Raw genomic sequence first — 57,671 nt, 5'->3', positions numbered from 1 at the left:
CTTGTGCCCATCCTTGTTTAAGTGATGACGGAAAGTATTTATTCTTTGTTTCTGACATGCCGGGCGGATATGGTGAAACTGACATCTACTATTGTGAAGTATTTCCAGACGGCTCCATTAATACTCCTGTAAACGCAGGTCCTTACGTAAACACGGTAGGTAGAGAAATGTTCCCTTACTTCGAAAAGAACATCTTGTATTTTGCCTCTGACGGTCATTTCGGCTTAGGCGGTTTAGATATTTTTGAAGTAGAAATGAAAGGTAAGAACAATTTCTTACTGCCTAAGAACCTCGGAGCACCTATCAACAGTAACCGCGATGATTTTGCTTTTTCCATTTATTCAGACGATCACTATGGTTATTTTTCATCCAATCGCTCTTTAGGAAAAGGTGATGATGATATCTATTTCTTTACCAAAGAAGAAATAAAATCAGAACAATACTATTCCGGAACCGTATTAGACAAAACTACCGAACTTCCGTTGCCCGATGCTACGATAAGCGTTAAAGATGTTTTTGGTGATGAAGTTCAGTCCTTACAAAGTGATGCCGAAGGTAATTTTAATATTGCGTTGCCATGTGATTCTAACTTTACCGTTACATTCAGTAAACCGAATTACACAACTGAAACTGTAACTGTTACAACAACTTCAGAACCTATGAAAGAGATGAGCGATAATAAAATTTACCTGACCAGTTATGACAGTTTGGTAGAAAAAGACGGAGATGTTGAAAAGGTTAAAGTTAACCCAATCTATTTTGATTTAGACAAATACGCCATCACTCCTAAAGCCGAAATTGAACTGGATAAAGTAGTTTATACGATGGAAAAATTTCCGAATGTTAAGATCAAGATCGAATCACATACTGACTCCAGAGGTTCAGATGCTCATAACCTGATCTTATCTGATAACAGAGCCAAATCAACACAGGCCTATATTCTTTCCAAAGGAATCAGTCCGGAACGAATTGAAAGTGCTATTGGTTACGGAGAAACACGATTAAAAGTAAACTGTCCTAATGGCGTAAAATGTTCAGAAGAACAACACGCTATTAATCGCCGATCCGATTTTATCATCATCAGCAAATAATATTTACAGGCACCGGCTCTCTAAAGCGTTAGTTTAAATGAGTCGGTGTTCTTTAAAACTTATAACAAAATGAAAACAAAACTACTCAACAATCATGTACAAACTACTGCTAAGCTATTTTTATTAAGTTTTTTGTTCTTCTTTACAAAAAGCTGGTCACAAGTTGGTGTCAATACGATTACGCCTAATGCTACTTTAGATGTAAACGGAGATGTCATTATTCAGGATGTTCCTAAAGCCGATAAAAGTACTACGGATAAGGTTTTAGTTCTGAATAGTGCTGACAACCGGGTAGAAGCTATGAACTTTCCCAAATCTTTTGTAAAAGGTGTCGGCGGTTCCGGTTTTTCTATCTTGTCTCTTAGTCTGCTAAGCGGTTGGAACAAGGTTAGTTTCCCTGCTTTAGAATTTGATGAAAATTCCGATTTTGATACTGTAAATCAATACTTCACGGCTCCTATGGACGGTATTTACCATATTAGTGTGTATGTTAAAATGACATCTTTAATCAATATATCCAGCTTTGGCGTAGGAATATTCAGAGAAACGTCAGGTATGACTACACTTGTAGCTGATGAAACTTATGAGGCTTTATCGGTTTCTCTGTTAGGGATCGGCATAACTTCTCCGCCAACCAGAAGCGCACAAACTTTGGTAAAGCTAAATCAGGGAGATCGGATCTATTTTGGTATCCAAAGTAGTAACCTGACCATTTTTAATAATGCGGAAGCTCAGTTTTCGATCCATCAGGTTCATTGATCTATAATGATCTAATTGAATATCTTAACTAACATTTCTTTCATCAGATCATAATCTGTAACAGAATTAGCTCCCACACCCTTACTTTTCACATCAATTGACCGAAGTGTATTGACTATGGCACTGACTTTTTTCATAGGATAATTTCTGAAAGCTGTTTCATAGTCGCTTACAAAGTAAGGGTTAATCTTTAATACTTTGGCAACATTAGCTTTTGATTTATCTTTAAGACCATGATATTGCAGCAATTGTAAAAAGAAACTAAACACTAAACCATTGGTCACTACCAGAGGATTGTCTTTAGGATTTTTAGCAAAATAATCGATGATCTTATATGCCTTTAACTGATTGCGCTCGCCTATAGCTTTTCGTAGCTCAAAAACATTAAAATCTTTACTGATCCCGATATTTTCTTCAATATCTTTCGGTGTTATGGTATGACCTTTCGGCAATATGATCTTTAATTTGTCCAGTTCATTGCTGATCTTTGACAGATCAGTTCCTAAAAACTCGACCAACATAGCTGCTGCTTTAGTCTCAATGGCATAACCTTGTCCGTGCAAAACCCGTTTTAACCAATCGCCTACCTGGTTTTCGTATAATTTTTTACTTTCAAAAACAAGTCCGTTCTTCTCCAGAACTTTGGTTACTTTCTTTCTCTTATCTAAGGTTTTATATTTATAGGCAAACACTAAAACAGTGGAAGGTTGCGGATTTTCGGCATAGGCTTCTAATTTATCGATCGTTCTGGAAAGCTCTTGTGCCTCTTTTACTATCACCACCTGCCTGTCGGCCATCATCGGGAAACGCTTCGCATTAGAAACTATTTCTTCAATTGTTGTATCCCTTCCGTACAAAACCATCTGATTAAACCCTTTTTCATCTTCCGTCAATATAGAATTTTCAATAAACTCTGTTAATTTATCAACATAATACGGTTCTTCTCCCATAAAAAAATAAATGGGTTTAATTTTTCCGGCTTTAATATCATTGGTTATTTGAATAACTTGATCCATTTTTCAGTATTCAGATGTTAGTTGACTGTTGGCAGTTCTTTTTTATTACTTAATTTTGCTCTATGCAAAAATTAAATTTCCCGACATACTCCTTCCGGTTCAAAAATAGTGAAAATAAAACCTATATTTTTGACGTCATCCGAAAAAAGTTTTTGGTTTTCACTCCTGAAGAATGGGTTCGTCAGCATGTTTTACAGTTTTTTATCCATCAACATAAATATCCTGTTTCCTTTATTAATGTTGAAAAATCAGTAAAAGTGAACGGAACTTCAAAGCGTTATGATATCGTGGTCTATCGCAAGGATGGCAGTATCTTCCTTTTAGTGGAATGCAAAGCTCCGGAAGTTACTATTACACAACAGACATTTGACCAGATCGCCCGATACAACCTTACGCTAAATGCCTCATATTTAATGGTTACAAATGGAATAAATCATTATTTTTGTCAAATGGATTTTCAAAATGAAAAGTATCTTTTTTTAACAGATTTACCTAAATTTGAAGTTCCTAACCCATAAACTACAACTACTTTGAACAAAATCGCAATTGTAATTCTCAATTGGAACGGAGGTGAACTGTTACGTACTTTTCTGCCATCCATCATCCAATATTCACCCCAGGCAACTCTTTATGTTGCAGACAATGCTTCAACAGACAATTCCATAGCAATTGTTCAGCAAGAGTTCCCTACCGTAAAGATCATTCAAAACAAAGCCAATTATGGCTTTGCCAAGGGTTACAATGAAGCTCTTAAATTTGTAGAAGAACCTATCTGGGCATTGGTCAACAGCGATGTTGAGGTTACTGAGAACTGGCTCACTCCTATTGCAGAACTATTTGAAAGTGATGAGAACATTGCTATCGTCCAACCTAAAATACTGGATTTCAAAAATAAATCAGCCTTTGAATATGCCGGTGCAGCCGGCGGTTTTTTAGATAAATACGGATTTCCTTTTTGCAGAGGTCGGGTTTTTACCAGCGTTGAAAAAGACAACGGGCAGTTTGACGATATTTCAGATATTTTTTGGGCTTCCGGAGCTTGTTTTTTTATCCGTAAACAAGTATTTTGGGAAAAGAACGGATTTGATGAAGATTTCTTTGCTCATCAGGAAGAGATCGATCTGTGTTGGCGCGTAAACAGTAAAGGCTATAGTATTAAATATTGCGGTTATTCAAAAGTATACCATGTGGGCGGTGCAACATTACAAGTCGAGAACCCGAAAAAAACATTCCTTAACTTTCGGAACTCATTATGGATGCTGACGAAAAACCTTCCCAAAGAGAAATTATTCATTATTCTTTTTTCCCGTTTGGTTCTCGACGGCTTAGCCGGAGTCCGCTTTTTCTTTCAGGGACACTTTTCTCATGTGTGGGCAATCTTAAAAGCTCATTTTTATTTTTATAAAAATTTACGCAAAAACCTCCGAAAAAGAAAGAAAAGTAATTTAAAACACTATTATAAAATAAACTCGGTTATTTACAGTTATTTTATTAAAGGAAAGAAAACATTTGCTGAATTATTTTAACAATAGTTTAGCTTATAAAATTTTAATTTTCCGCCTATTTGTTTATAATTTTGTATTGAATTTAATCTCATTAACCAATTATGAAAAAAGCAATTGTTTCCATTTTAGTCTTATCACTTTCTTTGACTTCTTGTGTTTCAAAGAAAAAGTATGCAGATTTAGAAGCTAAACAAAAACAGACTCAGGATTTGTTAAACTCAGCGACCATGAAGTTAAACTCTTGCTTGACGGAAAGAGAGGCTTTAGCAAATCAGGTTGATTATTTAAAGAAAAATAATAGTGACTTGATCGACAGTTCTAAAGAATTGACCGTTTTAACTCAAAAAGGAGCTGAAAATCTTGAAAAATCATTAGAGAGTTTAAAAGAAAAAGATTTAAAAATATCAAGGTTACAAGACGCTTTAACGAAAAAAGACAGTGTAACACTTGCTTTGGTTACCAGTTTAAAAAGAGAAGTAGGTATTGACGATCCGGACATCAATATTAAAGTTGAAAAAGGAGTTGTAATGATCTCTATTGCTGATAACTTATTATTCAAATCAGGAAGTTATGAAGTAAGTGATAAAGCTAAAGGTGTTTTAGGAAAAGTCGCTAAAGTGATCAACAGTAAACCTGATTTTGAATGTATGATCGAAGGACATACGGATAATGTGCCTATTAAAAATGCTGTTTTATTAGACAACTGGGATCTTTCGGTAAAAAGAGCGACTTCGATCGTGAGAGTTTTACAAAACGATTTTAGCGTAGATCCTAAACAATTGATTCCTGCCGGTAGAAGTTTCTATATTCCGTTAGTCGATAATGATACTCCTGCAAACCGTGCTAAGAACAGAAGAACTCGTGTAATCATCATGCCGAAAATTGACCAATTCTATGACATGATCGAAAAAGAAATGAAAAACATGAGTGAAGGAAAATAAACAAATTTAATTTTAATATAATTTAAAATTGAAAAGGGCTGTGAGTAATCACGGCCTTTTTTCATTTCAAAAAAATAAGATCTTGCTCAAAGTAACTATACCTATCAACAAGACCAAGATCAATGAAACCGACTTAAACTTATCCTGAGGAATAAAATTAAGGAAATATTTCCCTATATAAGTTCCTACAAAGCCTATTACAACTAAAAAAGGCACATAAATCAAATCATGAGTATGTATGTATCCGTTACCGAAATACACAAAAGTCCGGGTAAAATCAATACTGAAATCAATTGCAGCCGAAGTGGCTATAAAAATCTCTTTTTCCAGATTAAAAGCAGCCATCGTTACTCCTCTGATAGCTCCTCCTGTTCCTAACAGACCGGCTGTAAAACCCGAAAGTGAACCTCCTAAAATAGTTTCTTTTCTATCTGTCCTGATTTCAAAATCCTTTTTCCACAATAAAAAACTACTAAAGATAATCAGGAAAATACCTAATATGATCTCTAATGCTTTAGCATTGATGAATTTGGTTAACATAGCTCCTACGATCACAAAGATCACGGACGGTAGCCCTAAACGCAATAATAATTTTTTATCTAAACCTTTCCGGAAGAGGGATATCTTACTGATGTTACTAGCTAAATGAAAAATTGCCGTCAAACCTAAAACCGATTGAAAATCAAAAAAGAATCCGGCCATCGGTACAAAAAAAACGGAAGAACCGAAACCTCCGACCGTTCCTACGATTTCAGCAAGAAGAGTTAACAGTAAAAAAAGATAACTGATTTTATCCAAAATTTATAATTTTTCAATTCTTATAAAAAGAAAAAAACTCCTGTAATGAGGAGTTCTTCTTTAAAAAATATTTTAATACACTACAGCTTATTCATATTTGCAGCCAGAGTTTCGATAAATTTCCCGATAGGTCCTTTTACCATCATAGCCATCATAGGATTAAAATCTCCTTCAAAATGCAATTGTACTTCACTGTTGTCTGCATCTACTTCCTTGATATCTCCCGTTAATGTAAACGGTAGTTTGCTCGAAGCCGCACCTAAAACCACTTTAGTATTAGGGGTTGCCTCTTTTTTAACCAATTTGATCTCAGGCATCCCTTTTAAACCGAATTCAAAACAATTTTCATCGATCACTTCAAATTTAGCAATATTTTCAGGCATTAACTTCTCGAAATTCTTAACGTCAGTCAGTGCATTAAATAAATATTCCGCAGATTTAGGTACATTTACTTTCGGACTTTCTAAATTCATTTTTCAGATATTTTTTTAATTATTGATTTCTATTTCCATTCAGACGGACTCACTTGCCATGCCTGTAGGGTTGACAATTCTACCTCATCTACATACTTCTTATCAATTGCTTTTTGCAACAAAGTTTCATAATTACTTAAGGTAAATACCTCAATATTTGCCTCAGCAATTTTCTGTTTAGAAACTTCAAAGCCATAAGTAAAGATAGCTGCCATTCCTTTAACTACAGCTCCTTCCTTTTTTAAAGCATCAACTGCCAGTAAACTACTTCCTCCGGTACTGATCAGATCTTCTACAACCACTACATTCTGCCCTTTTTGCAAAAAACCTTCTACCTGGTTTTGTCTTCCGTGTTTTTTAGGTTCCGGACGAACGTATACAAAAGGCAATCCCATATACTCGGCAACCAGTATTCCGATGCCTATGGCTCCGGTAGCTACCCCCGCAATCACATCGGGTTTACCGAATTTTTCTTCAATTCCTTTAGCAAATTCTTCACGAATATAATTTCGAACCGCTGGAAATGAAAGAATTAATCGGTTATCACAATAAATCGGAGACTTCCAGCCTGAAGCCCATGTAAAAGGATTTTTAGAATTTAATTTAATTGCGTTTATTTGTAAAAGCAATTCGGCTGTTTTTTCGGCGGTGTTTCTATTAAAAACCATATTGCAAATGTATAAAGTTTTTGTTAACGATAAACCACTTTTTTTAACTAACGAGGTACAAAAAGAAACGGATTTCCAGATTTTTCTTTTGGAAAGCATTGATATTAAAAAGCTTATCATAAAAATGTTTCAGAATAAAATTCAGAAAGCATTTTTATATCATCCGGATGAAAAACTGATCATGAAGACCTTAAAAGCTAAAATTCCGGTCGTAAAAGCCGGTGGCGGATTAGTTTTTAATGCCAAAGGCGAAGTTCTTTTTATCTTTAGGAACGGAAAATGGGATCTGCCTAAAGGCGGAACGGAGAAAAAAGAAACCATTGAAGAAACGGCAATCCGGGAAGTAGAAGAAGAAACAGGAGTAACCGGACTTAAAATCTCGCACAGGATCGCAAAGACATATCATGTCTTTAAACGCAACGGACGTTATAAACTGAAACAGACCTACTGGTTTGAGATGAAAACCAAATTTGACGGTATTCCAGAAGGGCAAATTGAAGAAGGCATAGAAAAAGTAGCATGGGTAAAACCAGAGGAGATCCCTACTCTATTGGAAAATTCCTATGAAAATATTAAATTGCTTTTTGAAAAAGAAAAGATGAACGTTTAACAGCTTGTAATCCCCTCTGCATGAAAAAGAACATAACTCTCGTACTTTCAGGTGGCGGTGCCAGAGGAATCGCTCATATAGGTGTTATTGAAGAATTACTGCAAGCCGGATACATAATCAACTCTATATCCGGAACCTCAATGGGAGCGTTAGTCGGAGGTATTTATGCCGTTAACAGGTTAAGCGAGTTCAAAGAATGGCTTTACAAGATCAACAAACAACGTATTTTTCAATTAATTGATTTTAGTTTTTCTTCACAGGGGTTGGTCAAAGGCGAACGCATCTTCAGAGAAATGAAAGCTTTTATTCCGGATGCTAATATTGAGGACCTGTCTGTCAATTATACGGCTACTGCTTTTGACATTGCGAATTACAGAGAGGTCGTTTTCAGACAAGGAAGCTTATTTAATGCTATCAGAGCATCGATCTCTATTCCAACCGTATTAACACCTGTTGTTATGGGAAACGCGGTTCTGGTCGACGGCGGAGTTGCTAATAACGTTCCGATAAACAATGCTATCAGAAGTGAAAACGATTTATTGGTAGCTGTCCATGTTAATGCAGATGTTCCCGACAGTAAAATTTCCTTAGCTCATGAAAAGGATTTAAAAGCTTTACACCTAGTAGCAGAACACGATTTACATCCTACAGGAAAAGAACGTACTAAAAAATTCAATTATTTCAATCTGGTTAACAATACGATCGTTACCATGACCAATCATATTTCAAGTATGATGATGGATCAGACCCCTCCGGATGTGCTAATTGAAATATCAAGAACCTCCTGTGGCGTTTTTGAATTTTACAGAGCAAAAGAACTGGTCGAGATCGGCAGACAAGCTTTTCACTCCCAAGCTGAAAAAATAGAAAAGCTGGCTACTACGAAATGACAAGCCTTTATTTCTCATTATTTTATCCTATAGACCGGATAGTGCCTATGGGCTTTTTCGTAATAATCAGAATGCGTGTAAACCCAGTCGAGTTGAGCCGAACTACTAGCTGCAAATTTTTCATCTGCTTTCTTTTTAGCTTCAAATTCTTCTTTTAGTTCCGGGTCAGAATCTAATAAATCTTTCGCTAAGTCTTCAAAAACGTAAGCAGAAAAATATTCTTTTTGCTGCAAAATAGGATCGAAAAAGTTCCAGTTAAAATAACTATCCACTGCTTCTGGTTCTAATGTTTCTAATAAGAATTTAACCCCTTTTTGCTGCGTGTCGATCATAAAATCTCCCTTTCGTAATTTTAATTTCTCTGTCTTTGATGTTACTGTTGTATTGTAATGCCCGTAATGTCCCTCATAAGGATATTTAGATGTTTCAAAAGAAGTTATGCTATAGCTTTCTACCTCAATTTCTGTATCTTCAGCTAAAGGCTGCATCTTAATTCCGTTTAGTTTCAACAATTCAACTACCGGCCATTGTGATTGCGGTACAATATAAAAACGAGGAATAATTATAGTTTTAGTTCCTTTATAATCAGCATAAAACGGAATCTCTTTGGTAAACGGTTGTTTTCTATCATAATACAAACGATCGTTACCCGAAACAGCACTTGGCTTATACCCGCCTTTATATCCTTTAAATTCTATAGATGAAACTTTTGTTGAATCCAATTGCCATTGCAAAGGATATTCTTTACCCGCTTTATAATTGGTCAAATTATCTTCTCTTAACTTTTTGATCTTTTGACGATTTTCATCTACATACTGAATGGTTTCCACCATATATTGATAGGTAACCGCTACCCTTTCTTTAAAAGGTTTTAGCATGTGTGTTTCCGGCACTGATCCCAAAGTATTGAACAACGTTGTATATCCCGTAGCATAACGTGGCGTATCCATAAATTGGGCAAATCCGTTATCAGGCATATCGCCATGAATATTTACATACGGAACACTTTCTATTTTTTTCTTTTTCAATTGTGCCATAATAGCCGGGTGCATTTCTTCTTTATAAAAAGTTCCTAATGCACCTCCCAACCGCTGATGTTGTGTCGCAATACAAGTAAAAGTATATTGGTAATCGGCACCGTTAGAGACATGATTATCAATAAACATATCCGGATTGACCTGATGAAAAATCTCCTGAAAACTTCTGGAGTTTCTGGAATCAGACTTTATAAAATCGCGATTCAAGTCATAATTGCGGGCATTCCCTCTGAAACCGTATTCTTCCGGCCCGTTCTGATTGGCTCTGGAGTGTGAGTTCCGATTTAACATTCCTCCGATATTATACACCGGAATAGCAACTACAATAGTATGCTCAGGCACTTTAATTTTGGCTGTAGCCAAATCGTGCATCAACATCATCGTAGCATCTATACCATCAGGTTCTCCGGGATGGATCCCGTTATTTATTAAGACAACCGCTTTCTCCGAATTAAAATCAAAGTTCTTATCCTTTGAAAAACAAACGATACGCAAAGATTCTCCACAATCTGTTAGACCCATTTCCCGTATTTGAATGGTTTCAAACTGATGCTCCAAATTCTGATAATAATTAATACACTCCTCGTAAGTAGTAGATTGATTCCCGTTGCCTTTTTCAAAAGGTGTTTGTAAATTGTTTTGAGCCAAACTGAATGTAAAATTCAACAAGGCTATATAGAAATATATACGCATAAAAAAAGCTTTACAATGCTGTAAAGCTAATTATTTTTCAGGAATTATAGATTCTTAATTATTTCCCGGCATAACATTATACGTCGGGTCTTCTAAAATATTAACGTCAATTACAGCTTCTGCATTTTTAAGCAGGTTTACGCAATCCTGGCTCAAATGGCGCAAATAAACTGTTTTTCCTTCTTTTGCATATTTACCTGTTAAAGAGTTTACGGCTTCAATAGCACTCATATCTGCAATTCTGCTTTCTGCAAAATCAATAATGACTTTTTCAGGATCATTCGCAATATCAAACTTTTCGGCAAAAGCGGTTGTTGAACCAAAGAATAAAGGTCCGTAGATCTCATAATGTTTCACTCCGTTATCGTCCACATACTTTCTGGCTCTGATGCGCTTAGCATTTTCCCATGCAAAAACCAAAGCAGAAATGATCACACCGATTAAAACGGCCAGCGCTAAATTATGTAAAAAGATGGTAATTGCTGTCACGACCAACATAACGATAATATCTGATTTCGGCATTTTATTCCAGACCTTGAAACTGGTCCATTCAAAAGTTCCTATAGCAACCATGATCATTACCCCTGTTAAAGCCGCCATCGGTAGTAATTCTATAACCGGAGCAGCAAATAAGATAACTGCTAAAATGGTTAAGGCTCCTACAATTCCTGCTAAACGAGCTCTGGAACCGGCTGATAAATTTACCAAAGTCTGAGCGATCATCGGACAGCCTCCCATTCCGAAAAAGAAACCGTTAGCAATATTAGCTGTTCCCTGTGCTAAACATTCCCGATTACTGCTTCCTTTTGTTCCGGTAATCTCATCTACTAAATTCAGTGTTAAAAGACCTTCTGTCAACCCTACTCCCGCCATAACTAATCCATACGGAAAGATTACTTTTAAAGCCTCCCAGGTTAAAGGAATCTGAGGAATATGAAACGGTGGTAAAGTTCCGCTTACGGAAGCGATATCTTTTACCTGACGAGTATCGATCTGAAAAATGAGAACAATCGCAAAAACGATCATAATAGCTACTAACGAAGCAGGGATAGCTTTCGTAATTTTAGGCAAAATATATACAATTGCAATAGTTAAGGCTACTAAGCCTAACATCGTCCATAAAGGTGTTCCCGAAAGCCAAACAGACTCCCCGTTCAGAGTTGTTTCAAACTGTTTTAACTGTGACATGAAGATAATAACCGCCAAACCGTTTACAAATCCGTACATTACAGGTTGCGGAACCAATCGAATAAACTTTCCTAATTTAAAGATTCCTACAACTATTTGAAGAATTCCGGCTACAATTAATGCTCCGAACACATAATCCAATCCGTGAGATTTCATCAAGGCAATCAAAACAATTACTGTTGCTCCTGCTCCTCCTGAGATCAATCCGGGTCTGCCGCCGAATATTGCAGTTATGATTCCCATTAAAAAGGCACCGTACAAACCTACTAGTGGCGGAAAATCAGCCAAAATAGCAAATGACAAAGATTCCGGTATCATGGTCATCGCAACGGTTAATCCGGCCAGGATCTCTGTTTTATAGTTTACTTTCTGAGAAAAATCGAATAGATTAAAAACTTTTTGCATAATGAAAACCTCTTTTTGGCTTAAAAAGCGGCAAAGATAGGGATTTCAAAGTTAACAGGAGGTTAAGCTACAGCAATCGTTCTAAAACTCCTTTTCGCTTAACGATATTTTTATAATCCCACTGAATCGTTTTTTGATTTGTTCAGCCATCGGGTCAGATCTTTTGTATCTACCTGAGAAATGTCTGTATAGCGTATTTCCGCAGCTTTAAATTTGCCTTCACTTTGCAATTGGTCTTCTTCAAAAGATTGACCACTCCAAAACAAAAGTCGGATACAACCTTTAAGTTTACTATATCCGGCTACAGGATTTCCATTGATAAACCAAACAGGATGCGCATGCCAAATCTTACTTTGTGCTTCCGGTAAAGCTTTATCTATTTCTTGTGCCAACAAAAAACAAATCTCTTTTTCCTGTTCTATTTGTTGTTCGTTATAGGCTTTTATTCCGGAATTCATTTAACTTCCGTACTTATTAATGATTGCCATTTGCCCGGCATGATATGCTGTATGAGAAACTATTCGTCCGAAAGCTTCCGCTTTAGTTTTGGTACCGAATTCAGCAGTAGTAATAACTGTTTCCCAATCTTCATCCGTTTGTTGTCGGACAATGTTTAACAAGGTCTTAAAAGAATGATCCACATATTCTTTCAATTCATTTAAGTTGGTCCATTGACCGGTATCTCTTTTATCAATAACTGTTTTGGCAATAACCTTTACACTACTATCGCCAAAGACATTTTTACTGAACAATAGCTCCACATCGCCAATGTGTCTGATGAGAAAACCGACAGAATTTTGCGATGGTAATAATCTCTTTGTCAGATCGCTTTCTGACAAATTCTGAAGTTGATTTGTAAACCGAGTTCTGGATTCTATCCAAAGCGCTATTAATAATTCTGTTTTAGTTTTCATATTTCAGGCTATTTATGTACTTGTACCGATTCCGGAACTAACTTAGAAATATCGCCGCCGTTTCGCAATACATCGCGAACAATACTGGATGAAATAAAGGAAGTTCGTGCTGCGGTTAATAAGAAAACGGTTTCTATCTTAGACATGACACGGTTGGTATGCGCGATAGCTTTTTCAAATTCAAAATCAGCAGGATTGCGCAAACCTCTTAAAATAAAATCAGCTTTTTCCTTTTTGCATAAATCTATGGTTAAACCATGATAGGTTATTACTTTTACTTTAGGTTCGTGTTTGAATGCTTCTTCAATAAATCGCTTACGGTCTTCCAATGAGAACATATACTTTTTTTCAGCATTCACTCCTATTGCTACAATTACTTCATCAAACAAAGAAGCTCCTCTTGTAATAATATCAAAGTGTCCGTTAGTTATGGGATCAAAAGATCCCGGGAAAATAGCGCGTCTGTTCATATCTTTTATTTAAGTCGTTGTATCATATTAGTAATGGTATACTGGTTGTACTCTCCTCCTTCTACCAGATATTCTCCTTTTTTATTGATAACCATAACCCCGTAACAAGTTCCTTTTCTGTTAAAGAAGTGTTTCAAAAAGTAATGTCCCACATCGTCATAATGGGTTTCAAAATCTAAAATAGGTTTGGCATATAATTTATCGGCATAGATGTATATATTACGGCAATTCGTGAGATCCACATTCGGATAGACTTCATTATCAAACCAATCCTGTGTAGCCTGTAAACCATCGTAAATACTAAAAGGACATTCGTCTTTAAGCCCTTTAAAATTGATAACTAAGATCTCTTCTTTGGTCCAGTTATAAGTTTCTTTGATACTTTTTAACTGATCTTTAGGCAAAGTTTGTACTTCCTGCTGAATCTTTACTTCTTTTTTTGCTGTTTTAATTTCCTTATTCTCGACAGAAGAGGTCTTTTTCAGCATTTGAATTTGAGACCATGATTGCTGTACGAACAAGCACATTACAATGAGGGTCAATTGGATTATTTTTTTCATCACAAACTAATTTTAAGAGCTAATTCTATTGCATTTTCAAAGAGTTGACCTAATGAAATTCCGGCTTTTCCGGCTTGTTGCGGCAAAATACTTTCATTAGTCAATCCCGGAATAGTATTCATCTCAAGCATGTAAGGTTCTCCGTTTACAATAATAAATTCGCTTCGTGAAAACCCTTTCATTTTCAGGATTTCATAAGCTTTTTTAGCTGTTTCCGCTACTTTTCGATGGACTTCCTCCGAAATTCTGGCTGGTGTTATTTCCTGAGATTTCCCTAAATACTTTGCTTCGTAATCAAAAAAATCATTTTCTGATACGATCTCCGTCATAGGTAAAACGGTAATTTCTCCTTTATAGTTTATCACACCCACAGAAACTTCTGTTCCGTCTAAAAAACTTTCTATAATGATTTCGTTGTCTTCCCGGTAAGCATTCTCAATGGCAGAAAGCAATTCACTTGATTCCTTTACTTTAGAAATCCCGAAACTAGAACCCGATTTATTAGGTTTTACAAAGCAAGGCAAACCTACTATTTCCATAATTTTTTCCTGATTAATTGCATCTCCCTGATTCAAATAAAAAGACTGAGCCGTTTTAATTCCGTAAGGTTTCAATACGGAAAGTAAGTCTCTTTTATTAAAGGTTAAGGCAGCCTGATAATAATCACAAGATGTTTGCGGAATTTGTAATAATTCTAAATATGCCTGCATCAAACCATCTTCACCCGGAGTTCCGTGAATGGCATTAAAAACTACATCAAAAGTTATTTTCCGCCCTTCTTTTTCTACAGAAAAGTCATGTTTGTTAATAGGAAATTCCTGTTCGTCTTCATCTACATACACCCATTTTTCTTTCAGAATATGAACCCGATACGGTTTGTATTTTGTTCGATCTAAATTTTGAAAGACCACATTTCCGCTCGTTAAGGAAATTTTGTATTCACTGGAATAACCGCCCATTATAATGGCAACATTTTTCATATAGAATCGTTATATAGTATAGCAAAATTACATTATTTATTCCTAACTATAAATGTTTTGTATTTTATATCTTTGCCAAAATAATATTTTTTATTTATGAGCTTACGTAAGTTTTTAACAAGTAAAGTTTTTTTGATCCAGATCGGCATTGCCTTGGGTATTTCCATTGTTCTTATCTTCCTGTTAATGAAGTTTCTGGACATCCAGACCAAACACGAAGAAGAAATCAAAGTACCTGATCTTTCTAAAATGCAATTAAAAATCGCTAAAGAAAAATTAGCTGAACTCAATCTTGAACTGATTTTATTAGATACCGTTGATTTTAAACCTGATATGCCGCCGTATTCAGTTGTGGAACAGGATCCGAAAGCGGGAAATAATGTAAAAAGCGGTAGAAAAATTTACATAAAGTTGAACTCCGGAGAATATGACGACGTAACTATTCCTGATTTTAAAGATAAAACATATCGTCAGATCAGTGCAAATCTAAAATCCTTAGGCCTGCACGAAGGCAAAAAAATATACCGTCCAAGTATTGCAAAAGACGTTGTTTTACAACTCATGCAAAACGGTAAAAAATTAAAGAAAGGCGATAAAGTAAAGAAAACATCTAAAATCGATTTCGTCTTAGGAGACGGTAAAGAACTCTTTAACGGTAGTAATATAAATACTGATAATGAGACGTCAACGACTAATGATAATGAAAACCAACCTTAATGAGTAATCAGATTAACGATAACGAACCGGAAGACGAATTATACGAACACCATAGATTTGAAGTTTCTAAAGGACAGCAACCGCTTCGGGTTGATAAATTTTTAATGAACTTAATTGAGAATGTTACCCGAAGTAAAATTCAAAAAGCAGCTGATGCAGGAAATATTCTGGTAAATGATGTTCCGGTCAAATCCAACCATAAAATAAAGCCGAATGATATCATTAAGGTCATGTTTGAACATCCTCCTTACGAACATTTGTTGAAAGGAGAGAATATTCCTTTAGATATCGTATATGAAGACGAACAGCTGATCGTTATTAACAAACCTGCCGGAATGGTGGTTCATCCGGGACATGGAAACTATTCCGGAACTCTGGTCAATGCTTTGGCTTATCATTTTGACAATTTACCCATGAACAGTTCCGAGCGTCCGGGCTTAGTACACCGAATTGACAAAGACACATCCGGATTATTAGTTGTTGCTAAAACGGAATTAGCAATGGATTACCTGACCAAACAGTTTGCCGAAAAAACATCGGAACGAGAATATGTTGCTTTAGTTTGGGGAAATATCGAAGAAGATGAAGGAACGATTGAAGGCAATATTGATCGCCATACGACCAACAGAATGCAAATGGCCGTTTTCCCGGACGGAGAAAGAGGAAAACCGGCTGTCACTCATTATAAAGTTCTAGAACGATTAGGTTATGTTACTTTGGTTTCCTGTCGATTAGAAACCGGAAGAACACACCAGATCAGAGTTCACATGAAACACATTGGTCACACTCTATTCAATGATGAACGTTATGGCGGTAATGCTATTTTAAAAGGAACAACTTTTACTAAATACAAACAGTTTGTCGATAATTGTTTTAAAGTATTACCCCGTCAGGCGCTTCATGCCAAAACGTTAGGTTTTGAACACCCAGTCACTAAAGAATTCATACGTTTTGATTCTGAAATCCCACAGGATATGGTAGACTGTATTGAAAAGTGGCGTGTATATTCCAAAGCTCAGCAATTTGAAGAAGAATAAAATAAATAAAAAAGCCGGAAATTCCGGCTTTTTTATTTATAGTACGATCTGAAAATCTTATTTTGACCATTCAGAGATACTGTCTTTATTCATTTTGATATAGTCATTATTCCCTGCCTTAGTAGCTCCGTCAAGAGAATACTTAGCTGTTTCTATTGCTCCTGTTTTATCTCCTGTTTTAGCCTGAATAAGAGCTTTTAATCTCAAATACCAAAACGGAACATCTTCTCCTGTCGGAGTCATAGAAATTGCATTATTGATCCACAATAATGCTTTTTTCATATCACCATTAGACTGATAGTAATATAGAGCTGCAGAATAATAATCATCCATTGAAGGTCCGGCAAGAACATTTTCTATACTTGACATGGCAATTTCATTCGTAGGAACTGAAAACGGAATTGAAATGGAAGTACGCTCCCAAGCCAGATCTAAAGTCCCGGAATCATTTGTTAAATTATTAATAGAAATTGTGAACGATTCTACAGGTTTTCCTATAGTAACCGGTTTTACACTGGTACGCAAAGCGACTTTTTTCTCGTCCCACTCTTGCGGTAAGCCCCAATTGCTTGTATCCGTATAAAAAATCACATCCCAACTATCAGCTCTGGGTGTTGTATAAAGGGCATATTTCCCTTTTTTTAATTCTTTTCCATTAATCACCACATTATCACTAAAACTTATTGTTGTATTTGCATTCGCTCCGGTTCTCCAATTTTTTCCATAAGGCACTAACTCTCCGTAAACAATTCTGCCTTTGGCACTCGGGCGACAATATTCTACTTCAATTTCTGTTAATCCTACAGTTTGATCAACTTTGGCAAACGGGCTTGCCTGTGGTGTTTTAACTTGTGCATTCGATAAAGCTGCTGTAAGCGTCAAAAAAGCAACAACAATAAATTTTCTCATCCTAATTATTTATTTTAATCATTTGCTACGAAATTACTAAAATTAAAATTTTCATTTGTTAACCATTTCCTAAAATTATTTTTTATTTTGTTTAATAAAATTATTAATTTTGTTAAACAATATTGTTATGCAAATTTACCGACTACATAGAACGCAAAAATTACCCATCGCTCTTAACGATGCATGGGACTTTTTTTCAGACCCTAAAAATCTAAAACGCATCACACCTGATTATATGGGTTTTGAGATCATAAGCGGTGCTGAAAAAAAGATTTACCCGGGACAGATCATTCAATATTTAGTTTCTCCTGTTTTAAAAATAAAAACAAAATGGGTCACTGAAATTACACATGTTGTTCCTCAGGAATTCTTTGTAGATGAACAACGCTTTGGCCCTTATGCTCTTTGGCATCACAAACACTTTTTTAAATCAATTAATGGGGGTGTCGAAATGGAAGATATTGTAGACTATAAATTACCTTACGGATTTATAGGACAATTAGTCCATCCTGTATTGGTTAAACCTAAACTGGAGGAAATTTTTAAATATCGCGAACGAAAATTAAACGATTTGTTCGGAACATATAACGACAAGCTATGAGAATATTTTGGTTTAGGAGAGATCTGCGCTTAGAAGATAATACCGGATTATATCATGCTTTGAATTCGGAGGAAGAGGTCTTGCCGATTTTTATTTTTGACCCGAATATTCTGTCTCAATTGCCTAAAAACGATGCCCGAGTCACTTTTATTTACCAACAATTAGAAAACCTCCGGAATCAACTCGAACATGCAGGAAGAAGATTAGCTGTCTTTTCAGACGATCCTTTACAGGTTTTTGAAAAACTGATTGAGGAAAATCCTATTACTACAGTTTATACCAATCACGATTACGAACCTTATGCCCGAAAACGGGACAAAGCCGTTTTTCAACTTTTACAGCAACATGCCGTTTCATTTAAAACGTGTAAAGATCAGGTTATTTTCGAAAAGGATGAAATTACAAAAAGTGACAGATCGCCTTATGTTGTATATACACCCTATTCTAAAAAATGGAAAAAAGAATGGCTTCATAAAACTATTGTCCATCACCCGTCAGAAAAATTATTACACAAGTTCGCAGTCCACTCCTACCCTTTTTTACAACTGAAAGATATCGGTTTTGAATACTCAACTATTACAGTTAGTCCTTATAACCTTTCTGAAAAGCTGATTGCAAATTATAAAGAGACCCGAAATTTTCCGGCGATCCACGGAACTTCTTTCCTTAGTACACATTTACGTTTCGGAACGGTTTCTATTCGTAAAATTGTTCAAAAAGCAGATACTTGTTCTGACAAAACATTTTTGAATGAACTGATCTGGCGGGAATTTTTCATGCAGATCCTTTGGCACTTTCCGCACACTGTTCATAAAAGTTTCAAACCACAGTACGACAATATTATCTGGAATACCCACGAAAAAAATTTCCAGTTGTGGTGTGAAGGAAAAACCGGTTATCCTTTTGTAGATGCCGGCATGCGGGAATTAAATACTACCGGACACATGCACAACAGGGTTCGCATGATCGTGGCAAGCTTTTTATGCAAGCATTTATTGATCGATTGGCGCTGGGGCGAAACCTATTTTGCTCAAAAATTATTAGATTATGAACAAGCCAGTAATATAGGGAACTGGCAATGGGCAGCCGGAAGCGGAGTTGATGCAGCACCTTACTTCAGGATTTTTAATCCTACGGAGCAGATCAAAAAATTTGATCCTGATCTCAGATACATTAAAAAATGGATCCCGGAATTGGAAACCGATTCCTATCCGAAACCTATCGTAGACCACAAAGAAGCGCGGATAAGATGTCTTGAGACCTATAAAAAAGCATTGGAAAAAATTTAATCCTTACATTTTAGATATCCTGTCAAAATCCAAAAGACCAAAGTCTTCTACAATATAATCTGCATGTGATAGGTCTTGTAATTTTGAATTTTGACTATGGTAACCAATACATTTCAACCCGGCCGCTTTTGCTGCTGTAATTCCGTTAGTACTGTCTTCTATAACGATACAATTTTCATCTGCAAAAGCAGATAAACCAGCTGCATGTATAAAAATTGCCGGATCAGGTTTCGATTTCGGAAAGTCTTCTCCACTGACCCTATGCGTAAAATACGGATTCAAACCGAAACGGTTAAAAACTCTTGTTATTGTTCCTTTTGAGGCCGAAGAAGCTAAAATGAGTTGCATGTCATTTGCATGTAAATTTTTAATCAACGCTTCCACACCATCGATTAAGAATAAATCTTCTTTAGTGTCAAAGGCTTCATTAAATAAAAAGCGTTTTCTTAAGATCAATTCTTCTACTTCATGAGACAGATCGAAACGCTCTTTTAGTTTCTGAAAAACATTTCGTGTAGAATTCCCTGTAAAAGAAGCATATAACTCTTCTGAAACATCTATACCTAATTCCTTAAAATGAAGATCATAAGCGTATTTATGAACAGGTTCTGTATCTACAATTACCCCATCCATATCAAAAATAACAGTTTTAATCATCGTTGTGTTGCAATTTTATGCAAAGGTAGTACTAAATTTCGATTTCAAATTAAACCTTTTTGCTTAACTTTAATCTAAAGTATAAACGAAAGACTTGGAAAACGAAAAAGTTTTTATTGAAGCTTTATTGAATCCTAAAACGCAGCAAAATGCTTTTAGAGAGCTTTTGCATTTGTACCAAAAGCCCTTGTACTTTCACATACGAAATATTGTTTTAAACCATGATGATGCCGATGATGTCTTACAAAATACATTTCTGAAAATCTATCAGAACCTGTCGAATTTTAAAGGAGAAAGTAAATTATATTCCTGGATGTACCGGATTGCTACTAATGAAGCTTTAAATTTCATCAATCAAAAAGCCCGAAAAAACGGTACAACTATTGAAGAATGGCAAAACAAAGCTATTAACAGCCTTGAAAGCGATACGTATTATGACGGAGATGAGATTCAAGTAAAATTACAAAAAGCCATTGCTGATTTACCGGAAAAACAGCAATTAGTCTTTAAAATGAAATATTTTCAGGAAATGAAATACGAAGAAATATCTGAGATTGTAGATACTTCTGTAGGAGCCCTTAAAGCCAGCTATCACATAGCGGTTAAAAAAATTGAAGAATATTTGAAAAATAATTAAACCAAACGACTAAAATTTTGTCTTAACAATATGAAAGACTTTGATTTACATAATAAAAAAATAGCATCCGGTTTCAAAGTTCCGGAAACCTATTTCGAAAATTTTGAATCCAAAATGATGGAGACCATTGATTTTAAAGCTCCTGAAAAAGAACCTAAGGTCATTTCTCTTTTTCATAGAAAACAAATTTGGATTTCGGCAATTGCTGCTATTTTTGTAGCACTTTTAGCGATCCCTGTTTATTTTAGTTCAAATACAACAGAAAATATTGAAAGCCAAACACTGGAAAATTATCTGACAACTGAATATTCAACTTACGACCTGATCGATAAACTGAGTAATGAAGATCTTCAAAATTTAGAAACCTCTATTAGTTTAAATGAGGATGCCGTTGAAGATTATTTATTACAAGAAGACAACCTTGATTATTACCTAAACGAATAAAACCATGAAAAGAAAAATTCTAATCCCGTTATTTTTACTGATAGCTTTCATTGGCTTTTCTCAAAACTTTAAAGATAAGAAAGAAAAGATAAAAGCCTTAAAAATTGCTTATATCACTGAAAAATTAGAACTTACACCAGATGAAGCTCAAAAATTCTGGCCTATATACAATGCCTTTGACGATCAGGAATTTGATATCCGCCACAATAAAATGCGAACACTGATCCATAAAATCGGAGACGGAGGTTTTGAGTCACTTTCGGAAAAAGAGGCTGCAACTTTGCTCAACCAGATGGAAAGTTATGAAGATCAATTGTACACTCTGCGTAAAAAATACTTTAAAGAACTGCAAAGTGTTCTCTCCGCTAAAAAAATCATTCTTCTGAAAAAATCCGAAGAAGAATTCAATCGCAAATTACTACACCAATTCCGGGAAAACAGAGATAAAAGAGATTAACAAATAAAGCCTAACGTTTTTAAAGTTAGGCTTTATTTTTTTGTTAACATTTTTTTAACATTTTTTTACACAAACCTGATTTTTGTCATTTTTTTTCGTTCTATAGGGTCTTTACTTTGTCCTATCTTAAATTATTAACACAAAAACTTTAGGTATGGAAGCACCAACAAGACCAACTCCGATTGACAAAGAAGTCATTTGGGACAAAACAAGAACCATTATGAGTAAAACCGACAAATACGGTACTATTGAGTACGCTAATGAAGTATTTGTTGATGTATGTGGATACGAAGACTATGAATTAGTAGGGCAACCTCACAACATTATCAGACATCCTGATATGCCAAAAGTTGTTTTTAAAGTATTATGGGATAATTTAAAACTAGGAAATAACTTTCATGCGGTAGTTAAAAACATGGCTAAATCAGGTAGATACTACTGGGTAATTACTGATTTTGATATTTCAAGAAACGAAGATGGAGAAATCACACATTATTTTGCCAGAAGAAAAGCTGTACCGCAAGAAGTAGTTTCAAAAATTGAGCCTTTATACAAAAAATTACTTCAGATTGAAGAAGCTGCAGGAATGGAAGGAAGTGAAAAGTATTTAACAGGGTTCCTTGAAGAACAAGGACAAGATTATGTTGAATTCTTAAAAGGTTTAATGTCTGAATATCAAAAAGAACAAGCGGCTAAAGCTGCTGCTGCAAATGCTGAAAACAATAAACCTGTCGAAAGCAAAGGATTCTTTGCTAGATTTTTCAGCTAATAGTTTTTATTGAGTTTTTTTGAAAAAAGCAGTCTTATAGAGACTGCTTTTTTTATTTCATAAATTCCATTTTAACTATTGTATTCCGACCGGCTGCATAAGCAACAGAATCATTTTGAAACCGTAAAGTATACAAATCCGTATTTTCAGCCATTTTTTTCCAATGTTCACCAAGGTCTGAAGAATAATAAACACCTGTTGCCCCTACACTCACTATCCCTTTCCTGTCCGATTCGGGTACAAACTGTACACAGGAAGCATAGCCGAATGCACTATTTTCGGCAACTACTTTCCAATTTTTCCCTCCGTCAGTTGTAATAGCCTTGTTAGCCGCATTATAATCCGGCTTCTCATAATCTCCACCGGCAACAATTCCAACGTTTTCATCATAGAAATCGACTGTAAAAATGCCGGTCATTATTCCACCCTGAATTATAGGTGTATCATAAACTTCCCAGGTTTTCCCTTTATCTTCACTTACCAAACATCTGGCTTTTTTCCCTCCGGTTACGATAAATACCTTTCCTCCTCTTAAAATAACATTAGTGTTACTGGCTGCAAAAGCAGCTTCTCCTTCTACAATTTCCGGCAGCGCGTCACAAGGAATTTTAGACCAGTTTTGTCCAAAATCTTCAGTAAGCCAAACATCTAAACAATTTTCGGTCGGATCGCCCATTACTACTCCAAAGCCTTGTTTATCTATTTGCATACTGTCAAAAAATACATTCTCATTTTCATTCGAATATACGTTCCTCACTTGTCTTTTATCTGAACTGATATGATACATTAAAGCCGGTGAAGCCACACTAAGGATACAAACTCCGTTTCGGGCTTTAGCTATACTTCTGAATTCCGGTAAAAGCGAATCTTTTACAACATATCCGTTAAAGATTTTTTGCGTCTCCAAGTCAATTGCACCATACTTACCGTTGTTTCCTGCAAACCATAATTGATTACTGTCTATCAAAATTGCCCTGATACTGATAGAATCTTTATAAACAGGAGTAATAATTACTTTTTCAAATGGTCTTTTCAATTCTTTTTCAGACTCACAAGAAAAAAATAAAACACTGATAATCAAAACATAAAAAACATAACTTACAAACTTTCCTCTTCTTACAAACATCATAAAAATATTTTTTGGCACAATAATTGGTTTTACTAAAATGAAAAACAAAAATACCGGAGAATATTATGAAAACAAAAATTTTTACTTCAGTAATAATCGCTTTGCTGGGAATATTTTCGGCAACTGCACAAGATAAAACAACAGTAAGAGCCAATAGCAGTGATATTAGCGACAATCTGGACTTAAGAGCTGTGGCTACAATTTTCGGAGACAGTAAAGACCTCGAAGATTTTGAACGCAGATTAAATGACCCGGAACTTCAGATCTCTAATTTAGACTTGAATAATGACAATTATGTAGATTATTTAAGAGTGGTAGAAAGCATTGAAGGAAATGCCCACATTATTGTCGTTCAAGCTGTTTTAGACAAAGATCTCTATCAGGACGTTGCCACTGTAGAAGTTGAGAAAGACCAAAACAACAATGTAACCGTACAGGTTGTAGGTGATGTTTATATGTATGGTGCCAACTATATATATGAGCCGGTTTATGTAACCCGACCGGTAATTTACACTACTTTTTGGGTAACTAACTATCGTCCTTATTATTCTTCATGGTATTGGGGCTACTATCCGACCTATTATACTGTATGGCATCCGTATCCGATATTCAGATATAGAAATAACATTGTTCTTCATATCAACTTCGGGCATACTTACCATTATGTAACACACAGAAGATGTGCTTATGCGTACAATGCTTATTATGGCAGAAGAGCTAACGGTTATGAAGTTCGTTATCCGAATCGTTCATTTGCTTACAGAAACTCAGGATACAGCAACCGATACGAATTAGATCAAAACAGAACCGTTAAAACACGTACACCGGGTACAAGACAATTATCCGCTTCAGGAAACAGCAGAAATTCCTATGCTTCATCAAGAAATAACAGCAGTTATTCTACCAGAAATAATAATAGTACAAGAAGTTATAATCAAGGTAGCAATACAGCTACTACCCGAAGTAATACAAATACAACAAGAAGTAACAACAGAACGTATGCTGAAAACCGTTCCGCTAACTATCGCAGTTCCGGAAGTTCAGCAACAAGAAATAGCTCTACAAGAGCAACCACAAACAGAAGTTATACACCAAGCAGCTCTTCAAACCGTAGTAATACCAATATGAGCAGAAGCACTAACAGATCAAGCAGCGCTACTCAAAGTCGCTCATCATCAGGAGTTAGTCGCCAGAGCGGTTCATCGACCAGAAGTACAGGAGGAAGTCAGTCAAACGGACGTTCCGGAGGCGGAAGAAGCGGAAGAGCATAAAAACTTAACTTTAAAATTACATGAGCCGTATAGTTTATACGGCTCATTTCTTTTTTATTACTATCTTTGTAGGCTTATTTATTTAAAAATGAGATTACACAGAAATTTAGTTTTTGCCGTTATTGATGCCTTGTTAGAAATTTTTAATGAAGGAGAATATGCTGATAAGGTTGTGGCCAAAGTTTTAAAGCGAGATAAACGCTGGGGAAGCAAAGATCGAAAGTTTGTTGCCGAAACCATCTATGAAATTGTCAGATGGAAACGTTTATATGCTGAAATAGCAGAAGTAAAAGAACCTTTTACACGTGATAATGTGTGGAGGTTATTTGCTGTTTGGGCTGTATTAAGAGGTATTGCACTACCCGACTGGAAATATTTTGAAAATACCCCGGTTCGCCGTATTAAAGGTAAATTTGATGAACTATCAAAAACCCGAAAATTCAAAGAATCCATTCCGGATTGGATGGATGAATTAGGTGTTAAAGAATTAGGGGAACCTGTTTGGTCAAAAGAAATTCATGCTCAGAACCAGCAAGCTGAAGTAATTTTGAGAGTGAATACCTTGAAAACGACTAAAGAACAATTACGTTCCATTTTAATGGATGAAAATGATATTGAAACTTCATTCTTAAAAGACTACAATGATGCTTTACTTTTAAAAGAACGTGCCAATGTTTTCTTGACCCGTGCTTTTAAAGAAGGATTATTTGAAGTTCAGGATGCCTCTTCTCAATTAGTAGCTTATTTTCTAGATGTAGAACCGGGCATGCGTGTTGTTGACACTTGTGCCGGAGCCGGAGGAAAAACCTTGCATCTCGCTTCTTTAATGAAAAATAAAGGGCAACTAATTGCTATGGATATTTACGAAAGTAAATTGAAACAATTAAAGACAAGAGCTAAAAGAAACGGTGTTCACAACGTAGATTTCAGAGTAATTGACTCTACTAAAGTCATCAAAAAATTACATGAAAAAGCGGATAGAGTTCTGATTGATGCTCCTTGTAGCGGATTAGGTGTTTTAAAACGTAATCCGGATAGTAAATGGAAACTTCAGCCTGAATTTGTGGAAAATATCAAGAAGACTCAAGCAGAAGTATTAGAGAACTACTCTAAAATAGTAAAACCCGGCGGAAAATTAGTTTATGCTACTTGCTCAGTTCTGCCTTCAGAGAATCAAGAACAAATTAAGCATTTCTTAAACTCGGAAGCCGGTAAAAATTTTACTTTTGTCAAAGATCAAAAAGTATTGGCTCACGAAAGTGGGTTTGACGGATTTTATATGGCCCTATTAACTCGTAAAAATTAACTCATGAAAAAAATTACTTTATTTGCCTTATTTGTAGCCCAGATTGCTTTAGCACAAGCTCCTGCCGGATATTATGATTCTACTGTAGGATTAACCGGTTATGCTTTAAAAACCCAACTGAAAAAAATTATTGACGATAATACTGACGGTTTAACTCCGGAGTATCTGCATACTGATCAAGGTTATAGTTCTTTATGGACTTTGTTTGCTAACAATAATGCGTTCCATGATATTTATGACGAAAACGATAACACTTTATACGACATGTATTCAGAAGTTCCGGGCGGAACTGATCCTTATAATTTTACATTAGTAACCAACCAGTGTGGTTCTTATTCCGGTGAAGGAGATTGTTACAACAGAGAGCATTTAATTCCGCAGTCGTATTTTGATCATTTTGCTGTAGCTCCAATGAAAAATGACCCTTTTCATGCAGTTCCTTCAGATGGTTATGTAAATGGTCAACGTAATAATCTGCCTTTCGGGGAAGTAAGTTCAGCGACTTATACATCACAAAACGGTTCTCAAAAAGGAAGCAATATTACAGATGCTTACTCTAGCTACAACGGGACGGTTTTTGAACCGCTTGATGAATTTAAAGGGGATATTGCTCGTTGCTTCTTTTATTTTGCTACACGTTATGAAGACCTGATGGATGATTTTTACAGCGGAGCGAATGCTTCTACTTGTGAAGCAAAAAATATGTTTGACGGTTCTACAGACAAAGTATTCTCTGACGCCTTTATCTTCCGATTGATCAAATGGCATAAGGAAGACCCCGTTTCTGCAAAAGAGATCAATCAGAATAATGTTATTTTCTCATATCAGAACAACAGAAACCCATTTATAGATAATCCTGATTTTGTATGTGAAATCTATCCGACGCAGTGTGCTGCTGTTGATGCATTAGAAGCGGAAAGCTTTGCCTTAAATAGTGTCTCTCTTTTCCCTAATCCTAGTGCAACCGGTGAATTTACGGTACAGTCTCAGACTCCGTTAACTTTAGTTACGGTTTATACCATTAACGGACAAGTGATCCAACAACTTAAACCTCAAAGTGAGACATTCAAAATCAATAACTTGTCTAAAGGCTTTTATTTGATTAAATTAGATACTGATGCTGCTTCTACGATACAAAAAGTTATTGTGAACTAAAAAAGTATTTGAATAGTATAAAATTAAAAAAGCATCAAAGTAATTTTGATGCTTTTTTTTAATCCAAACCAATTAATAATCAAAAATAAAAAATCTTTATAATCAGTGACAGTTTGCTTCACTTTGCACAAACAAACTAACATCACCGGGAGAAATATAAGGGATACTTAATCCCAAACCTCTCATGATAAATAAAATTCCTATACAAACTGCAATAACAGGTATTGCTTTTTGCAATTTACTTCTAAAAGAAACAGTAAGCAAATTTGATACATAAACTACCAGACTCATCATAGGGATAGTCCCTATTCCATAAAGAACCATATACAGAACGCTAAGATCTAACCGATTCATAGCTAAAGCTCCGAATAAAGCCACATAGACCATCCCGCACGGTAAAAACCCATTTAGTACACCAATGGTATAAATAGACCCCATGGTTTTCTTCTTAAATTGGTTGCCCAATGAAGATTTAACCCGAGAAATTATTTTGTATACCGGTTTAGAGAAATTGTATTTCGCAAATTGTTTTTCAGGAACAACAGCAATCACGATCATTATAACTCCGACCACAATTGACAATTGTTGTTGCATTCCGGCTAAATAAAAGCCTCTCCCTAGAATTCCGAACAACAACCCCAAAGAACTATAGGCTGTTATTCTCCCCAAATGATACAACAAGATCTGTATCGTCTTAGTGGCCTGATTACTTCTGTCTACCGGCAACATCATAGCTATAGGTCCGCACATGCCCACGCAGTGCAGACTACTTATTAAACCGAATATGACAGCAGTATAAAGCATGTAAATAATTTTTTATGTCACAAAAAACTAGCTACTTTTAAAAATAAATAGTTTCTTTGTTAAGATAATCTGTTGATTGGTATGTCCAATCGACAGTAATGTCCCAAAGACCGCCTACCAAACTACTTTTAGGTATGAGCAAATGTGGACTAGAAAGTGAAATTGGAATTTCAAAATCTAATTTTTGGTTAGACGGTCTGTATAGGGACACTTTTCCACTAATGTTTTGTGCCTCAAAATTTTCAGGAAAAATCACTAAAATTCCATCATCTGTTTTTTTAATGACCAATCTATGCTCTAAAGCATTAGCTTTTTCCTGTTTGTTAATATCGTTCTGAACAGTCGCTTCTTTTTTATAGTATTCTTTAGTTACCAATTCATTATCATACTTTGGATTAGATTGTACTCTGAATACAAACGACAAAATGAATACTATAAATATACCGAAAGCTATAACTATACCTGTTCCCCAATTAAATTTCATCTGTTCTGATTTTTATAATTATCAAAGATAGAAACAGGTCAAACAAAATTATTATTCAATTAAATTCGACCTGCCATCTTATTTTTTAAAAGCTTCTCGGTCCAAGGAAATTTGAAGTCGTTTTCTCTATTCGTTCCTTACCGCTATAGACTTCAATTTTAATTTTAGTTTTATCTCCTGTCAAGAAAGCTTGATTAATTTCAATAAATAAGGTTCCTTCGGCTAAGCCTTCTTTAGGAACTTTAAAGTATTCGTTCCCTACTACTTTTACTTCACCTTTCGGATTAACCAATTTAAAATGAACACTATCTAATTCCTTAACTGTTTTGTTCACGATCTTATACGTAAACACATTACTGATCTTGTCTCCCTTATGCTCATATAATTGACCCGGTAAACGTAAAACCGTAGCTTCTACTTCACCTCGCAGGAATAACAAGCCTATCAACAATCCGATTAAAATGGTTAATACTGCTATATAACCTTTCATTCTTGTAGTCAAAGAAAATTTTTCTTTATTTACAATTTCAGCTTCACTTGCATAACGAATCAGACCTTTCGGCAAACCTACTTTTTCCATAATGGTGTCGCACTCATCGATACAGGCCGTACAGTTTACACATTCTAACTGAGTACCGTTACGAATATCAATTCCGGTAGGACATACAACTACACATTGTTTACAATCAATACAGTCACCATATCCTAATTCTTTTCGATCTTCTCCATTACGCCATTTTTTTCTACCGTTTTCACCTTCTCCTCTCACATGGTCGTAAGCTACAATAACGGATTTATCATCCAGTAGTACTCCCTGTAAACGTCCGTAAGGACAAGCAATGATACATACTTGCTCTCTAAACCATCCGAAAACAAAATAGAAAACTCCTGTAAATACTAACAAAGCAACTAATGTACTTAGATTTTTTGCCGGTCCTTCAGTGATCATTTTGATCAACTCGTCGCTTCCTACAAGATACGCCAGAAAAACATTGGCAATCATAAAAGAAATAACAAAGAAAATAAACAGTTTCATTACTCTCTTTCTTATTTTTTCAGCATTCCATTCTTGTTTTGCCAAACGTATTTGTGCTCCTCGATCTCCGTCAATCCAAAACTCAATTCTTCTGAAAACCATTTCCATAAAAATAGTTTGAGGACAAAACCAACCGCAAAAAATTCTACCAAAAGCAACCGTAAACAAGGTTAACCCTACTACTCCTATTATCATTGACATTACAAACAAATGGAAATCCTGAGGCCAGAAAGGGAAACTGAAAATATTAAACCTTCTTTCCAAAACATTGAACATCAAGAACTGATTTCCGTTGATCTTAACAAAAGGAGCTGCAAACAAAAAAGCTAATAGCAAATAGCTTAATAATTTTCTCTTATCATAAAATTTACCTGATGGCTTTTTAGGATAAATGAAATTTCTTTTACCTTCTTTAGTGATAGTACCTATACTATCTCTAAAACTTTCGTCTGGTAAATTAGTGTTAGACATGATATAAATTTGGTTTTTTTTAAAGAAGGATTCGGGCAAATGCCCAAATCCTTTTTTATTATTTTTATTCTGTTTTTAGAGAATCAACAACAACCGTTGCCACCTCTGTAGAATCTGTAACTGCTGTAGCATCTGCATCAGCTGCCGGTGCTGCTCCTTCTTCTATCCATTCATCCCCTTCAGACGGTTTCGGGTCTTTTGGATTTGAACCTTGTAAAGAAAGTATGTAGCTGGCTACTTTTTGAATCTCTGTCGGTTTTAAAGTTTCTTTCCAAGGCACCATACCTTTTCCGGAACGTCCTCCCTCAGTAATAGTGTTGAAAACGTTTTTAATACCACCGCCTAATATCCAGTATTTATCTGTTAAATTAGGTCCGATTGCGCCCCCTGCATCCGCACGGTGACAAGCAACACAGTTCGTTTTGAAGATGTTCTCCCCTTCAGACAAAGAGGCTGCATCTGTCAATAAAGTAACTTTATCTTTTGTCATTAAGTCCGGTGCAGTTTTCAAATATTCCTGAACTTCTTTATCTTTTTGTTCCATTTCAGCAATGAACTCTTCTTCCTGAGTATAATCTCCTACAATGTGGAAACGAACCAGATAGACAATTGCAAAAACGATACAGGCATAGAACAATCCTACCCACCAAGGAGGCAATACATTATCAAGCTCCTTAATACCATCGTAGTCGTGATCTAACATTACATCTGCCTCTTGCTCAATATCTTTTGAGCGGGTAAGCATTTTCATCAATTTACTATCAGCAAAAGAAACACTTTGAGCCTCAGCTAATTGTTTTTTCTGTTCATCAGATAGTAAGCTATACGTAACCTTATCTACAGCATCTACAACGATCTCGATTGCTATTAATAAGAATAAAAATACTCCTAAAAATAATGCTACCATCGGATACTTAATAAATGCAGGCTTATCACCTGAATCTATAAAATATTCCAAAGCGCCCATTACTATGGCAAAAATCAATGGAACTCTTACATATGCCGGAATTATTTTTTTCATCTTGAATGTTTTTAATTATTATCTTCTTTAAATGGTAATTCGCTCAATTCATTAATTTTCTCTTTACTATAGGTCATTGCCCAAATAAAGAAGGCAACAAACACGACAAAGAATATGGTTAACGATATGATAGGATATACCTCTACTCCAACGATAGTTTCCAGATTGTGTTTAACGAATTTCAACATGACTTACAATTTATTTTGTTGGATTTTTCACTTTAATATCAGTTCCCAAACGTTGTAAATATGCTATCAACGCTACAATCTCTCTGTCTTTCATAGGAACGAACTCATCACCTCTTGCAAGTGCATTTTTCTTACTTTCTTCATACGCTTTTACAAAGTCAGGATCAGAATGAAGATTTTTCTCAATCTCAGCAGATTGCTCATCCATACTTTTTCTAGCATTGGTTACATCTTCTGCTGTATAAGGCACTCCTAAGGTTTGCATTACTTCCATTTTTTTCTCTATCAAAGAGTGATCCATAGCCTTGTTATCAAACATCCATTTATAACTTGGCATAATTGAATTAGGAGAAGTACTTTGCGGGTCATACATGTGGTTAAAATGCCAGTTGTCATTGTATTTACCACCTACTCTGTGTAAATCCGGACCTGTACGTTTTGAACCCCATAAGAATGGATGGTCATATACATACTCTCCTGATTTTGAATATTCTCCGTAACGTTTAACTTCTGAACGGAACGGACGAACCAATTGTGAGTGACAGTTGTTACATCCCTCACGGATATATAGGTCTCTACCCTCTAATTCTAACGGTGTATACGGTTTAACACTTGCAATAGTCGGAATATTCGATTTCACTACCAGCATCGGTACAATCTGAACAATACCCCCGATAGCTACAGCAATTGTTGTATAAATAGTAAACTGAACCGGTTTTCTTTCTAACCAAGAGTGCCAGCTTTCTCCTTTTAATTGATATGGAGAAATTCTTGTTAATGCAGGTGCCTCAGCTAATTCATCTTCAATAGGAGAACCTTGACGTACCGTTTGGATCACATTATATACCAATGTTAAGATACCGATAAAATATAATGTACCACCAATAGCTCTCATAGCATGCATAGGAATAATCTGTGTTACAGTTTCTAAGAAGTTACCGTAAACCAATGACCCGTCCGGGTTAAATTGCTTCCACATTGAAGCTTGTGTAAACCCTGCCACATACATTGGCAACACATATAAAATGATACCTAAAGTACCGATCCAGAAGTGGAAATTAGCTAATTTTTTAGAATATAAAGTAGTTTTAGCCATTCTTGGTAACATCCAATATGTCATACCAAACATCATAAATCCGTTCCAAGCTAAAGTACCTACGTGAACGTGCGCTACGATCCAATCCGTAAAGTGAGCAATCGCATTCACATTTTTTAATGATAACATTGGACCTTCAAAAGTAGACATACCGTAACCGGTAATTGCCACTACCATAAATTTAAGTACAGGATCTACTCTTACTTTATCCCAAACACCTCTCAATGTTAATAAACCATTGATCATACCACCCCAAGACGGTGCAATCAACATTACAGAGAAAACCACTCCTAAATTTTGTGCCCAATCCGGTAAAGCGGAATACAATAAGTGGTGAGGACCAGCCCAGATATAGATAAAGATCAAAGACCAGAAGTGAATAATTGACAATCGGTAAGAATAAACCGGACGGTTAGCAGCTTTAGGCACGTAATAGTACATTAACCCTAAGATAGGTGTTGTCAAGAAGAAAGCCACGGCATTGTGACCGTACCACCACTGAACTAAAGCATCCTGAACTCCGGCATAAACCGAATAACTTTTCATTGATGTCCAAGAAACCGGAATCTCTAAATTATTGAAAATGTGTAATAAAGCAACAGCTATAAACGTTGCAATGTAGAACCAAATGGCTACATAAATATGACGTTCTCTTCTTTTAATGATCGTTCCGATCATATTAATACCGAATGCCACCCATATAACTGCTATAGCTATATCAAAAGGCCACTCCAATTCAGCATATTCTTTTGAAGAAGTCATACCTAAAGGTAATGTAATGGCCGCACCTAAAATGATGATCTGCCATCCCCAGAAGTTCAATTGACTTAAAAAGTCACTATACATTCTGGTTTTTAATAAACGTTGCAAGGAATAATATGCTCCTGCAAACACACCATTACCCACAAAAGCAAAGATTACTGCATTTGTATGTAACGGCCTTAATCTTCCGTAACTTAACCATGAAATACCATCGGTCATGTTAGGAAACAAATAAAAGAAAGCTACTATAAGCCCGACAAGCATTCCTATTACACCAAAAGCAATTGCTGCATAAAGGAAGTTTCTTACAATTTTGTTGTCGTAATAAAATTGTTGCATTTCCATAATTAGATTGATTTTTATTTCTCTTTTTGTGATTGAATTAATTTGTTGTTAGGGTTTTTCTTGATTTCATCGTCAAAAAGCATTCTGACGGAAGGTGTGTAATCATCATCATATTGACCGCTTTTCACTGCTTTTATAAAAGCAAGCAGAAAAGTTATGGCCACAACGATACTTACTGTGATTAATAAATAAATTACGCTCATACCTATTTTTATTTTACGTTAACAAATTTAATTCGGGCACTGTAACTAAAATATGATTTTTGTCATATCTGAAATTTTTGTTAAAATTATTTCCTTCTGCTCAAAAGGTTTGTCATAATTGTTACAAAGCTCACTACTGTAATAGAACTGAGAGGCATAATAATTGCCGCTACCAAAGGAGATAAATGCCCTGTGATTGCAAAGCTAAGACCTATACTGTTATACAAAAGCGACAATCCGAAACTTGTATAAATAGTCTTTACGGCATTTTTTGCATAATGAAGGTAATAATCCAAACGAGCAAATTGACTTGCATCCATAATCCCGTCACAAGCGGGTGAAAACACATTTACATTTTCAGATATGGCAATTCCCACATTACTTTGCGCCAAAGCTCCGGCATCGTTCAACCCGTCACCTATCATCATAACATTTTTTCCTTGCGTTTGTAAATTCTCTATGAACTTTAATTTTTCTTCCGGCTTCTGATTAAAAATCAATTCGGTAGCATCTGGGAGTAATGTCAATAGCGTATTTCGTTCGCCATCATTATCACCGGAAAGAACTTTTAATTCGTAATTTTTAGCTAATTTCTCAAATAAATCAGCTAAACCTTCACGATATTGATTGTTAAATATATAAAATCCTTTGTAAATCCCATTAATTTTTATGTTAACTTTTGTTTTCTCATACTCTGAATTCTCTTCTATATCAAGAAAACTTGCTGAGCCGAACTGAACGATTTCTTTATCAAAAAAAGCTAAAACGCCTTTCCCAGTAAGCTCTTCATAAGATGTTGGCATTGCTTTAGAAACATCAGGCAAATAATCATATAATCTTCTGCTTAGCGGGTGATTAGAGCCTCGAAGAGCATTCTTCAATAAGTAGATTTCATGGTCACTCAGCTCTTCTCCTACAAATCGGATCGCTGTTTTTTTATTGGTTGTAATGGTTCCTGTTTTATCAAAAACGATAGTATCTACTTTTGCCATTTGTTCAATTACTGTCGCATTCTTTAAATACATCTTTTGTTTTCCCATAATACGAAGTACATTCCCTAATGTAAATGGTGCTGTAAGAGCTAAAGCACACGGACAGGCAACAATTAAAACTGCAGTAAAAATATTAAACGCCTGATACGTGTCTACAAACAACCATCCTATCAAAGAAGCAAAGGCTATCAATAATAAAGCAGGAGTAAAATATCGACTAACTTTATCTGTAATGGTTTTATGCTTTTGTTCAAATTTCTTTTGAAAGACATCATTACTCCATAGTTGAGTTAAATAACTTTGGGAAACAGAAAAAAGCACTTCCATTTCAATACTTTTTCCCAACTGTTTTCCTCCGGCAAAAAGTTTATCTCCTGATTTCTTTTCAATAGGTTCTTCTTCACCGGTAACAAAACTGTAATCTACAGCTGCTTTTTCAGAGATTAATATTCCGTCAACCGGAATTAACTCCTGATTACGGATCAGTAAACGATCTCCTTTTTCAATCTCATACACCTGAACGGCTTCTTCTGTCCCGTTTGGTGCCACCTTTGTAACAGCTATGGGGAAATATGACTTATAATCTCGTTCAAACGACAAAAAGCTATAGGTTTTCTGTTGGAACAACTTTCCTAATAACATAAAGAAGATCAAACCTGTTAAGCTATCAAAAAAACCTTGTCCATAGCCCATGATGATATCAATTGTACTTCGTACAAACATAACTACGATCCCCAAAGCAATAGGAATATCAATATTCAATATCCCTGAGCGGATACTTTTATAAGCTGATTTATAATAATCGATAGCCGAATATAAAAATGCGGGAAGAGACAAAGCAAAAATCAGCCATCTGAAAAAAGAGCGATACTGATTGATCCAGAATTCCTGAACTTCAAAATATTCCGGAAATGACAATAGCATGATATTCCCGAAACAGAAAAAAGCCACCCCCACCTTATAGATCAAACTACGATCGACTTCTTTTTTACCCGTTTCATAATTCTCCAGACTTATATAAGGTTCATAGCCTATTGAACTTAAAAGATATACGATTGCTTTTAAATCTGTTTCCTGAGGATTAAATGTAATACGGACTTTCTTTTCCGGAAAATTTACCTGAGAAACAATAATTCCTTTCTGAAGTTTTTGTAGATTTTCTAATATCCATATACACGAACTACAATGTATATGAGGAATATACAATGATACAATTGACGTTGTATTTTCATTGAATTCTAATAACTTCTCAACAATTGTTACATTGTCTAAAAAGTCATATTTACCATTGATGTCCTGAGGCGTTGCTCCAGGGGCTTGTTGGAAATCATAATAACACGTTAAATCATTCTGACTAAAGATTTCGTAAACGGTCTTGCAACCGGTGCAACAAAAATTTTTGTCATCATAAATAACCTCGTCTTTTTTATTAATTTCGTTACCACAATGGAAACAAGTATTTGATTCCATATATTTGCTCTTTTATACCTTATACAAAGGTCTTAAAACTTGTATAAATAAAATATGATTTTTATCATCTTTTTTGTAGCTTTGTAACACACTTTTTTATAAATCCAGTTCACTATGAGCAAATGCGAGCAATGTATTGTTAGAGAGTTTAGTTCGTTAAAAGCACTAAATAAAGACGAGTTATTGAAACTGGCTAATTGTAAAACTTCCTATACTATAAAAAAGGGAGAACCCATTTTTGAAGAAGGCGAAAATATCAATGGTATTTTTTGTATCAAAGACGGTGTTTGTAAATTAACCAAATTAAGTGCTAACGGTAAAGACCAAATTGTAAAACTGGTTAAACCGGGAGAATTATTAGGTCAACGTTCGATGATTAGTGACGAACCGACTAATTTGAGTGCTGTTGCCTTAGAAGATATGCAGGTTTGTTTTGTACCCCGAAAAGAAGTTATCGGCTTTTTCAATCTGAATAATGACTTCTCTATGAATGTCATGAAAACTATTTGCGGTGATCTGCGTGAAGCTGATGATCTAATGGTTAGTATGGCTCAAAAAACCGTAAAAGAGCGCTTAGCGCAAACCTTGATCTACTTAGAGGAAACTTTTGGTAATAATGCTGACAGAACTTTGAAAATTCAACTTTCAAGAGAAGAATTAGCAGGAATGATCGGTACGGCAACGGAAAGTTGTATTCGTTTGCTTTCCGAATTCAATAAAAACGGCTGGATCGAGCTTATCGGTAAAAAGATTGCCATTAAAGACAAGACCAAACTAAAAAGAATCTCATAAAATATATTTCTTAAAAAAGAAAAAGGAGTCCTGCAGGACTCCTTTTTTATTCTTCAACAGGACCTTGCCATTCGGAAATCCCGCCTAAAAGATTGTAAACATTTTCAAATCCTAATTGTTTCATAACATTGCAAGCCTGAGCACTTCTCCCTCCTGCTAAACAATAAACATAATAATTTTTACTTTTATCCAGTTCATCTACTTTATATACAAAGCCTTGACCTTTGTAGAAATCAATATTAATAGATTCGGGGATTCTGAGAGCCGCATTTTCTTCTTCTGTTCTTACGTCCAGAATCACTCCGTTAGGATCTTGAAGAAACTGGCTCCACCAGTCATTTTGATTTAAGTTCATGGTAATTTTTTTGACAAAAGTACTACGATTTAATAGAACAACCAATAGCTTTTGTAAAATCGGTTTTCACTTCTTGTCCTTTCAACAAAGCATCAACTGCATTTTCTACATATTTTACCTTTACAGCTTCAGCATCAGTATGATTATCATCAATTGCCCCGATGTATTTTACAACATTTCCTTTAACCGTTTTTTGTAAAACAAAAACATGAGGCGTTTTAGTAGCGCCATATTGCGGATATATTTTTTGCCCTTCATCAAATAAATACGGGAAGGTAAACCCTTTTTCCTTAGCTCTTACTTTCATCAAATCGTAACTATCATCCGGTTGGACTTCAGGATTATTAGGATTAATAGCAATTACAGGATATCCTAGTTTTTTATATTTTTTATCTAAAGCAATGATTCTGTCTTCATACGCTTTAGCAAACGGACAATGATTACAGGTAAAAATCACAATATAGCCTTTAGCATCTTTATAATCTTTTAATGATACCATTTTGCCATCTACATTTTTCAATTTAAAATCAGTAGCTACATCACCGACTTTATAACCTTCAACAGGTTTTTCTGTAAAAGCAAAGGTTGTCACCAATACCAATGCAGTAAGTACAAATTTGATTGTTTTCATAATTTTAATTGTTTAGTATTAATAAGAGTTCTTTTTCTAATTCTTCATAAGTAAACGATTGTTCAAAAAACTTTTTGTTTTTACCTTTATATATAACGGTAGCCGGAATAGCTCCTGACCAATCTTTATTTACTTTTTCAATCCAGCTGTTTGCATCCGGATCATCCAAAACATAAACAGTAGACTGAATTTTTTTTCGTTCTAAAAAAGGCAATAACTGAGATTCTATTTTCTTAGGGAAATCTAAGCTTACTAAAATCACTTTTACATTTTTATCTTTATACGTTTCATTCAGTTTCTCAAAATAAGGCAACTCTTTAACACATGGTAAACACCAAGTAGCCCAAAAATTAATTACATAAGTGACCTGATTATCTTGCTCAAATATCGGAGACAAATGTTCAAAATCAAAAGAAGCTACTTCCCTATTTTCATTTTTATAGCTCTTAACAGGCTTTAAATCTTGTGAATACAAAAATCCTGTACACAATAAAAAAACTATAATGGCTTTTCTCATCTGAAATATTTTTTTTTAAAATTAACCAAGCAATAAAGCTTATGAAATTTTTTAATAAAAAATTAACATACTTGTATATACAAGTATTCAAAAATACACTACATTTGTACATACAAATTTTGTAATTACAAATGAAAATAGAAGAAATCATAAAAGCAACATCAGATCTAACATTAGAAAAGCGTACTTTATTAAATTTAATGTACACTCAAAATGTTATTTCTGAAAAGTTTAATGAGGTCTTAAAGCCATTTGAATTATCTACAGAACAATTTAATGTTTTAAGGATCTTGAGAGGACAAAAAGGGAAACCTGCAAATATGTGTGTTATTCAGGAGCGAATGATCGCAAAAACCAGTAACACAACACGTTTGGTCGACAAACTTTTATTAAAAGAATTGGTCACTCGCGAAGTTTGTCCGGAAAACAGACGAAAAATGGAGATCGAGATCACAGACAAAGGATTAGCGCTTCTTAAAGAATTAGATCCTTTAGTGGTAACTCATGAAAACCATTTTGCGGAAAACCTGACCCGGGAAGAATTAGAAAATTTAAACAATTTATTAGAAAAATTTAGAACTATTTAAATACAATGAGTACATTTATTGACAATCAAAATTGGCGCTATGCCACTAAAAAATTCGATGCTACTAAAAAAGTATCAGATACAGACTTAGCAATTTTAAAAGAAGCTATACAATTAACTGCTTCTTCATACGGTTTACAACCTTATAAAGTATTAATTATTGAAAATCCGGAAATCAGAAAACAGTTGCAAGCAGCTTCTTGGGGACAAACTCAAATCGTTGATGCTTCTCACCTATTGGTTTTTGTGAATCATACTAACATTGACGAGACTTATATCGCAAAATTTGTCGATCATATTGCAGAAACACGCGGAATACAAACAGAAGCTTTAAAAGGATATCAAGACGTAATGAATGCTAATGTTGCAGGATTACCGGCTGACGTAAAAAATACTTGGGCTTCCAAACAAACTTATATTGCCTTAGGAAATCTTTTAGCTGCTGCTGCTGAGCTTAAAATTGATGTAACGCCTATGGAAGGCTTTGTTCCGGCTGAATACAATAAAATATTAGGACTAACAGAAAAAGGGTTGAATGCTTCTTTGGTTGCAACTATCGGTTACCGTCATGAAGAAGATGCTACACAACATTTCAAAAAAGTTAGAAAACCACTTGAAAAATTATTCGAAACAATTTAATCTATTAATAATCCAATTCAAAATTTAATTCACAATCATGAAAGCAAATTTAAAATCAATCGCATTAGCATTAGTAGCTTTTGTTACTTTTTCAACAACTGCTCAAACCACTAAGAAAGTAAATGTTGAAAAAAGTAAATTACACTGGGTAGGTAAAAAAGTTACCGGTCAACACGAAGGAACAATCAGCTTAAAAGAAGGTGCTGTTGTTTTAAAAGGTAAAAAATTAGTAGGTGGTAACTTCACTGTAGATATGACTTCTATCAACACTACTGATTTAGAAGGTGACTGGAAAGCAAAATTAGACGGACACTTAAAAGCTGAAGATTTCTTTGGTGTTGAAAAATTCCCTACTTCAACTTTAGTATTCAAAAAAATCGCTGACAAAGGTAACGGTGTTTACACTGTATATGCTGATTTAACAATCAAAGGAATTACTCAACCTGTAAATTTTGATCTAACTGTAAACGGAAACTCTGCTACAGGTAAATTAGTGATCGACAGAACTAAATTCGGTATTAAATACGGTTCAGGTTCTTTCTTCTCAGGTTTAGGTGACAAAACCATCTATGATGAATTCGAATTAGACGTTACTTTAAGCTTCTAATCAAGATAAACTTTGCTATGAAAAAGAAAAAGTCCAAGTATCCCTTGGACTTTTTTCTTTTATATGGTAATTTTAAACCACTACCGATAATAAATCTGAAATTCATGAAAAAACTTAGCCTTCTGATTCTTGTCTTAGTTACTTTTTTAGCTACTGCGCAAAACAAACCCGTTCCTCTGGATCAAAACTTAAGCAACTACAAATATCCGTATCCGGTTCATTTTATTGAACTAAAAGTTCAAAAACAAACACTTCAAATGGCATATATGGATGTAAAACCTAAAAATTACAACGGCAAAAATGTCCTTTTACTACATGGTAAAAACTTTAACGGAGCCTATTGGAAAACCACAATTGAAGCTTTAACCGCTAAAGGATATCGAGTAATAGCTCCGGATCAGGTCGGTTTCGGAAAATCTACCAAACCTGAACATTTTCAATATTCTTTTCATCAATTGGCACAAAATACAAAAGCGATTTTAGACGAATTAAACATCACCAAAACAGCCGTTCTGGGACATTCTATGGGAGGCATGCTCGCTACTCGATTTGCATTGATGTATCCTGAAATGACTGAAAAACTGATTTTGGAAAACCCGATCGGACTCGAAGATTACAAAGTAGTTGTACCTTACCAACCTATTGATTGGTGGTATGAAAAAGAATTAAAAAGCAATTACGAATCCATTAAAAACTACCAACTAAAATTCTATTACGACAATAAATGGAAGCCGGAATACGATCAATGGGTTAATATTTTAGCCGGATGGACTTTACACAAAGATTATCCGATCATTGCTTGGAATTCTGCTTTAACCTACGACATGATTATGACGCAACCTGTAGTCTACGAATTTTCGAATATAAAAGCACCTACTCTATTGATCATAGGAACACGTGATCGTACCGCCTTAGGAAAAAATCTAGCTCCGGAAAATGTTAGAGAAACGCTAGGATTATACTATGAACTAGGTAAAAAAACACAACAAAAAATTCCGAATTCTAAATTGGTTGAGATTGAAAATATCGGACATTTACCTCACATTGAATCTTTTGAAAAATTCATTCAACCGCTTACTAGCTTTTTAGCCGAATAATTTTTTTAATCTAAATTTGGAATTCTAAAAAAATATTTTTTACATTTGTTTCAACATTTAAGAACATGAACAACATTTTAAACAATACTTGGTGGTGGTACAACTTACGTCAAACGTCGTGAGCGAAACCTCTATTAGTATAATTTAAAATCAAAATACTTATAAAAGGCTTGTCAATCACGACAAGCCTTTTTTTATTGCAACATTTTAAAGAACATCAAATGAAAACCTTCAAATTACATACATTTCACAAACAAATCCTTGCCGACACCATTACGCCAGTAAGCATTTATTTGAAAATACGCGACAAATTTGCCAATAGCATTTTATTGGAAAGTTCTGATTATCGTGCCAATGAAAACAGTTTTTCATACATCTGTTTCAATCCGATTGCGACTTTTAAAGTGGAAAACCAACAAATTACCACAACTTTTCCTGACAAAAATTCGGTAACGAACACAATTACCCACAAAGACCAAGTTCTTAACGAATTAGATCAATTTTCGAAAGCTTTTCAAACTGAAAAGTCGCCGTTCAAATTTATCACACAAGGACTCTTTGGTTATATGTCTTACGATGCCGTTCAATATTTTGAAAAAGTAGATATCCGTGAAAAATCGACAGAAAATCAAATTCCGGAAATGTTCTATTCGGTGTACCAAAATATAATTGCTATCAATCATCATAAAAATGAAGCTTATATTTTTTGTCACAGTTTAGACCAAAACAATAACATCAACGAAATACAACAATTGCTACAAGCTAAAAATTTTGCTTCATTCAGTTTCAAAAAAGAAGGTCATTACACGTCAAATTTAACCGATGATACCTATAAAAACTACGTTCGTTTAGCTAAGAAACATTGTATGCGAGGCGATGTGTTTCAGTTGGTTTTATCCCGAAGATTTTCGCAAAACTTCAAAGGAGACGAATTCAATGTCTATCGTGCTTTGCGAAGCATCAACCCTTCTCCTTACCTATTCTATTTCGATTACGGAAGCTTTAAATTGTTCGGCTCATCACCCGAAGCACAATTAGTTATCCATAATTCACAAGCCGAAATTCATCCTATCGCCGGAACATTTAAACGCACCGGAAATGATGAACAAGATGCTGAATTGGCTAAAAAATTAGCAGTAGACGCCAAAGAAAACAGCGAACATGTTATGCTAGTCGATTTAGCTCGTAACGATCTAAGTAGAAGTTGTAACGAAGTTACCGTAGAAAAGTACAAAGAAATTCAGTTCTTTTCGCACGTTATTCACCTGGTTTCCAAAGTTTCCGGAAAAATAAAAGATAACAACCATTTCTTGGATTTAGTTGCCAAAACGTTTCCTGCCGGAACCTTAACCGGAGCGCCAAAAGTAAAAGCTATGCAATTGATTGAAAGTATAGAGACCACTAACAGAAGTTTCTACGGCGGTGCCATTGGTGTTATGGATTTTCAAGGAAACTTCAATCACGCCATTATGATTCGAACGTTTTTAAGTAAAGATCACACGCTCCATTTTCAGGCGGGAGCCGGAATTGTGGAAAGTTCATCCGAAGAAAACGAAACCCAAGAAGTGTACAACAAACTAAACGCTTTACAAAAGGCATTAGACATTGCCGAAACCATTTAATTTTAGAAATCACATCCCATGAAAATAGCAGTTATCGATAATTACGACAGTTTTACATACAATTTGGTTCACTATTTAGAAGATTTAGGAGCCGAAGTAACTGTTTTTCGCAACGACGAATTTGAATTAGACGAACTCAAACCATTCGCAAAAATATTACTTTCTCCCGGTCCGGGAATTCCCGATGAAGCCGGATTGCTAAAGCAAGTCATTCAAAAATATGCACCTACCAAAGATATTTTCGGTGTTTGCTTGGGTTTACAAGCCATTGGCGAAATTTTCGGAGGGAAATTAACCAATTTAAACAAAGTATATCACGGTGTTGCAACAACAGTAAAACAAACAGAAAACGATTTTATTTTCAATGATTTACCTAACGAATTTGAAGTAGGTCGTTACCATTCCTGGGTACTTTCCAATGACAATTTACCAACCGATTTAATCGTTACTTCTGTTGATGAAAATAACCAAATCATGTCACTGAAACATGCTCAATACAAAGTAAGAGGCGTGCAATACCATCCGGAAAGTGTATTAACTCCTAACGGTAAAAAGATTTTAGAAAATTGGCTTAAGAATTAAAAAAGCAAACTGATTTACTAATTCTTAATTTCCAAAAAAATGAAAACAATACTCAATAGATTAATCAATCACGAAATATTAAGTCAAGAAGAAGCTAAAAATGTCTTGGTTAACATTTCGCAAGGCGAATATAATTTAAGTCAAATTGCCTCTTTTCTAACGGTATACATGATGCGTAGCATTACGGTAGAAGAACTTGCCGGATTTCGCGAAGCCTTGTTAGAACTATGTATTCCTGTAGATTTCTCCGAATACGATACCATTGATCTGTGTGGAACGGGTGGCGACGGAAAAGACACTTTTAACATCTCGACTTTGGCTTCATTCATCGTAGCCGGTGCCGGTATAAAGGTTGCTAAACATGGAAACTACGGTGTTTCCTCGATTTCCGGTTCCAGCAATGTGATGGAAAAAATGGGTGTGAAATTCACTAATGATACCGACTTTTTGAAAAAAGCAATCGAAGAAACGAATGTTGTTATTTTACATGCACCACTGTTCCATCCGGCTATGAAAATGGTGGCTCCCATTCGCAAAGAATTAGGTGTAAAAACCTTTTTTAACGTTTTGGGACCGATGGTTAATCCGTCATTTCCAAAGCATCAGATGGTAGGCGTTTTTAGTTTGGAATTGGCCCGAATGTATGCTTATTTGTATCAAAACACCGATACACAATACAGCATTTTACACGGATTGAGTGGCTTTGACGAAATTTCCCTTTCGGATGAAGTGAAGATCATTACCAATCATTCGGAACAAATTCTTCAGCCACAAGATTTTAAATTATCAGTTACACAATTAGCAGATATTAAAGGTGGAAACACCACTGATGAAGCCGCGCAGATCTTTTACCAAATCATTTCAGGTAACGGAACGCAAGCGCAAAATGATGTCGTTTGTGCCAATGCGGCTATCGCCATTCAAACCGTTCAACAAAACAGTTATGAAGAAGCCTTAGCAATGGCACAGGAAAGTTTGAACAGCAAACGAGCTTTTGAAAAATTGAATAAGCTAATTGAATTAAGTACGTTTTAAAACCTAAAAGAAAATAACCATGAACATACTAGACCGAATCATTGCCGATAAGAAACGGGAAGTAGCTTTAAAGAAAAAAGTTGTTCCGATTGCCCAATTGGAAGCGACTGATCTTTTCAATTCGCGTACGCATTCGTTGCGCAAAATACTTGCGTTTAGTTCTACCGGAATTATTGCTGAACACAAAAGACGTTCGCCTTCAAAAAGTGTTATCAACTTCAATCACAATGTAGAAGATGTGGTTTTGGGATATCAAAATGCCGGTGTTTGCGGCATTTCAGTGTTGACAGATGGCAAATACTTCGGAGGTTCACTAGAAGATGTTTTATTAGCAAAAGCGAGTGTTTCCATTCCGGTTTTACGCAAAGAATTCATCATAGACGAATACCAATTACTGGAAGCTAAAGCCAACGGAGCTGATGTTATTTTACTGATCGCGGCGGTTTTAACCCGAACAGAAATTAAATATTTATCGGAATTTGCCCAAAGTTTAGGTTTAGAAGTATTGTTGGAAGTTCACAATCTGGAAGAATTGGAAAAATCGATCATGCCGAGTTTGAATATGATTGGTGTAAACAATCGCAACTTAAAAACCTTTGAAGTCAGTCTGGATTATAGCAAAGAACTTTCCGTTCACATTCCTGACGAATTTGTCAAAGTTTCCGAAAGCGGAATCAGTTCTGTAGCAGCTGTTAAAGAATTGCAACAATTTGGTTACCAAGGTTTTTTAATGGGTGAACATTTTATGAAAACAGATAACCCGGGAGCTGAAGCACAAACTTTCATTCAAGAATTAATCCCATAAATTTCTTTTTCAATCCCGATACAATGGAACCGAAACTTAAAATATGCGGCATGAAAGATCCTGAAAATATTCAGGAAATTGCGGCTTTGTCACCTGATTTTTTAGGGTTTATCTTTTGGGAACCTTCCCGACGTTTCTGCAATCTGGAAACGTTACCGGATTTACCGGAAAACATTCAGAAAGTCGGTGTTTTTGTGAATCCCGGATTAATGGAAGTGTTCCTTACAGCCAAAAACAAACAATTGGACTACATACAATTACACGGAAAAGAAAAGCCTGAGTTTTGCAAAAAACTGAAAAAGTTGGGGCTAAAACTTATCAAAGCCTTTTCAATAGACGAAACGTTTGATTTTAAGACTATGAAAAAGTATTCAGATGTCGTGGATTACTTTTTATTGGATACTAAAGGTAAAAATCCCGGAGGCAACGGCATCACATTCAATTGGAAACTATTGGAACAATATTCGTATGACAAACCTTATTTTTTAAGTGGCGGCATTGGATTGGAACAAACAGCTCAGCTTCAGGAATTTTTAAAAACCAAAGCGGCTCAACATTGTTTTGCCATAGACATCAACAGTCGATTTGAAACAGCTCCCGGAATTAAAAATGTAGAACAATTAAACCAATTTCAACAACAAATAAACACCTTTTAAAATGAAATATAACGTTACTAAAAAAGGATTTTACGGGCAATTCGGCGGAGCTTTTATCCCTGAAATGCTGTATCCGAATGTAGAAGAATTGCGTCAGAAATATTTGCAGATCATGAACGAAGCTTCTTTTCAGGAAGAATTTCAGAATTTACTGGAACATTATGTAGGCCGCCCTACTCCTCTCTATTTTGCAAAACGTTTATCAGAACAATTCAACACCAAAATTTACTTAAAAAGAGAAGATTTGTGTCACACCGGAGCGCATAAAATCAACAATACCATCGGGCAAATTTTGATGGCAAAACGCTTAGGCAAAAAACGAATTATTGCCGAAACCGGAGCCGGTCAACATGGCGTGGCAACAGCTACGGTATGTGCTTTAATGGGGCTGGAATGTATTGTATATATGGGCGAAATTGACATTGAACGCCAAGCGCCAAATGTAGCCCGTATGAAAATGTTGGGCGCCGAAGTTCGTCCGGCAACTTCCGGTTCTAAAACCTTAAAAGATGCCACCAACGAAGCCATTCGCGATTGGATCAATAACCCAACGGATACTTTTTATATCATTGGCTCGGTGGTTGGACCTCATCCTTATCCCGATATGGTGGCACGTTTCCAAAGTATTATTTCTAAGGAAATTAAATCGCAATTATTGGATTTAGAAAACAAAGAAAATCCTGATTACGTTATCGCTTGCGTAGGTGGTGGAAGTAATGCTGCCGGAGCTTTCTCTGAGTTTTTAGACAACGAAAACGTAAAACTTATTGCAGTGGAAGCGGCAGGTCATGGTATAGATTCCGGTGAAAGTGCAGCCACTTCCGTTTTAGGAAAAATCGGTATTATTCACGGAAGTAAAACACTATTGATGCAAACGGAAGACGGACAAATTACGGAGCCCTACTCTATTTCTGCCGGATTAGATTACCCGGGTGTGGGTCCGTTACACGCGCATTTACACGATGTGAAAAGAGCCGATTTTGAAGCCATTACCGATGATGAAGCCATGCAAGCCGGACTTAATTTATGCAAAACAGAAGGCATCATTCCGGCCATTGAATCAGCACATGCTTTAGCTACTTTAACCAAAAGAACTTTTAAGCCAAACGACATTGTTGTGATTAATCTTTCCGGTCGTGGCGACAAAGATCTGAATACCTATATTAATTATTTCGGATATTGAAATTGTACTCCTTATCAACCTAAAAAACGTAAAAAAATGAATCGAATACATCACGCTTTACAACAAGATAAAAAACTGCTTTCTATTTATTTTACAGCAGGTTACCCGCATTTAAACGATACGGCAGCGATCATAAAGGAACTCGAAAAGAACGGTATTGACATGATCGAGATCGGCTTACCGTTCAGTGACCCGTTAGCAGACGGACCAACCATTCAGGAAAGTTCGACCGTTGCCATTGCAAACGGCATGACAACACAGTTGCTATTTGAACAATTGAAAGACATTCGGAAAAGTGTGCAAATCCCGTTGTTGATCATGGGGTATTTTAACCCGATGATGCAATTTGGTATGGAAAAATTTTGTCAAAAATGTGCTGAAATCGGCATTGACGGTTTAATTATTCCCGACCTGCCTTTGGCTATTTATGAAGCCGAGTACAAAGCTTTGTTTGAGCGTTATGGTTTGCACAACATCTTTTTAATCACACCACAAACCAGTGACGAACGTATTCAACAAATCGATGCTATTTCCGACAGCTTTATTTATATGGTAAGTTCGGCAGCAGTTACGGGAAGTCAAAGTGGTTTTGCAACGGAACAATTTGCTTATTTTAAACGCATTGCCGACTTAAAACTAAAAAATCCTCAGATTGTCGGTTTCGGTATTAAAGATCAAGTTACGTTTATACAAGCTACAACGTATCAAAAAGGAGCGATTATTGGTAGTGCTTTTATTCAATTTTTAAGTAAAAACCCGATTAAGAATATCAGTAAGTTCGTAAAAAGTATACGATAGGAAACTGTATTGTTATTAGTTTTCTTAAAAATTTTATAGTATTTTGATTTTATTTTAAGAATTGTTGGATATATTTGTTATAATAGATCATTGTAATAACTTTCAAAATAATAACTTTACAATTAAAACTGTATGTCAGACACTTTACGCACTACAATTAAGACTATTGCTCAAACTACAGAAAATGGAATAGAATTAATAAATAAAGTAGATTCTTTTTATAACTCAGCATGGGACAAACTTATTCTGGTTGGAACTGTTGCATTTGGTGTTATTGGTATTCTTGTTCCTTTTGTTATACAATGGTATCAGAAAAAAACATTAAAAATAAGTGAAGAGTTAATGAAAAAAGAATTGGAAAATCAAGCTCTTACATTAAAAGCTGAACTTTTAGATCACATTAATATTAATATTAAAAAAGAAATTAAAATATTTGAAGAAAAAATAGAAAAACTTAATGCTTCAACAAATGCTAAAGCATTTCATTTACAAGGAAATGGACAACTTGCTAATGGTTATAAAGCTGGGGCTTTGTCTGATTATATCATTTCAGCGGACAATTATATTATTTGTGAAGATTATAATAATTTGCAAACAGTTCTTCGCTTAATTTTGGAAGATTGTCTTCCTTCACTCTCACTTGAAGAAATTGAAGATTTAAAATATCGCATGGCTGTAATTTAGAAATCCTTTTAGAAACACTACAAAATAATGATGATAAAGGTATATTCAAGAAAACAATTAGTGATATTAAATTAAGCCTTTCAAAACTACCAAAAACTATAAGTAATAAATCGCAAGCTAAAAAATAAATTACATCTAATAACTTATCAAAAATAATTTTTTATGTTTCATTTTTCCAGTTTACAATATCTGTATTTCCTTATCTTCTAAATTTTGGTTATTTGGATTTGATTCAGTACTACCTTAATTGAAAAACATTAGAAACTCCAAAAAATATCCAAAACATTGAATAACGCTAAAAACAAACTATTTAACCTAATCGGGATTGGTACTTTTCTATATTTATTTATTTCCGGCTTCTATATAATGGTTAAAGATATCATTAGAGATTTATTGATTGTTCTTAAACTTGGAAATCATTATATCTTTTGGCTCTCTGAATTAGTTCCGTTAACCCTATTCTCACTCACCTCCTACTTTACTATCCGTTTTTTAATTATTTCTATAACTCAATCGAAATTAAAAACAGAGCAAACCTTCTTATTTTTCTTTATAGGATTCTTTGCTACTCAAATTTTACAATTTTTATACAGTTATTACGGAACTGATTATATACTTATACACAATTCTGAAAAATTCGGAGACTACATTGATTGCATTACTAAAGATTCATTCTATGGGATAGCTTCTTCACTAATTAGTTTATTAAAAACATTAATTTTTGGAATCATTCTATTAATTCTAAAAAAAATCTATTAACAGTTAGATAGAGAACATTGCTTTAAAAATATTTTTACTACTAATTCCCAATTCAAAATAATAGGCCATTCAAAAAAAAGAAAAAATCAAAAGTTAACTTGAAAAATCAAATTTTCTACTACAACTCTTTAGACAACCTCAAGCAAACTCCACAAATATTGTACAACATATTTAATCAGTAGAATTCAAAAATACTTAGCCATTAATTTTTTTCCAACTATCTGAATTTAAAACCACCTAAATCAATCTATTTCAAAATTGTTAATTTTTTGTTAATATCATTTTTAAACAAACGTTTAATTTAAACAAGTGTTTAACTTTGCGTCGTAAATTAAAATGAAATGGAGTTAAATGCTAAACAAATCGAAATCATTACAATAGCCGAAACTTTATTCGCAGAAAAAGGCTTCGACGGCACTTCCATTCGTGATATTGCCAAAGCAGCTGATATCAACATTGCTATGATTTCTTATTATTTCGGTTCCAAAGAAAAGCTTTTGGAAGCTATTGTACTGAACCGTATTTCCGCTATGCGCTTAATGTTAGCCAACCTTTTCGAAGAAAACATTTCGCCGATAGAAAAAATGGAAAAACTGGTGCGCTTTTATGTGCATCGTATTTATGAGAATCGCAGTATTTATCAAATTCTGCATGTGGAGATCATTTCGCAAAAACGCGACATCAATTACGATGTTTTTATTGACATTAAGAAACAGAATCTGGATCTGATCGAAGACATCATTAAAGAAGGCCAAGAGCAAAAGGTTTTTCGCCCGAATATAAAAGTATTGATGATTCCTCCGGTAATTATCGGAACGCTGACCCAATTCTATACCAACAAGGCTTTTTACCAAAAAGTATTAGACCTGAAAACGGAAGAAGAATTTGAACAATATATCTACAGCACTTTTACAGATGATCTGATCAGAGCAATTCACGCAATTATTTTAAACTAACATAACTATATAACTCAAAACCTCAACAGAAATCGAAACACTATGAAAAGTAAATTTTCGCTTATTTTAGTTCTTTTTCAACTGGTTTCTTTTACGGGACAAGCTCAGGAAACACAAAAGCTGACCTTAAAACAAACCGTTGAAATGGCTACGACACAAAGTAAGCAAGCTGTTCTAGCCGAGGCTAAAGTAACGACCTCAGATTATGAAGTCAAAAAGGCTAAAAACAACCGCTACCCGAGCGCAACACTTTCGGGACAATATTTCCGGTTGACAGAACCGAACATCAGTTCGCCTTTGTTCGGTGATTCAAGTTCCGGTTCTTCCGCCGGAAGTACCGGTAAAATAAACCAATTGCTTTTAGGAATGGCTAATGTGAGTATTCCGGTATTCAACGGATTCAAGATCAGCCAAAACATTAAAGCCTCTGAGAATTTGCATGAATCGGAAAGTTTAGAAGCCGAATATACAAAAGAACAAGTGGCTTTATATGCTACTAATTTGTATCTGGCGATCTATAAAACCCAACAAATGTTGGATCTGTTACAAGATAACCTGAAAAGCGCTCACCAACGTGTAGTGGATTTCCAAGCTATGGAAGACAACGGTTTGTTGGCACACAACGATATGCTAAAAGCACAATTGCAGGAATCTAACGTACAATTGATGATTGATCAGAACCAGAAGAATCTGGATGTATTGAATTTCAAACTGAAAAATCTTTTGGGAATTGCTGAAAATTCAACTATTGAAATTGATCCTAACGGAATTGATTCGTTCCAGGCAATAGCTGCCGGCGATGCACAACGCAGTGACCTACAAGCAGCAGAATACAAACAAAAAGCAGCGGAAAACGGGATTAAAATAGCACAAGGAAACTATTATCCCTCTATTAATCTAGTAGGCGGATATGTTGCCGTAGACATCAAAAATGCCTTTACCATGACTAATGCCATAAACTTTGGAGTTGGTGTTTCATATGACTTATCGTCTATTTTTAAAAACAATGCAGAAGTTAAGGTCGCCAAAAGCAAATCGGAAGAAGCAAAACAATCCGTAGCTCTTTTAACCGATCAAATTAAAGAAGAAGTTCACGAAGCTCAGGAAAACTACACCTTAGCTCAAAAACAATACAATGTATACAACTTAGCTGCTGAACAAGCTACAGAAAACTACAGAATTGTAAAAGACAAATACGACAACGGTTTATCCAATACTAATGATCTACTGGAAGCCGATGTAGAACAACTTCAGGCTAATATCAATAAGGCGGTTTCAAAAGCAGATATTCTTCAAAAATATTACGAATTGGCTTTTGCTAAAGGAAACTTAACCCAATCTGTTCAACAATAAATTTCTGACCAAAAAATGGAAACAAAGAAAACAAATAAAAAATTTACGATCATCCTAATTGTTTTAGTAACCTTAGGAGTGGTTTACGGTGGATACAAATACTTCCACTCTTTGGCTCACGAAACTACCGATGATGCCCAGATAGAACAAAACATGTCACCGATCATTCCCAGAGTAAGCGGTTACGTTCAGAAAATATATGTAAAAGACAATCAATACGTTAAAAAAGGAGATACTTTATTCGTTATTGACAACAGTGATTATTTGGTACGCTTTGAAGAGGCTCAGGCAGCGCTTTTAGCGGCAGAAAGCAATTTAGAAGTCTCTAAAGCTGATGTAGGAAGCGCGGCAGCCGGTGTATCAGTTTCTGCTGCCAATGCACAATCCTATACTAATAGTATTGAAAATGCTAAAGTAAAAGTGTGGAGAGCCACTAACGACTTTGAACGTTTTGAGAACCTGTACAAAAACAAATCGATCACTAAACAACAATACGAACAAGCCTTGGCAGCCAAACAAGTGGCAGAAAATGAACTGAAAGTATTGCAAGACCAGAAAGCAGCTTCTGATTATCAGAAAAAAGTAGCTGTTTCCCGTTCAAATGTTTCCAGCAAACAAACACAAGTAGCTCAAGCTAATATAAAAAGAGCACAAGCCCAATTAGATGCTGCTAAATTAAACTTAGGCTATACTGTAGTGACTGCGGCTATTGACGGACAAGTTTCAACTGTTGATCTGCAACCGGGACAAATGGTTCAGGCCGGGCAATCGTTATTTTATATCATCGAAACCGGAGACGTTTGGGTAGTTGCTAATTTCAAAGAAACCCAATTAGACAAAATGCGTTTGGGACAAGAAGTTGAAATAAAAGTTGATGCTTATCCTGACTATAAATTTGTAGGTGAAGTTACTTCATTCTCTCCGGCTACCGGATCACGTTTCTCCCTTTTGCCCCCTGACAATGCTACCGGAAACTTCGTAAAAACCGTGCAAAGACTTCCGGTTAAGATCAGTTTTAAAAACTCTAACGACAAAGAAAAATTAAGTTTACTTCGAGCAGGAATGAATGTAGATGTAGACGTACACTTAAAATAAGATATGAGCGCATCAGGAACCATACAAAATGACGATTTGGTACTGTATGGCATTGACAGGGTTATTATTACCGTCACTGCCGTATTGTGTGCCTTATTAGAAATTGTAGATACTACCATTGTTAACGTAGCCTTGAACGACATGCGTGGAAGTCTGGGAGCTACCTTAACCGATGTGGCTTGGGTAATTACGGCTTATGCTATTGCTAACGTAATTGTAATCCCAATGACCAGTTGGTTATCACAACAATTCGGTAGACGAAATTATTTTGCCGCTTCTATTATCATTTTCACCTTTTCCTCATTCTTATGCGGAAATGCTTCCGGAATTTGGGAATTAGTTCTCTTCCGATTCATTCAGGGATTAGGTGGCGGAGCCCTTTTGGTTACTTCTCAAACGATCATTACCGAAAGTTATCCGGTGGAAAAAAGAGGTATGGCACAAGCTATTTACGGTATGGGTGTAATTGTAGGACCTACATTGGGTCCGCCGTTAGGAGGTTATCTGGTAGATAATTACTCCTGGCCTTATATCTTTTACATCAACGTACCGATTGGAATTATTGCAACCTTGTTAACTTTAACTTACGTTAAAAGTCCGAAATACGGTGATAAATTAAAAAGCAATCAGGTTGACTGGTGGGGAATCATTACGCTGGCTATGTTTATCGGTTCGCTGCAATTTGTTTTGGAACACGGACAACAGGACGACTGGTTTAATGACAGTACTATAGTTGTCGTTAGTATTATGAGCTTTGTCGGGTTGTTCTTCTTCATCTGGAGGGAGCTCGTCTACGAATATCCGATAGTGAATCTTCGGGTTCTGAGGGACAATAATCTGAGAGTAGGAACCATCTTAAGTTTTGTACTCGGTTTCGGATTGTATGGCTCTACATTCATTATTCCGATCTATACGCAGTCTATTTTAGGGTGGACCGCAACCGACGCCGGTTTATTGCTGATCCCGAGTTCCTTGATGACGGCTTTTATGATGCCGATCATCGGTAAACTGATCCAAAAAGGCGTACCTCAACCCTATCTGGTCGCTATAGGCTTTTTAATGTTCTTTATTTTTACGTTCTGGATGCATAACATTATGACTCCCGATACCGGTGAAGAACACATGTTTTGGCCACTGATCGTTCGCGGATTCGGTTTAGGATTGCTGTTTGTTCCGATCACTACTCTTTCGCTTTCCACTTTAAGCGGAAAAGGAATCGGTGAAGGAGCTGCTTTTACCGGAATGTTACGTCAGTTAGGAGGTTCATTCGGTATTGCCATTATTACAACTTTTATTTCCAGATTATCACAAGACCACCGAGTGAATCTGATCAAAAATATTGACGGAGCTAATACTCAGGTACAACAAAGGATCTATGCTTTACAACAAGGATTTATAGCCAAAGGATTTAGTCCCAATGAAGCATTGAACAAAGCTTACCAGCTAATTGATCTGTCAGTGACCCAACAAAGTACAGTATTGTCCTATATGGATGTTTTTATGTACTTAGGATTGCTGTTCTTAATTTGTATTCCGTTTATCCTACTCATTAAAAAAGGAAAAGGAAACGTCAATCTTAGTGATGCAATGCACTAATCTCATTTAATTTGTTAATCAGAAAAGCTCTTTCTTTTAAAAGAAAGAGCTTTTTGCTTTTGGCTATCTATGTTTTATAATACACTCTTTTTGGAGAACGAAATCGACAAAAACAAAAAGTCCCGAAAGAATTTCGGGACTAGATGTTCTTGATAAGAAATAAAAATTACTGCTATTAACCGTCACAAATATACGGCAGACTAAACCTAACTCGGATACAGAAAAAATGTATATTTTGTTAAAGTTTTTAGAAGTTTTTCCTTTATTCTGTTTTTAATCCCAAAAACTATTGTCGCGTCAATATCAGATCTACTTTAGGCAAAAACATAGGAATATCTAACTGGTCATTGTAAAGGCATGGATTGTTAGATAAACAACCATATTCTCCATAGCTAAAATCTTTATACATAATTTGGTCAGGACTGTTACTGTCTTTGATCAGATAAAACTCAGCTGTATTGCAACAATTGATCTCGCCGTCTTGAAAGAGTAACAATAAACTATTGCCCCTAAGAACAAGATTAGTTATTGTGTAATCATCATAAACTGTAGCATTAAGACCATTATATAAAATAGCATTCGTGTTTAAATCTATTACTTTAAATTTCCCTTTTATTTCATCGTAATAATTATAACTTCCTGTTGAATTAGAATTTATATGTTGTTGAAAAAACGTGAATTCAAAAACGTATTTTTTGCCATTAGAGACTCCTTCCCATGTGCCTACCCAGAACGGTAGTTCATTATCAATATCTTTATAGTATGTTCCATTAGTAAGGTCTATACTATTTAACGGAACAATTTGTGTTACTTGGCACTTTACATTAAAGCTAATTAGTAAAAGGCAAAGAATATTTAATAATGTTTTCATATCGCTATTTTCCTTACAAAACCAAATTTTTAATCCCTAAAACTATTGTCGCGTCAACATCAGATCTACTTTAGGTAAAAACATGGGAATATCTAACTGATTAGTATAGGAACAATCCCAATCCCAATATTCATCATAAATAAAGTTTTTATATTCTATTTGATCTGTATTATTATCAATTCTATAAATATAGAATTTAGCAGAATTACTACAATTCATTTCATCTTCATAATAAAAAGAATACCCAATATTATTACCATAATATGATAAATTTATCTTATAATCATCAAAATCAACAACCTGCAAATCACTATATATCAATTGATTCGCAACTAAATCTACTACTTTAAATTTAACTTTAACTATATCTTCATAATAATTAACATCCCCATAAGAAATTAAATGGTGGGGAAATTTAACAAACTGAAAGGTGTATTCTTTATCATTAATTATACCTATCCACGTCCCTTCCAAAAAAGACTGGACATCATTTAAATCTTTTAAGTATGCTCCATTAGTTCGTTCAAAACTTGGAGTATATAATGGTAAGACCTGACAGTTTACATTCAAACTAATCAATAACAGGCAGAGAATATTTAATAGTGTTTTCATATCGCTGATTTTTTAATTACATGGTGTTGATTCTACATCATATCCTAAAAAGTTCTTTTTTAAACTTTTTCGGTTCCATTTTATATTATAGTTATTAATATCAGTATCGGCTTCATTTTCTACTTCTCCTTCAAATAAAGCTACCTTTTCTTCAAGATTATACTTTTTTAATCCTTTAAGAAGCATTTTCGTCAAGTAATTCTTTCTAGATATTTCTGTCATACTTGAATAATCATCAACTATTTTTTTTGCATAAGTCTTATAATATTCATTTAATTCAGAAAATTTTTCTCGCAATTCTAATGTCCAAGTTAGAGGTTCTAAAATTGTAATTGCAAATATTCCTTCATCTGACAACATAACGGTAAAAGCATCTTCAGGTTCTGAATTATTATTCTGCATAAGTTTAATCAAATTCGTTAAATCTCCCGGAGATAGCATTTTTATTTGAGCATCATACATTAACGTAGAACCTTCATATGTCTTCGGTCTGTTATTATGTACATGCGTTCCATTCATAGATTCTACAGGAGTTGCCAAACTATTTGTCCCATTTACTACTCCGTCTACATACTGTTTTACCCCGTTAATTTCCTGTTCGTTAAAACCGGTTTCATGATCTAAATTAAACTTTTCCGGTGTATTTAAGGCTTTAAATTTTTGTTTATATGCCGCACTGCCTGTTCCGGCTTTTATTCTGTCGCAAGGCGTTTCGGGTTCTTCTGCCGGCTCTGTTGCCGGGCTGGATATGATATCACTGTCGCCACAACCTTTGCAGGTATCGCCTATATCTGTACTGTCGCCACTATCAGAGCTATCTCCTGTTGTGCTTGTACCTCCGGCACTGCCGCCTACACCGCCCGAAGTCTCTACTCCGGTTGTGGTCGTGGTGCTTCCGCTGCTGCCATCTGTTCCGTCATCGTAGTAATTCCAGGTACATTCGTTAGAGACCAATACCCATTCTTCCGTGTAGAGTTCGCCACCTGTGTTGTCACCCTGGTGTGCCGGTACGACTTCCAATGACCATATTTCTACGCAACTGTATTCCAGCACCATTTTGTTTAACTCGCCGCTGTTGAAGACCGAAGTGTCAAAATCTATCGGATAATAACGGGTCGTTGTGTTGTTCAGCGTTGTTTGAGACACAGCGTTGTATTCGTCCTTTGAAAAACCATATTCCACAATATACGCATCGTAACTCCCGTCGGAACGCGACGATAGCAATAGGTTTTCCAAATGGGAAGTGACCAAACTGTCCCGCGTGAGCGGAAAGTTATAGGAATGTTTCCCGGTTGTGGTATCTTCCACGTATTTCACATAAGCGGTGTTTACGGAAAAGCCGTAGGTTGAATTGTAAAGGATTCGGGAAGTACCTATCGGTGTTCCCGTTCCGGTGGCTTGTGCTTTGGTTTGCCCTGCAATCTTTTGTAATTCGTCCATAACCTTAGCATTGGACAGGATCTGTTCACTATCCAGAACCCGAATGTCAAAGCGGGAGGTTGTTAACTTGTTGTTTAGCGTTGCGTCCGGGTAGTCTTTTTCGCAGTTGGTTAAAAGCAGCACTAAGAGCCCCGATAAACCTAAGAGCAGCC

Annotated in this window: 63 protein-coding genes (1 of these 63 cut by a window edge); 35 read left to right on the top strand and 28 right to left on the bottom strand. The window is 35.3% G+C overall.

All coding sequences use genetic code 11. The features are described from left to right. Both NHF50_RS13795 and NHF50_RS13790 read left to right on the top strand, forming a co-directional pair. On the top strand, positions 1 to 1,091 hold the 3' portion of the coding sequence (locus NHF50_RS13795; RefSeq protein ID WP_252777007.1) for an OmpA family protein. It extends 844 nt beyond the left edge of the window; the window shows 1,091 of its 1,935 coding nt (coding positions 845-1,935); its start codon lies beyond the left edge, outside the window; it ends in the stop codon at positions 1,089 to 1,091. 69 nt (positions 1,092 to 1,160) lie between these two features. Then, complete coding sequence (locus NHF50_RS13790; protein ID WP_252777005.1) at positions 1,161 to 1,850, top strand: hypothetical protein; 690 nt, start codon at positions 1,161 to 1,163, stop codon at positions 1,848 to 1,850. Positions 1,851 to 1,861: 11 nt separating this feature from the next. Here NHF50_RS13790 and holA read toward each other — a convergent pair whose 3' ends face one another. Further along, the gene (holA, locus tag NHF50_RS13785; protein WP_252777003.1) at positions 1,862 to 2,866 is read right to left on the bottom strand and encodes a DNA polymerase III subunit delta; all 1,005 of its coding nucleotides are present in this window, start codon (positions 2,864 to 2,866) and stop codon (positions 1,862 to 1,864) included. Between the two features lie 62 nt (positions 2,867 to 2,928). On the opposite strand from holA, the gene NHF50_RS13780 reads away from it, so the two are divergent. From NHF50_RS13780 to NHF50_RS13770, 3 genes are all read left to right on the top strand, one after another. Further along, on the top strand, positions 2,929 to 3,384 hold the full coding sequence (locus tag NHF50_RS13780) for a type I restriction enzyme HsdR N-terminal domain-containing protein (RefSeq protein WP_109570211.1): 456 nt from the start codon (positions 2,929 to 2,931) through the stop codon (positions 3,382 to 3,384). Between the two features lie 12 nt (positions 3,385 to 3,396). Then, on the top strand, positions 3,397 to 4,392 hold the full coding sequence (locus tag NHF50_RS13775; protein WP_252777002.1) for a glycosyltransferase family 2 protein: 996 nt from the start codon (positions 3,397 to 3,399) through the stop codon (positions 4,390 to 4,392). Between the two features lie 80 nt (positions 4,393 to 4,472). Beyond that, positions 4,473 to 5,312, top strand: a complete 840-nt coding sequence (locus NHF50_RS13770) for an OmpA family protein (RefSeq protein WP_109570209.1) — start codon at positions 4,473 to 4,475, stop codon at positions 5,310 to 5,312. A 66-nt stretch (positions 5,313 to 5,378) separates the two neighbouring features. On the opposite strand, the gene NHF50_RS13765 is transcribed toward NHF50_RS13770, so the two are convergent. From NHF50_RS13765 to pyrE, 3 genes are all read right to left on the bottom strand, one after another. Further along, positions 5,379 to 6,110, bottom strand: a complete 732-nt coding sequence (locus NHF50_RS13765; RefSeq protein ID WP_109570208.1) for a sulfite exporter TauE/SafE family protein — start codon at positions 6,108 to 6,110, stop codon at positions 5,379 to 5,381. Positions 6,111 to 6,190: 80 nt separating this feature from the next. Next, positions 6,191 to 6,583 (bottom strand): SRPBCC family protein, encoded by a 393-nt coding sequence (locus tag NHF50_RS13760; RefSeq protein WP_252777001.1) that lies wholly within the window; start codon positions 6,581 to 6,583, stop codon positions 6,191 to 6,193. 29 nt (positions 6,584 to 6,612) lie between these two features. After that, positions 6,613 to 7,251 (bottom strand): orotate phosphoribosyltransferase, encoded by a 639-nt coding sequence (gene pyrE / locus NHF50_RS13755; RefSeq protein WP_109570207.1) that lies wholly within the window; start codon positions 7,249 to 7,251, stop codon positions 6,613 to 6,615. A 7-nt stretch (positions 7,252 to 7,258) separates the two neighbouring features. Here pyrE and NHF50_RS13750 point away from each other — a divergent pair, with 7 nt between their 5' ends. Together NHF50_RS13750 and NHF50_RS13745 are read left to right on the top strand one after the other, a co-directional pair. Next, positions 7,259 to 7,861: an NUDIX hydrolase gene (locus tag NHF50_RS13750; RefSeq protein WP_252777000.1), complete on the top strand. Its 603-nt coding sequence runs from the start codon at positions 7,259 to 7,261 to the stop codon at positions 7,859 to 7,861. Positions 7,862 to 7,881: 20 nt separating this feature from the next. Beyond that, positions 7,882 to 8,751: a patatin-like phospholipase family protein gene (locus tag NHF50_RS13745; RefSeq protein WP_252776998.1), complete on the top strand. Its 870-nt coding sequence runs from the start codon at positions 7,882 to 7,884 to the stop codon at positions 8,749 to 8,751. Between the two features lie 17 nt (positions 8,752 to 8,768). Here the strand turns inward: NHF50_RS13745 and NHF50_RS13740 are convergent, their stop codons facing one another. The 7 genes from NHF50_RS13740 to NHF50_RS13710 all read right to left on the bottom strand — a co-directional run bounded on the left by NHF50_RS13740 (position 8,769) and on the right by NHF50_RS13710 (position 14,998). Continuing rightward, positions 8,769 to 10,481, bottom strand: coding sequence for a M14 family metallopeptidase (locus tag NHF50_RS13740; RefSeq protein ID WP_252776996.1), 1,713 nt, complete (start codon positions 10,479 to 10,481; stop codon positions 8,769 to 8,771). Between the two features lie 54 nt (positions 10,482 to 10,535). Continuing rightward, entirely contained in the window at positions 10,536 to 12,074 is a 1,539-nt protein-coding gene (locus NHF50_RS13735) for a SulP family inorganic anion transporter (RefSeq protein ID WP_252776994.1), read from the bottom strand. Positions 12,075 to 12,184: 110 nt separating this feature from the next. Beyond that, entirely contained in the window at positions 12,185 to 12,532 is a 348-nt protein-coding gene (locus NHF50_RS13730; protein ID WP_252776993.1) for a DUF1801 domain-containing protein, read from the bottom strand. Beyond that, complete coding sequence (locus tag NHF50_RS13725) at positions 12,533 to 12,988, bottom strand: DinB family protein (RefSeq protein ID WP_109570202.1); 456 nt, start codon at positions 12,986 to 12,988, stop codon at positions 12,533 to 12,535. An 8-nt stretch (positions 12,989 to 12,996) separates the two neighbouring features. Beyond that, positions 12,997 to 13,458: a pantetheine-phosphate adenylyltransferase gene (gene coaD, locus NHF50_RS13720; protein ID WP_252776991.1), complete on the bottom strand. Its 462-nt coding sequence runs from the start codon at positions 13,456 to 13,458 to the stop codon at positions 12,997 to 12,999. Between the two features lie 5 nt (positions 13,459 to 13,463). Beyond that, positions 13,464 to 14,018 carry a hypothetical protein gene (locus NHF50_RS13715; protein WP_109570200.1) on the bottom strand — a complete coding sequence of 185 codons (555 nt, stop codon included), beginning with the start codon at positions 14,016 to 14,018 and terminating at the stop codon, positions 13,464 to 13,466. After that, entirely contained in the window at positions 14,018 to 14,998 is a 981-nt protein-coding gene (locus NHF50_RS13710) for a D-alanine--D-alanine ligase (RefSeq protein WP_252776990.1), read from the bottom strand. Before NHF50_RS13710 ends, NHF50_RS13715 begins: the two co-directional genes overlap by 1 nt. Before the next feature lie 96 nt (positions 14,999 to 15,094). On the opposite strand from NHF50_RS13710, the gene NHF50_RS13705 reads away from it, so the two are divergent. Beyond that, on the top strand, positions 15,095 to 15,715 hold the full coding sequence (locus NHF50_RS13705; protein ID WP_252776989.1) for a PASTA domain-containing protein: 621 nt from the start codon (positions 15,095 to 15,097) through the stop codon (positions 15,713 to 15,715). Then, positions 15,715 to 16,752, top strand: coding sequence for an RluA family pseudouridine synthase (locus NHF50_RS13700; RefSeq protein WP_252776988.1), 1,038 nt, complete (start codon positions 15,715 to 15,717; stop codon positions 16,750 to 16,752). The genes NHF50_RS13705 and NHF50_RS13700 overlap by 1 nt, the downstream gene beginning before the upstream one ends. Positions 16,753 to 16,809: 57 nt before the next feature. On the opposite strand, the gene NHF50_RS13695 is transcribed toward NHF50_RS13700, so the two are convergent. Next, the gene (locus NHF50_RS13695) at positions 16,810 to 17,661 is read right to left on the bottom strand and encodes a DUF2911 domain-containing protein (RefSeq protein WP_109570196.1); all 852 of its coding nucleotides are present in this window, start codon (positions 17,659 to 17,661) and stop codon (positions 16,810 to 16,812) included. Positions 17,662 to 17,788: 127 nt separating this feature from the next. Here NHF50_RS13695 and NHF50_RS13690 point away from each other — a divergent pair, with 127 nt between their 5' ends. After that, positions 17,789 to 18,262: an SRPBCC family protein gene (locus NHF50_RS13690; protein WP_252776987.1), complete on the top strand. Its 474-nt coding sequence runs from the start codon at positions 17,789 to 17,791 to the stop codon at positions 18,260 to 18,262. Continuing rightward, the gene (locus tag NHF50_RS13685) at positions 18,259 to 19,551 is read left to right on the top strand and encodes a deoxyribodipyrimidine photo-lyase (RefSeq protein WP_252776985.1); all 1,293 of its coding nucleotides are present in this window, start codon (positions 18,259 to 18,261) and stop codon (positions 19,549 to 19,551) included. The genes NHF50_RS13690 and NHF50_RS13685 overlap by 4 nt, the downstream gene beginning before the upstream one ends. A 3-nt stretch (positions 19,552 to 19,554) precedes the next feature. On the opposite strand, the gene NHF50_RS13680 is transcribed toward NHF50_RS13685, so the two are convergent. After that, positions 19,555 to 20,208, bottom strand: coding sequence for an HAD family phosphatase (locus NHF50_RS13680; RefSeq protein ID WP_252776984.1), 654 nt, complete (start codon positions 20,206 to 20,208; stop codon positions 19,555 to 19,557). Positions 20,209 to 20,302: 94 nt separating this feature from the next. Here NHF50_RS13680 and NHF50_RS13675 point away from each other — a divergent pair, with 94 nt between their 5' ends. From NHF50_RS13675 to NHF50_RS13660, 4 genes are all read left to right on the top strand, one after another. Further along, on the top strand, positions 20,303 to 20,845 hold the full coding sequence (locus NHF50_RS13675) for an RNA polymerase sigma factor (RefSeq protein WP_252776983.1): 543 nt from the start codon (positions 20,303 to 20,305) through the stop codon (positions 20,843 to 20,845). Positions 20,846 to 20,875: 30 nt separating this feature from the next. Continuing rightward, on the top strand, positions 20,876 to 21,289 hold the full coding sequence (locus NHF50_RS13670) for a hypothetical protein (RefSeq protein ID WP_252776981.1): 414 nt from the start codon (positions 20,876 to 20,878) through the stop codon (positions 21,287 to 21,289). A gap of 4 nt (positions 21,290 to 21,293) precedes the next feature. Then, positions 21,294 to 21,746 carry a sensor of ECF-type sigma factor gene (locus NHF50_RS13665; RefSeq protein ID WP_252776979.1) on the top strand — a complete coding sequence of 151 codons (453 nt, stop codon included), beginning with the start codon at positions 21,294 to 21,296 and terminating at the stop codon, positions 21,744 to 21,746. A 154-nt stretch (positions 21,747 to 21,900) separates the two neighbouring features. Beyond that, positions 21,901 to 22,515: a PAS domain-containing protein gene (locus NHF50_RS13660; protein ID WP_252776978.1), complete on the top strand. Its 615-nt coding sequence runs from the start codon at positions 21,901 to 21,903 to the stop codon at positions 22,513 to 22,515. Between the two features lie 52 nt (positions 22,516 to 22,567). Here the strand turns inward: NHF50_RS13660 and NHF50_RS13655 are convergent, their stop codons facing one another. Then, positions 22,568 to 23,644, bottom strand: coding sequence for an oxidoreductase (locus NHF50_RS13655; RefSeq protein ID WP_252776977.1), 1,077 nt, complete (start codon positions 23,642 to 23,644; stop codon positions 22,568 to 22,570). Positions 23,645 to 23,709: 65 nt separating this feature from the next. Here NHF50_RS13655 and NHF50_RS13650 point away from each other — a divergent pair, with 65 nt between their 5' ends. From NHF50_RS13650 to NHF50_RS13640, 3 genes are all read left to right on the top strand, one after another. Continuing rightward, on the top strand, positions 23,710 to 24,915 hold the full coding sequence (locus NHF50_RS13650; RefSeq protein ID WP_252776976.1) for a hypothetical protein: 1,206 nt from the start codon (positions 23,710 to 23,712) through the stop codon (positions 24,913 to 24,915). Between the two features lie 88 nt (positions 24,916 to 25,003). Beyond that, positions 25,004 to 26,221, top strand: coding sequence for an RsmB/NOP family class I SAM-dependent RNA methyltransferase (locus NHF50_RS13645; protein WP_109570186.1), 1,218 nt, complete (start codon positions 25,004 to 25,006; stop codon positions 26,219 to 26,221). A 3-nt stretch (positions 26,222 to 26,224) separates the two neighbouring features. Next, complete coding sequence (locus tag NHF50_RS13640; protein ID WP_252776974.1) at positions 26,225 to 27,376, top strand: endonuclease; 1,152 nt, start codon at positions 26,225 to 26,227, stop codon at positions 27,374 to 27,376. A 102-nt stretch (positions 27,377 to 27,478) separates the two neighbouring features. Here NHF50_RS13640 and NHF50_RS13635 read toward each other — a convergent pair whose 3' ends face one another. The 8 genes from NHF50_RS13635 to NHF50_RS13600 all read right to left on the bottom strand — a co-directional run bounded on the left by NHF50_RS13635 (position 27,479) and on the right by NHF50_RS13600 (position 36,248). After that, the gene (locus NHF50_RS13635; RefSeq protein WP_252776973.1) at positions 27,479 to 28,180 is read right to left on the bottom strand and encodes a sulfite exporter TauE/SafE family protein; all 702 of its coding nucleotides are present in this window, start codon (positions 28,178 to 28,180) and stop codon (positions 27,479 to 27,481) included. A gap of 37 nt (positions 28,181 to 28,217) precedes the next feature. Further along, positions 28,218 to 28,664, bottom strand: coding sequence for a FixH family protein (locus tag NHF50_RS13630; protein WP_109570183.1), 447 nt, complete (start codon positions 28,662 to 28,664; stop codon positions 28,218 to 28,220). An 85-nt stretch (positions 28,665 to 28,749) separates the two neighbouring features. Further along, positions 28,750 to 30,171, bottom strand: coding sequence for a cytochrome c oxidase accessory protein CcoG (gene ccoG, locus NHF50_RS13625; protein WP_252776972.1), 1,422 nt, complete (start codon positions 30,169 to 30,171; stop codon positions 28,750 to 28,752). Between the two features lie 64 nt (positions 30,172 to 30,235). Beyond that, complete coding sequence (locus NHF50_RS13620; protein ID WP_109570181.1) at positions 30,236 to 31,192, bottom strand: cbb3-type cytochrome c oxidase N-terminal domain-containing protein; 957 nt, start codon at positions 31,190 to 31,192, stop codon at positions 30,236 to 30,238. Between the two features lie 11 nt (positions 31,193 to 31,203). Beyond that, positions 31,204 to 31,380, bottom strand: a complete 177-nt coding sequence (locus NHF50_RS13615) for a CcoQ/FixQ family Cbb3-type cytochrome c oxidase assembly chaperone (RefSeq protein ID WP_252776971.1) — start codon at positions 31,378 to 31,380, stop codon at positions 31,204 to 31,206. 10 nt (positions 31,381 to 31,390) lie between these two features. Then, entirely contained in the window at positions 31,391 to 33,583 is a 2,193-nt protein-coding gene (gene ccoN, locus NHF50_RS13610) for a cytochrome-c oxidase, cbb3-type subunit I (protein WP_252776970.1), read from the bottom strand. Positions 33,584 to 33,597: 14 nt separating this feature from the next. Then, the gene (gene ccoS / locus NHF50_RS13605) at positions 33,598 to 33,786 is read right to left on the bottom strand and encodes a cbb3-type cytochrome oxidase assembly protein CcoS (protein WP_252776969.1); all 189 of its coding nucleotides are present in this window, start codon (positions 33,784 to 33,786) and stop codon (positions 33,598 to 33,600) included. Between the two features lie 86 nt (positions 33,787 to 33,872). Beyond that, positions 33,873 to 36,248 (bottom strand): heavy metal translocating P-type ATPase metal-binding domain-containing protein, encoded by a 2,376-nt coding sequence (locus NHF50_RS13600; protein ID WP_109570177.1) that lies wholly within the window; start codon positions 36,246 to 36,248, stop codon positions 33,873 to 33,875. Positions 36,249 to 36,362: 114 nt separating this feature from the next. Here NHF50_RS13600 and NHF50_RS13595 point away from each other — a divergent pair, with 114 nt between their 5' ends. Then, the gene (locus NHF50_RS13595; RefSeq protein WP_109570176.1) at positions 36,363 to 37,040 is read left to right on the top strand and encodes a Crp/Fnr family transcriptional regulator; all 678 of its coding nucleotides are present in this window, start codon (positions 36,363 to 36,365) and stop codon (positions 37,038 to 37,040) included. A 46-nt stretch (positions 37,041 to 37,086) separates the two neighbouring features. Here NHF50_RS13595 and NHF50_RS13590 read toward each other — a convergent pair whose 3' ends face one another. The 3 genes from NHF50_RS13590 to NHF50_RS13580 are packed head-to-tail and all read right to left on the bottom strand — an operon-like array spanning position 37,087 to position 38,543. Beyond that, the gene (locus NHF50_RS13590; RefSeq protein WP_109570175.1) at positions 37,087 to 37,395 is read right to left on the bottom strand and encodes a rhodanese-like domain-containing protein; all 309 of its coding nucleotides are present in this window, start codon (positions 37,393 to 37,395) and stop codon (positions 37,087 to 37,089) included. A 22-nt stretch (positions 37,396 to 37,417) separates the two neighbouring features. Next, positions 37,418 to 38,026, bottom strand: coding sequence for a thioredoxin family protein (locus NHF50_RS13585; protein ID WP_252776968.1), 609 nt, complete (start codon positions 38,024 to 38,026; stop codon positions 37,418 to 37,420). Between the two features lie 4 nt (positions 38,027 to 38,030). Beyond that, on the bottom strand, positions 38,031 to 38,543 hold the full coding sequence (locus tag NHF50_RS13580) for a TlpA family protein disulfide reductase (RefSeq protein ID WP_252776967.1): 513 nt from the start codon (positions 38,541 to 38,543) through the stop codon (positions 38,031 to 38,033). Positions 38,544 to 38,674: 131 nt separating this feature from the next. Between NHF50_RS13580 and NHF50_RS13575 the strand changes: the two genes are divergently transcribed. From NHF50_RS13575 to NHF50_RS13500, 16 genes are all read left to right on the top strand, one after another. Then, on the top strand, positions 38,675 to 39,130 hold the full coding sequence (locus tag NHF50_RS13575; RefSeq protein WP_109570172.1) for a MarR family winged helix-turn-helix transcriptional regulator: 456 nt from the start codon (positions 38,675 to 38,677) through the stop codon (positions 39,128 to 39,130). Positions 39,131 to 39,135: 5 nt separating this feature from the next. After that, the gene (locus NHF50_RS13570) at positions 39,136 to 39,768 is read left to right on the top strand and encodes an NAD(P)H-dependent oxidoreductase (protein ID WP_109570171.1); all 633 of its coding nucleotides are present in this window, start codon (positions 39,136 to 39,138) and stop codon (positions 39,766 to 39,768) included. A 37-nt stretch (positions 39,769 to 39,805) separates the two neighbouring features. Beyond that, complete coding sequence (locus tag NHF50_RS13565) at positions 39,806 to 40,375, top strand: YceI family protein (RefSeq protein ID WP_109570170.1); 570 nt, start codon at positions 39,806 to 39,808, stop codon at positions 40,373 to 40,375. A gap of 104 nt (positions 40,376 to 40,479) precedes the next feature. Beyond that, positions 40,480 to 41,472, top strand: a complete 993-nt coding sequence (locus NHF50_RS13560; protein WP_252776966.1) for an alpha/beta fold hydrolase — start codon at positions 40,480 to 40,482, stop codon at positions 41,470 to 41,472. Positions 41,473 to 41,693: 221 nt separating this feature from the next. Next, the gene (locus NHF50_RS13555; RefSeq protein ID WP_252776965.1) at positions 41,694 to 43,094 is read left to right on the top strand and encodes an anthranilate synthase component I family protein; all 1,401 of its coding nucleotides are present in this window, start codon (positions 41,694 to 41,696) and stop codon (positions 43,092 to 43,094) included. An 18-nt stretch (positions 43,095 to 43,112) separates the two neighbouring features. Beyond that, on the top strand, positions 43,113 to 43,676 hold the full coding sequence (locus NHF50_RS13550; protein WP_252776964.1) for an aminodeoxychorismate/anthranilate synthase component II: 564 nt from the start codon (positions 43,113 to 43,115) through the stop codon (positions 43,674 to 43,676). Positions 43,677 to 43,715: 39 nt separating this feature from the next. Then, a complete protein-coding gene (gene trpD / locus NHF50_RS13545) occupies positions 43,716 to 44,711 on the top strand; it encodes an anthranilate phosphoribosyltransferase (RefSeq protein ID WP_252776963.1) in 996 nt (331 codons plus the stop codon). A gap of 19 nt (positions 44,712 to 44,730) precedes the next feature. Then, positions 44,731 to 45,516 carry an indole-3-glycerol phosphate synthase TrpC gene (gene trpC / locus NHF50_RS13540; RefSeq protein WP_252776962.1) on the top strand — a complete coding sequence of 262 codons (786 nt, stop codon included), beginning with the start codon at positions 44,731 to 44,733 and terminating at the stop codon, positions 45,514 to 45,516. Positions 45,517 to 45,539: 23 nt separating this feature from the next. Continuing rightward, on the top strand, positions 45,540 to 46,172 hold the full coding sequence (locus NHF50_RS13535) for a phosphoribosylanthranilate isomerase (protein WP_252776961.1): 633 nt from the start codon (positions 45,540 to 45,542) through the stop codon (positions 46,170 to 46,172). A gap of 1 nt (position 46,173) precedes the next feature. Next, complete coding sequence (gene trpB / locus NHF50_RS13530; RefSeq protein WP_252776960.1) at positions 46,174 to 47,355, top strand: tryptophan synthase subunit beta; 1,182 nt, start codon at positions 46,174 to 46,176, stop codon at positions 47,353 to 47,355. A gap of 36 nt (positions 47,356 to 47,391) precedes the next feature. Beyond that, positions 47,392 to 48,153, top strand: a complete 762-nt coding sequence (gene trpA / locus NHF50_RS13525; protein WP_252776959.1) for a tryptophan synthase subunit alpha — start codon at positions 47,392 to 47,394, stop codon at positions 48,151 to 48,153. Positions 48,154 to 48,285: 132 nt separating this feature from the next. Continuing rightward, positions 48,286 to 48,837 carry a hypothetical protein gene (locus NHF50_RS13520; protein ID WP_252776958.1) on the top strand — a complete coding sequence of 184 codons (552 nt, stop codon included), beginning with the start codon at positions 48,286 to 48,288 and terminating at the stop codon, positions 48,835 to 48,837. Positions 48,838 to 49,937: 1,100 nt separating this feature from the next. Further along, entirely contained in the window at positions 49,938 to 50,552 is a 615-nt protein-coding gene (locus NHF50_RS13515; protein WP_252776957.1) for a TetR/AcrR family transcriptional regulator, read from the top strand. Positions 50,553 to 50,594: 42 nt separating this feature from the next. Beyond that, positions 50,595 to 51,905: a TolC family protein gene (locus NHF50_RS13510; RefSeq protein WP_252776956.1), complete on the top strand. Its 1,311-nt coding sequence runs from the start codon at positions 50,595 to 50,597 to the stop codon at positions 51,903 to 51,905. A gap of 15 nt (positions 51,906 to 51,920) precedes the next feature. Further along, on the top strand, positions 51,921 to 53,000 hold the full coding sequence (locus NHF50_RS13505) for an HlyD family secretion protein (protein WP_252776955.1): 1,080 nt from the start codon (positions 51,921 to 51,923) through the stop codon (positions 52,998 to 53,000). A gap of 3 nt (positions 53,001 to 53,003) precedes the next feature. Then, positions 53,004 to 54,596 carry an MDR family MFS transporter gene (locus NHF50_RS13500; RefSeq protein ID WP_109570146.1) on the top strand — a complete coding sequence of 531 codons (1,593 nt, stop codon included), beginning with the start codon at positions 53,004 to 53,006 and terminating at the stop codon, positions 54,594 to 54,596. A 286-nt stretch (positions 54,597 to 54,882) separates the two neighbouring features. Here NHF50_RS13500 and NHF50_RS13495 read toward each other — a convergent pair whose 3' ends face one another. From NHF50_RS13495 to NHF50_RS13485, 3 genes are all read right to left on the bottom strand, one after another. Further along, positions 54,883 to 55,467 (bottom strand): DUF6705 family protein, encoded by a 585-nt coding sequence (locus NHF50_RS13495; protein WP_252776954.1) that lies wholly within the window; start codon positions 55,465 to 55,467, stop codon positions 54,883 to 54,885. 42 nt (positions 55,468 to 55,509) lie between these two features. Continuing rightward, positions 55,510 to 56,079, bottom strand: coding sequence for a hypothetical protein (locus NHF50_RS13490; RefSeq protein ID WP_252776952.1), 570 nt, complete (start codon positions 56,077 to 56,079; stop codon positions 55,510 to 55,512). Between the two features lie 12 nt (positions 56,080 to 56,091). Next, positions 56,092 to 57,671, bottom strand: a 1,580-nt coding sequence (locus tag NHF50_RS13485) for a hypothetical protein (protein ID WP_252776950.1), incomplete at its 5' end; no start/stop codon positions are given.

Source organism: Flavobacterium sp. NRK F10, assembly GCF_024054235.1.
GTDB lineage: Bacteria > Bacteroidota > Bacteroidia > Flavobacteriales > Flavobacteriaceae > Flavobacterium > Flavobacterium sediminis.
The sequence above is the reverse complement of the archived record's forward strand: the minus strand, read 5'-3'. Positions and strand labels throughout refer to the sequence as shown.

Coding starts and splice junctions, on each gene's coding strand:
- NHF50_RS13550 (WP_252776964.1), top strand. CDS start 43,113: ATGAAAATAGCAGTTATCGATAATTACGACAGTTTTACATACAATTTG.
- NHF50_RS13670 (WP_252776981.1), top strand. CDS start 20,876: ATGAAAGACTTTGATTTACATAATAAAAAAATAGCATCCGGTTTCAAA.
- NHF50_RS13750 (WP_252777000.1), top strand. CDS start 7,259: ATGTATAAAGTTTTTGTTAACGATAAACCACTTTTTTTAACTAACGAG.
- NHF50_RS13535 (WP_252776961.1), top strand. CDS start 45,540: ATGGAACCGAAACTTAAAATATGCGGCATGAAAGATCCTGAAAATATT.
- NHF50_RS13705 (WP_252776989.1), top strand. CDS start 15,095: ATGAGCTTACGTAAGTTTTTAACAAGTAAAGTTTTTTTGATCCAGATC.
- NHF50_RS13695 (WP_109570196.1), bottom strand. CDS start 17,661: ATGAGAAAATTTATTGTTGTTGCTTTTTTGACGCTTACAGCAGCTTTA.
- NHF50_RS13560 (WP_252776966.1), top strand. CDS start 40,480: ATGAAAAAACTTAGCCTTCTGATTCTTGTCTTAGTTACTTTTTTAGCT.
- NHF50_RS13645 (WP_109570186.1), top strand. CDS start 25,004: ATGAGATTACACAGAAATTTAGTTTTTGCCGTTATTGATGCCTTGTTA.
- NHF50_RS13505 (WP_252776955.1), top strand. CDS start 51,921: ATGGAAACAAAGAAAACAAATAAAAAATTTACGATCATCCTAATTGTT.
- trpC (WP_252776962.1), top strand. CDS start 44,731: ATGAACATACTAGACCGAATCATTGCCGATAAGAAACGGGAAGTAGCT.
- NHF50_RS13500 (WP_109570146.1), top strand. CDS start 53,004: ATGAGCGCATCAGGAACCATACAAAATGACGATTTGGTACTGTATGGC.
- ccoN (WP_252776970.1), bottom strand. CDS start 33,583: ATGGAAATGCAACAATTTTATTACGACAACAAAATTGTAAGAAACTTC.
- NHF50_RS13715 (WP_109570200.1), bottom strand. CDS start 14,018: ATGAAAAAAATAATCCAATTGACCCTCATTGTAATGTGCTTGTTCGTA.
- NHF50_RS13565 (WP_109570170.1), top strand. CDS start 39,806: ATGAAAGCAAATTTAAAATCAATCGCATTAGCATTAGTAGCTTTTGTT.
- trpD (WP_252776963.1), top strand. CDS start 43,716: ATGAAAACAATACTCAATAGATTAATCAATCACGAAATATTAAGTCAA.
- NHF50_RS13520 (WP_252776958.1), top strand. CDS start 48,286: ATGTCAGACACTTTACGCACTACAATTAAGACTATTGCTCAAACTACA.
- trpA (WP_252776959.1), top strand. CDS start 47,392: ATGAATCGAATACATCACGCTTTACAACAAGATAAAAAACTGCTTTCT.
- NHF50_RS13495 (WP_252776954.1), bottom strand. CDS start 55,467: ATGAAAACATTATTAAATATTCTTTGCCTTTTACTAATTAGCTTTAAT.
- NHF50_RS13595 (WP_109570176.1), top strand. CDS start 36,363: ATGAGCAAATGCGAGCAATGTATTGTTAGAGAGTTTAGTTCGTTAAAA.
- NHF50_RS13680 (WP_252776984.1), bottom strand. CDS start 20,208: ATGATTAAAACTGTTATTTTTGATATGGATGGGGTAATTGTAGATACA.
- NHF50_RS13665 (WP_252776979.1), top strand. CDS start 21,294: ATGAAAAGAAAAATTCTAATCCCGTTATTTTTACTGATAGCTTTCATT.
- NHF50_RS13555 (WP_252776965.1), top strand. CDS start 41,694: ATGAAAACCTTCAAATTACATACATTTCACAAACAAATCCTTGCCGAC.
- trpB (WP_252776960.1), top strand. CDS start 46,174: ATGAAATATAACGTTACTAAAAAAGGATTTTACGGGCAATTCGGCGGA.
- NHF50_RS13710 (WP_252776990.1), bottom strand. CDS start 14,998: ATGAAAAATGTTGCCATTATAATGGGCGGTTATTCCAGTGAATACAAA.
- NHF50_RS13510 (WP_252776956.1), top strand. CDS start 50,595: ATGAAAAGTAAATTTTCGCTTATTTTAGTTCTTTTTCAACTGGTTTCT.
- NHF50_RS13615 (WP_252776971.1), bottom strand. CDS start 31,380: ATGTTGAAATTCGTTAAACACAATCTGGAAACTATCGTTGGAGTAGAG.
- pyrE (WP_109570207.1), bottom strand. CDS start 7,251: ATGGTTTTTAATAGAAACACCGCCGAAAAAACAGCCGAATTGCTTTTA.
- NHF50_RS13725 (WP_109570202.1), bottom strand. CDS start 12,988: ATGAAAACTAAAACAGAATTATTAATAGCGCTTTGGATAGAATCCAGA.
- NHF50_RS13780 (WP_109570211.1), top strand. CDS start 2,929: ATGCAAAAATTAAATTTCCCGACATACTCCTTCCGGTTCAAAAATAGT.
- NHF50_RS13650 (WP_252776976.1), top strand. CDS start 23,710: ATGAAAACAAAAATTTTTACTTCAGTAATAATCGCTTTGCTGGGAATA.
- NHF50_RS13770 (WP_109570209.1), top strand. CDS start 4,473: ATGAAAAAAGCAATTGTTTCCATTTTAGTCTTATCACTTTCTTTGACT.
- NHF50_RS13640 (WP_252776974.1), top strand. CDS start 26,225: ATGAAAAAAATTACTTTATTTGCCTTATTTGTAGCCCAGATTGCTTTA.
- ccoG (WP_252776972.1), bottom strand. CDS start 30,171: ATGTCTAACACTAATTTACCAGACGAAAGTTTTAGAGATAGTATAGGT.
- NHF50_RS13580 (WP_252776967.1), bottom strand. CDS start 38,543: ATGAGAAAAGCCATTATAGTTTTTTTATTGTGTACAGGATTTTTGTAT.
- NHF50_RS13515 (WP_252776957.1), top strand. CDS start 49,938: ATGGAGTTAAATGCTAAACAAATCGAAATCATTACAATAGCCGAAACT.
- NHF50_RS13690 (WP_252776987.1), top strand. CDS start 17,789: ATGCAAATTTACCGACTACATAGAACGCAAAAATTACCCATCGCTCTT.
- NHF50_RS13490 (WP_252776952.1), bottom strand. CDS start 56,079: ATGAAAACACTATTAAATATTCTCTGCCTGTTATTGATTAGTTTGAAT.
- NHF50_RS13700 (WP_252776988.1), top strand. CDS start 15,715: ATGAGTAATCAGATTAACGATAACGAACCGGAAGACGAATTATACGAA.
- holA (WP_252777003.1), bottom strand. CDS start 2,866: ATGGATCAAGTTATTCAAATAACCAATGATATTAAAGCCGGAAAAATT.
- NHF50_RS13570 (WP_109570171.1), top strand. CDS start 39,136: ATGAGTACATTTATTGACAATCAAAATTGGCGCTATGCCACTAAAAAA.
- NHF50_RS13660 (WP_252776978.1), top strand. CDS start 21,901: ATGGAAGCACCAACAAGACCAACTCCGATTGACAAAGAAGTCATTTGG.
- NHF50_RS13730 (WP_252776993.1), bottom strand. CDS start 12,532: ATGAATTCCGGAATAAAAGCCTATAACGAACAACAAATAGAACAGGAA.
- NHF50_RS13575 (WP_109570172.1), top strand. CDS start 38,675: ATGAAAATAGAAGAAATCATAAAAGCAACATCAGATCTAACATTAGAA.
- NHF50_RS13735 (WP_252776994.1), bottom strand. CDS start 12,074: ATGCAAAAAGTTTTTAATCTATTCGATTTTTCTCAGAAAGTAAACTAT.
- NHF50_RS13655 (WP_252776977.1), bottom strand. CDS start 23,644: ATGATGTTTGTAAGAAGAGGAAAGTTTGTAAGTTATGTTTTTTATGTT.
- NHF50_RS13635 (WP_252776973.1), bottom strand. CDS start 28,180: ATGCTTTATACTGCTGTCATATTCGGTTTAATAAGTAGTCTGCACTGC.
- ccoS (WP_252776969.1), bottom strand. CDS start 33,786: ATGAGCGTAATTTATTTATTAATCACAGTAAGTATCGTTGTGGCCATA.
- NHF50_RS13685 (WP_252776985.1), top strand. CDS start 18,259: ATGAGAATATTTTGGTTTAGGAGAGATCTGCGCTTAGAAGATAATACC.
- NHF50_RS13740 (WP_252776996.1), bottom strand. CDS start 10,481: ATGCGTATATATTTCTATATAGCCTTGTTGAATTTTACATTCAGTTTG.
- NHF50_RS13790 (WP_252777005.1), top strand. CDS start 1,161: ATGAAAACAAAACTACTCAACAATCATGTACAAACTACTGCTAAGCTA.
- NHF50_RS13760 (WP_252777001.1), bottom strand. CDS start 6,583: ATGAATTTAGAAAGTCCGAAAGTAAATGTACCTAAATCTGCGGAATAT.
- NHF50_RS13745 (WP_252776998.1), top strand. CDS start 7,882: ATGAAAAAGAACATAACTCTCGTACTTTCAGGTGGCGGTGCCAGAGGA.
- NHF50_RS13600 (WP_109570177.1), bottom strand. CDS start 36,248: ATGGAATCAAATACTTGTTTCCATTGTGGTAACGAAATTAATAAAAAA.
- NHF50_RS13620 (WP_109570181.1), bottom strand. CDS start 31,192: ATGAAAAAAATAATTCCGGCATATGTAAGAGTTCCATTGATTTTTGCC.
- coaD (WP_252776991.1), bottom strand. CDS start 13,458: ATGAACAGACGCGCTATTTTCCCGGGATCTTTTGATCCCATAACTAAC.
- NHF50_RS13590 (WP_109570175.1), bottom strand. CDS start 37,395: ATGAACTTAAATCAAAATGACTGGTGGAGCCAGTTTCTTCAAGATCCT.
- NHF50_RS13630 (WP_109570183.1), bottom strand. CDS start 28,664: ATGAAATTTAATTGGGGAACAGGTATAGTTATAGCTTTCGGTATATTT.
- NHF50_RS13585 (WP_252776968.1), bottom strand. CDS start 38,026: ATGAAAACAATCAAATTTGTACTTACTGCATTGGTATTGGTGACAACC.